General features: G+C 67.8%; 53 protein-coding genes and 1 pseudogene (1 of these 54 cut by a window edge). 36 read left to right on the forward strand and 18 right to left on the reverse strand.

The genetic code is table 11. The annotated features are described in order from the left end of the window. Positions 1-25: 25 nt before the first annotated feature. The gene (gene htpX / locus V6M37_RS05930) at positions 26-868 is read left to right on the forward strand and encodes a zinc metalloprotease HtpX (protein ID WP_332671752.1); all 843 of its coding nucleotides are present in this window, start codon (positions 26-28) and stop codon (positions 866-868) included. A 110-nt stretch (positions 869-978) separates the two neighbouring features. Continuing rightward, positions 979-1,455: pseudogene (gene mobB, locus V6M37_RS05935) on the forward strand (molybdopterin-guanine dinucleotide biosynthesis protein B); the annotation flags it as partial. Between the two features lie 218 nt (positions 1,456-1,673). Here mobB and mobA read toward each other — a convergent pair. From mobA to V6M37_RS05955, 4 genes are all read right to left on the reverse strand, one after another. Continuing rightward, complete coding sequence (mobA, locus tag V6M37_RS05940; RefSeq protein WP_332671604.1) at positions 1,674-2,267, reverse strand: molybdenum cofactor guanylyltransferase MobA; 594 nt, start codon at positions 2,265-2,267, stop codon at positions 1,674-1,676. Further along, a complete protein-coding gene (locus V6M37_RS05945; protein WP_332671605.1) occupies positions 2,264-3,103 on the reverse strand; it encodes a formate dehydrogenase accessory sulfurtransferase FdhD in 840 nt (279 codons plus the stop codon). Before V6M37_RS05945 ends, mobA begins: the two co-directional genes overlap by 4 nt. Before the next feature lie 73 nt (positions 3,104-3,176). Beyond that, entirely contained in the window at positions 3,177-6,023 is a 2,847-nt protein-coding gene (locus V6M37_RS05950) for an EAL domain-containing protein (RefSeq protein WP_332671606.1), read from the reverse strand. Continuing rightward, positions 6,020-7,675 (reverse strand): FecR domain-containing protein, encoded by a 1,656-nt coding sequence (locus tag V6M37_RS05955; protein WP_332671607.1) that lies wholly within the window; start codon positions 7,673-7,675, stop codon positions 6,020-6,022. Before V6M37_RS05955 ends, V6M37_RS05950 begins: the two co-directional genes overlap by 4 nt. A 211-nt stretch (positions 7,676-7,886) precedes the next feature. On the opposite strand from V6M37_RS05955, the gene tpx reads away from it, so the two are divergent. After that, on the forward strand, positions 7,887-8,387 hold the full coding sequence (gene tpx, locus V6M37_RS05960; RefSeq protein ID WP_332671608.1) for a thiol peroxidase: 501 nt from the start codon (positions 7,887-7,889) through the stop codon (positions 8,385-8,387). Positions 8,388-8,428: 41 nt separating this feature from the next. Here the strand turns inward: tpx and V6M37_RS05965 are convergent, their stop codons facing one another. Both V6M37_RS05965 and V6M37_RS05970 read right to left on the reverse strand, forming a co-directional pair. Next, positions 8,429-9,649: an MFS transporter gene (locus V6M37_RS05965; RefSeq protein WP_332671609.1), complete on the reverse strand. Its 1,221-nt coding sequence runs from the start codon at positions 9,647-9,649 to the stop codon at positions 8,429-8,431. A 189-nt stretch (positions 9,650-9,838) separates the two neighbouring features. Next, positions 9,839-10,378, reverse strand: coding sequence for a CYTH domain-containing protein (locus tag V6M37_RS05970; protein ID WP_332671610.1), 540 nt, complete (start codon positions 10,376-10,378; stop codon positions 9,839-9,841). A 362-nt stretch (positions 10,379-10,740) separates the two neighbouring features. Here V6M37_RS05970 and V6M37_RS05975 point away from each other — a divergent pair, with 362 nt between their 5' ends. From V6M37_RS05975 to V6M37_RS06040, 14 genes are all read left to right on the forward strand, one after another. Continuing rightward, positions 10,741-11,736: a hypothetical protein gene (locus tag V6M37_RS05975; RefSeq protein WP_332671611.1), complete on the forward strand. Its 996-nt coding sequence runs from the start codon at positions 10,741-10,743 to the stop codon at positions 11,734-11,736. A gap of 42 nt (positions 11,737-11,778) precedes the next feature. Next, positions 11,779-13,710, forward strand: coding sequence for a tRNA uridine-5-carboxymethylaminomethyl(34) synthesis enzyme MnmG (gene mnmG / locus V6M37_RS05980; protein WP_332671612.1), 1,932 nt, complete (start codon positions 11,779-11,781; stop codon positions 13,708-13,710). Beyond that, positions 13,707-14,342, forward strand: coding sequence for a 16S rRNA (guanine(527)-N(7))-methyltransferase RsmG (gene rsmG, locus V6M37_RS05985; RefSeq protein ID WP_332671613.1), 636 nt, complete (start codon positions 13,707-13,709; stop codon positions 14,340-14,342). Before mnmG ends, rsmG begins: the two co-directional genes overlap by 4 nt. Beyond that, positions 14,343-15,113 carry a ParA family protein gene (locus tag V6M37_RS05990; protein WP_332671614.1) on the forward strand — a complete coding sequence of 257 codons (771 nt, stop codon included), beginning with the start codon at positions 14,343-14,345 and terminating at the stop codon, positions 15,111-15,113. Positions 15,114-15,132: 19 nt separating this feature from the next. Next, positions 15,133-15,984 carry a ParB/RepB/Spo0J family partition protein gene (locus tag V6M37_RS05995; RefSeq protein ID WP_332671615.1) on the forward strand — a complete coding sequence of 284 codons (852 nt, stop codon included), beginning with the start codon at positions 15,133-15,135 and terminating at the stop codon, positions 15,982-15,984. A gap of 240 nt (positions 15,985-16,224) precedes the next feature. Continuing rightward, a complete protein-coding gene (locus V6M37_RS06000) occupies positions 16,225-16,566 on the forward strand; it encodes an ATP synthase subunit I (protein ID WP_332671616.1) in 342 nt (113 codons plus the stop codon). Positions 16,567-16,568: 2 nt separating this feature from the next. Further along, entirely contained in the window at positions 16,569-17,399 is an 831-nt protein-coding gene (atpB, locus tag V6M37_RS06005; protein WP_332671617.1) for a F0F1 ATP synthase subunit A, read from the forward strand. A 56-nt stretch (positions 17,400-17,455) separates the two neighbouring features. Beyond that, a complete protein-coding gene (gene atpE, locus V6M37_RS06010) occupies positions 17,456-17,704 on the forward strand; it encodes a F0F1 ATP synthase subunit C (RefSeq protein ID WP_312660409.1) in 249 nt (82 codons plus the stop codon). 45 nt (positions 17,705-17,749) lie between these two features. Next, entirely contained in the window at positions 17,750-18,223 is a 474-nt protein-coding gene (locus tag V6M37_RS06015; RefSeq protein WP_332671618.1) for a F0F1 ATP synthase subunit B, read from the forward strand. 3 nt (positions 18,224-18,226) lie between these two features. Continuing rightward, positions 18,227-18,763, forward strand: a complete 537-nt coding sequence (locus tag V6M37_RS06020; protein WP_332671619.1) for a F0F1 ATP synthase subunit delta — start codon at positions 18,227-18,229, stop codon at positions 18,761-18,763. 12 nt (positions 18,764-18,775) lie between these two features. Continuing rightward, positions 18,776-20,314, forward strand: a complete 1,539-nt coding sequence (gene atpA, locus V6M37_RS06025) for a F0F1 ATP synthase subunit alpha (protein WP_332671620.1) — start codon at positions 18,776-18,778, stop codon at positions 20,312-20,314. A 20-nt stretch (positions 20,315-20,334) separates the two neighbouring features. After that, complete coding sequence (atpG, locus tag V6M37_RS06030; protein WP_332671621.1) at positions 20,335-21,204, forward strand: F0F1 ATP synthase subunit gamma; 870 nt, start codon at positions 20,335-20,337, stop codon at positions 21,202-21,204. 26 nt (positions 21,205-21,230) lie between these two features. Next, positions 21,231-22,631, forward strand: coding sequence for a F0F1 ATP synthase subunit beta (gene atpD / locus V6M37_RS06035; protein WP_332671622.1), 1,401 nt, complete (start codon positions 21,231-21,233; stop codon positions 22,629-22,631). 54 nt (positions 22,632-22,685) lie between these two features. Continuing rightward, positions 22,686-23,111, forward strand: coding sequence for a F0F1 ATP synthase subunit epsilon (locus V6M37_RS06040; protein WP_332671623.1), 426 nt, complete (start codon positions 22,686-22,688; stop codon positions 23,109-23,111). A 142-nt stretch (positions 23,112-23,253) separates the two neighbouring features. Here the strand turns inward: V6M37_RS06040 and V6M37_RS06045 are convergent, their stop codons facing one another. The 4 genes from V6M37_RS06045 to V6M37_RS06060 form a co-directional block, all read right to left on the reverse strand. After that, positions 23,254-23,895, reverse strand: a complete 642-nt coding sequence (locus V6M37_RS06045) for a ubiquinone biosynthesis accessory factor UbiJ (protein WP_332671624.1) — start codon at positions 23,893-23,895, stop codon at positions 23,254-23,256. Positions 23,896-23,935: 40 nt separating this feature from the next. Continuing rightward, positions 23,936-24,790, reverse strand: a complete 855-nt coding sequence (locus V6M37_RS06050) for a Tim44 domain-containing protein (protein ID WP_332671625.1) — start codon at positions 24,788-24,790, stop codon at positions 23,936-23,938. 64 nt (positions 24,791-24,854) lie between these two features. Continuing rightward, a complete protein-coding gene (ubiE, locus tag V6M37_RS06055) occupies positions 24,855-25,592 on the reverse strand; it encodes a bifunctional demethylmenaquinone methyltransferase/2-methoxy-6-polyprenyl-1,4-benzoquinol methylase UbiE (protein WP_332671626.1) in 738 nt (245 codons plus the stop codon). Positions 25,593-25,594: 2 nt separating this feature from the next. Next, on the reverse strand, positions 25,595-26,017 hold the full coding sequence (locus tag V6M37_RS06060) for a DUF971 domain-containing protein (protein ID WP_332671627.1): 423 nt from the start codon (positions 26,015-26,017) through the stop codon (positions 25,595-25,597). Positions 26,018-26,166: 149 nt separating this feature from the next. Between V6M37_RS06060 and phoB the strand changes: the two genes are divergently transcribed. Together phoB and phoR are read left to right on the forward strand one after the other, a co-directional pair. Continuing rightward, a complete protein-coding gene (phoB, locus tag V6M37_RS06065; protein ID WP_332671628.1) occupies positions 26,167-26,874 on the forward strand; it encodes a phosphate regulon transcriptional regulator PhoB in 708 nt (235 codons plus the stop codon). A gap of 29 nt (positions 26,875-26,903) precedes the next feature. Then, positions 26,904-28,235, forward strand: a complete 1,332-nt coding sequence (phoR, locus tag V6M37_RS06070; protein WP_332671753.1) for a phosphate regulon sensor histidine kinase PhoR — start codon at positions 26,904-26,906, stop codon at positions 28,233-28,235. Here phoR and V6M37_RS06075 read toward each other — a convergent pair. The 6 genes from V6M37_RS06075 to gatC all read right to left on the reverse strand — a co-directional run bounded on the left by V6M37_RS06075 (position 28,183) and on the right by gatC (position 34,575). Then, positions 28,183-29,808: a hypothetical protein gene (locus tag V6M37_RS06075; protein ID WP_332671629.1), complete on the reverse strand. Its 1,626-nt coding sequence runs from the start codon at positions 29,806-29,808 to the stop codon at positions 28,183-28,185. The genes phoR and V6M37_RS06075 overlap by 53 nt on opposite strands. A 55-nt stretch (positions 29,809-29,863) precedes the next feature. Then, the gene (locus V6M37_RS06080; RefSeq protein ID WP_332671755.1) at positions 29,864-30,283 is read right to left on the reverse strand and encodes an HIT family protein; all 420 of its coding nucleotides are present in this window, start codon (positions 30,281-30,283) and stop codon (positions 29,864-29,866) included. A 71-nt stretch (positions 30,284-30,354) separates the two neighbouring features. Further along, complete coding sequence (locus V6M37_RS06085) at positions 30,355-31,176, reverse strand: class II glutamine amidotransferase (protein WP_332671630.1); 822 nt, start codon at positions 31,174-31,176, stop codon at positions 30,355-30,357. Between the two features lie 94 nt (positions 31,177-31,270). Beyond that, positions 31,271-32,740, reverse strand: coding sequence for an Asp-tRNA(Asn)/Glu-tRNA(Gln) amidotransferase subunit GatB (gene gatB / locus V6M37_RS06090; protein ID WP_332671631.1), 1,470 nt, complete (start codon positions 32,738-32,740; stop codon positions 31,271-31,273). A gap of 13 nt (positions 32,741-32,753) precedes the next feature. Continuing rightward, a complete protein-coding gene (gatA, locus tag V6M37_RS06095; RefSeq protein ID WP_332671632.1) occupies positions 32,754-34,226 on the reverse strand; it encodes an Asp-tRNA(Asn)/Glu-tRNA(Gln) amidotransferase subunit GatA in 1,473 nt (490 codons plus the stop codon). Positions 34,227-34,287: 61 nt separating this feature from the next. Continuing rightward, entirely contained in the window at positions 34,288-34,575 is a 288-nt protein-coding gene (gene gatC / locus V6M37_RS06100; RefSeq protein ID WP_332671633.1) for an Asp-tRNA(Asn)/Glu-tRNA(Gln) amidotransferase subunit GatC, read from the reverse strand. 105 nt (positions 34,576-34,680) lie between these two features. On the opposite strand from gatC, the gene V6M37_RS06105 reads away from it, so the two are divergent. The 15 genes from V6M37_RS06105 to V6M37_RS06175 all read left to right on the forward strand — a co-directional run bounded on the left by V6M37_RS06105 (position 34,681) and on the right by V6M37_RS06175 (position 52,188). Continuing rightward, on the forward strand, positions 34,681-35,724 hold the full coding sequence (locus V6M37_RS06105; RefSeq protein ID WP_312662346.1) for a rod shape-determining protein: 1,044 nt from the start codon (positions 34,681-34,683) through the stop codon (positions 35,722-35,724). A 51-nt stretch (positions 35,725-35,775) separates the two neighbouring features. After that, positions 35,776-36,663 (forward strand): rod shape-determining protein MreC, encoded by an 888-nt coding sequence (gene mreC / locus V6M37_RS06110; RefSeq protein WP_332671634.1) that lies wholly within the window; start codon positions 35,776-35,778, stop codon positions 36,661-36,663. Between the two features lie 3 nt (positions 36,664-36,666). Next, positions 36,667-37,188, forward strand: coding sequence for a rod shape-determining protein MreD (gene mreD, locus V6M37_RS06115; protein ID WP_332671635.1), 522 nt, complete (start codon positions 36,667-36,669; stop codon positions 37,186-37,188). A gap of 3 nt (positions 37,189-37,191) precedes the next feature. Further along, a complete protein-coding gene (gene mrdA / locus V6M37_RS06120; RefSeq protein WP_332671636.1) occupies positions 37,192-39,183 on the forward strand; it encodes a penicillin-binding protein 2 in 1,992 nt (663 codons plus the stop codon). Then, positions 39,180-40,322, forward strand: coding sequence for a rod shape-determining protein RodA (gene rodA, locus V6M37_RS06125; protein WP_332671637.1), 1,143 nt, complete (start codon positions 39,180-39,182; stop codon positions 40,320-40,322). The genes mrdA and rodA overlap by 4 nt, the downstream gene beginning before the upstream one ends. Before the next feature lie 10 nt (positions 40,323-40,332). Beyond that, positions 40,333-41,382 carry a septal ring lytic transglycosylase RlpA family protein gene (locus V6M37_RS06130; protein ID WP_332671638.1) on the forward strand — a complete coding sequence of 350 codons (1,050 nt, stop codon included), beginning with the start codon at positions 40,333-40,335 and terminating at the stop codon, positions 41,380-41,382. 110 nt (positions 41,383-41,492) lie between these two features. Then, positions 41,493-42,620 carry a D-alanyl-D-alanine carboxypeptidase family protein gene (locus tag V6M37_RS06135; protein ID WP_332671639.1) on the forward strand — a complete coding sequence of 376 codons (1,128 nt, stop codon included), beginning with the start codon at positions 41,493-41,495 and terminating at the stop codon, positions 42,618-42,620. 13 nt (positions 42,621-42,633) lie between these two features. Continuing rightward, positions 42,634-43,491 (forward strand): D-amino acid aminotransferase, encoded by an 858-nt coding sequence (locus V6M37_RS06140; protein ID WP_332671640.1) that lies wholly within the window; start codon positions 42,634-42,636, stop codon positions 43,489-43,491. Between the two features lies 1 nt (position 43,492). Continuing rightward, positions 43,493-43,756: a YbeD family protein gene (locus V6M37_RS06145; protein WP_332671641.1), complete on the forward strand. Its 264-nt coding sequence runs from the start codon at positions 43,493-43,495 to the stop codon at positions 43,754-43,756. Next, the gene (gene lipB, locus V6M37_RS06150) at positions 43,757-44,446 is read left to right on the forward strand and encodes a lipoyl(octanoyl) transferase LipB (RefSeq protein WP_332671642.1); all 690 of its coding nucleotides are present in this window, start codon (positions 43,757-43,759) and stop codon (positions 44,444-44,446) included. Between the two features lie 46 nt (positions 44,447-44,492). Continuing rightward, a complete protein-coding gene (lipA, locus tag V6M37_RS06155) occupies positions 44,493-45,440 on the forward strand; it encodes a lipoyl synthase (RefSeq protein WP_332671643.1) in 948 nt (315 codons plus the stop codon). Positions 45,441-45,708: 268 nt separating this feature from the next. Next, positions 45,709-46,923 (forward strand): efflux RND transporter periplasmic adaptor subunit, encoded by a 1,215-nt coding sequence (locus tag V6M37_RS06160; RefSeq protein ID WP_332671644.1) that lies wholly within the window; start codon positions 45,709-45,711, stop codon positions 46,921-46,923. A 24-nt stretch (positions 46,924-46,947) separates the two neighbouring features. After that, positions 46,948-50,118: an efflux RND transporter permease subunit gene (locus V6M37_RS06165; protein ID WP_332671645.1), complete on the forward strand. Its 3,171-nt coding sequence runs from the start codon at positions 46,948-46,950 to the stop codon at positions 50,116-50,118. Beyond that, the gene (locus V6M37_RS06170; RefSeq protein WP_332671646.1) at positions 50,111-51,577 is read left to right on the forward strand and encodes an efflux transporter outer membrane subunit; all 1,467 of its coding nucleotides are present in this window, start codon (positions 50,111-50,113) and stop codon (positions 51,575-51,577) included. Before V6M37_RS06165 ends, V6M37_RS06170 begins: the two co-directional genes overlap by 8 nt. Beyond that, positions 51,574-52,188, forward strand: a complete 615-nt coding sequence (locus V6M37_RS06175; protein ID WP_332671647.1) for a TetR/AcrR family transcriptional regulator — start codon at positions 51,574-51,576, stop codon at positions 52,186-52,188. The genes V6M37_RS06170 and V6M37_RS06175 overlap by 4 nt, the downstream gene beginning before the upstream one ends. Before the next feature lie 13 nt (positions 52,189-52,201). Here V6M37_RS06175 and dksA read toward each other — a convergent pair whose 3' ends face one another. Continuing rightward, positions 52,202-52,630, reverse strand: a complete 429-nt coding sequence (gene dksA / locus V6M37_RS06180) for an RNA polymerase-binding protein DksA (protein ID WP_332671648.1) — start codon at positions 52,628-52,630, stop codon at positions 52,202-52,204. A 382-nt stretch (positions 52,631-53,012) separates the two neighbouring features. Between dksA and V6M37_RS06185 the strand changes: the two genes are divergently transcribed. Next, the gene (locus V6M37_RS06185; RefSeq protein ID WP_332671649.1) at positions 53,013-54,995 is read left to right on the forward strand and encodes a UvrD-helicase domain-containing protein; all 1,983 of its coding nucleotides are present in this window, start codon (positions 53,013-53,015) and stop codon (positions 54,993-54,995) included. A 283-nt stretch (positions 54,996-55,278) separates the two neighbouring features. Next, a complete protein-coding gene (locus tag V6M37_RS06190; RefSeq protein WP_332671650.1) occupies positions 55,279-55,743 on the forward strand; it encodes a hypothetical protein in 465 nt (154 codons plus the stop codon). Position 55,744: 1 nt separating this feature from the next. Here V6M37_RS06190 and V6M37_RS06195 read toward each other — a convergent pair whose 3' ends face one another. Next, on the reverse strand, positions 55,745-56,080 hold the 3' portion of the coding sequence (locus V6M37_RS06195) for a c-type cytochrome (RefSeq protein WP_332671651.1). Its footprint extends 117 nt past the window's final position; 336 of the gene's 453 nt are visible here — the last part of the coding sequence; its start codon lies beyond the right edge, outside the window — the gene reads right to left on this strand; it ends in the stop codon at positions 55,745-55,747.

Below are 56,080 nucleotides of genomic sequence, written 5' to 3' on the forward strand. Positions count from 1 at the left end.
ACGGATAAAGGAAGGAAACGAAAACATGTTCGGCAACTGGGTCAAGACGTCGATTCTCATGGCGGGCATCGTCGCCTTGTTCGGCGCCATCGGCGCGATGATCGGCGGTCGGCAGGGGATGCTGCTGGCGCTGCTGTTCGGCGGCGCGATGAACCTATGGGCGTACTGGTTCTCCGACAAGATGGTGCTGAAGATGTACAAGGCACGGCAGGTCGACGAGACCGTATCGCCGTACCTCTACAACATGGTCCGCGAGCTCGCCTTCCGCGCGCAGTTGCCGATGCCGAAGGTCTACATCATCGACGAGGCGCAGCCGAACGCGTTCGCGACCGGGCGAAATCCGGAGAACGCCGCCGTGGCGGCGACGACCGGCATCATCCGCATGCTGTCCGAGCGCGAGCTGCGCGGCGTGATGGCGCACGAGCTCGCGCACGTGAAGAACCGCGACATCCTGATCTCGACGATTTCGGCGACCGTCGCCGGCGCGATCTCGGTGCTCGCGCAGTTCGGCATGTTCTTCGGCGGCCGCGACGAAGACCGCCCGCACCCGGCGCTGCAGATCCTCGTGATGATCCTCGCGCCGATCGCGGCGATGGTGATCCAGATGGCGATCTCGCGCACGCGCGAATTCGGCGCGGATCACGAAGGTTCGGACATTTCGGGCGACCCCGAAGCGCTCGCGAGCGCGCTCGCGAAGATCGACGCGCATGCGAAGGGAATCCCGATGCAGACCGCCGAGGCGCACCCCGAGACCGCGCAGATGATGATCATGAATCCGCTGTCCGGCGGCGGGCTGCGCGGACTGTTTTCGACGCACCCGTCGACGGAGGAACGCATCGCCCGCCTGCACGATCTCGCGCGACGCTGACGTGCCGCGGGTAGCGTGAAGCGGGCAATGGGGTTCGGCGGGCAGCGGCGGCTCCTGCGGGTCGAACCCGGGACGGCGGGACGTTTCGGCCCGGTGACGAGGAACGGCGCATGAAAGTCATCGGATTCGCCGGCTGGTCGGGCAGCGGCAAGACGTCGCTGATCGAGCAGGTCATCGGGCTGCTCGGCGCGCGCGGCCTCGCTGTATCGCTGATCAAGCACGCGCACCACACGTTCGACATCGACCACGAAGGCAAGGACTCGTGGCGTCACCGCAATGCCGGATGCCGCGAAGTGCTCGTCAGCTCGGGCCGCCGCTGGTCACTGATGCATGAACTGCGCGGTGAGCCGGAATTGCCGCTCGAGATGCTGCTCGGCAAGTTGTCCGACTGCGACCTCGTGCTCGTCGAAGGCTTCAAGCACGCGCCGATTCCGAAAATCGAGGTCTTTCGCGCCGAAGTCGGCGAGCCGCTGCTCTTTCCCGACGACCCTGACATCGTCGCGATCGTGACGGACGCGCCGCTGGAGACGCCGTTGCCGTGCCTCGATCTCAACGATCCGCGGCAGGTCGCCGACTTCGTCGTCGACGTCGCGTTCGGGCGGCAGGATGAGGGGGCGGCGCGCGAGGCGGCTGCCGGAGGAGCGGGAGCGGAAACCGTGGCGCCCGGCGTGGCCGGGTTACACAAGCGGCTGCCGAAGTAGACGGCCGAACGAGATTTCGCCGGCGCGCGACGACCGTCCGGGCCGGCGCACCCTTCGCCAGACGCCTGCTGCGGTGTCCAGGTGCTCGTGTGGCGCCGCCCCGCTCAGCCTTGCGCCGACAGGTTCCGCAGCTCGTCCGCCGTATTGATGTTGCGGAAAGCTTCTTCCTCGTCGTCGAAGCGCACTTCGACGATCTTCAGCGTAGCGTACCAACGATCCACTTTGCGCCCGCCCGCCGCGAGGAAGGCTTCGAGATGCGGCAGCACGTCGCGGCGGCACAGGCAGAACACCGGATGGGGCTGGTCGAAGGTGCGTGCGACGGCAAGCTCGGCGCCGGCCGCCGCGAGCGCCGTGTGCAGCCGCACGACGAGGTCGGCGGGCAGGAACGGCGAGTCGCACGGCGCCGTCGCGACGAGCGGATGCGATGCGCGCGACAGCGCGGCGTGCAGGCCGGCGAGCGGCCCGGCAAAGCCTTCGATCTCGTCGGCGAACACCGGGTAGCCGAATGCCGCGTAGCGTTCGCCGTTCCGGTTCGCGTTGATGATCAGCTCGTCGACTTGCGGGCGCAGGCGCTCGAGCACCCACTCGACCATCGTCCGCCCGCGGAACTCGGCGAGCCCCTTGTCGACGCCACCCATCCGCCGGCCGAGGCCGCCGGCGAGCACGACGCCAGTGATTCCGTCACGGGATGCACTCATCGCGAAAAACGCTCCTCTCCGGTGAACAGCAGGTAATGCCTGCCCTGCGCGCGCCCGATCATCGTCAGGCCGACCCGGCGCGCGATCTCCCACCCCATCTGCGTCAGGCCCGAGCGCGACACGAGAAAGGGGATGCCCATCTGCGCAGTCTTGATGACCATTTCGGACGTCAGCCGCCCCGTCGTGTAGAAAATCTTGTCGCCGCCTTCGAGGCCGTCGAGCCACATCTGGCCCGCGATCGCGTCGACCGCGTTGTGCCGCCCGACGTCCTCGACGAACATCAGGATCCGGCAGGCGTCGCCATCGGCCGCGGCGAGCGCGCAGCCGTGCACGGCGCCGGACTGCTTGTAGATCGACTCGTGATGCCGCACGGCTTCCATCAAAGCGTAAAGCGTGGCTTGGGTCAGGCGCCGGTCGGCGGGCAGGCGGACCGCGTCGATCTCGTCCATCAGGCCGCCGAACACCGTGCCCTGACCGCAACCCGATGTCACCGTCCGGCTGCCGAGCCGCTCGTCGGCGTCGCGCAGCCCGTGACGGGTCGTCACCGCGACCGCGTCGCTGTCCCAGTCGACCTGGACCGACGCGATGTCGTCGAGGCGCGTGACGAGGCGCTGGTTGCGCAGCCAGCCGATCGCGAGCGCTTCCGGCGCCGCCCCGAGCGTCATCAACGTGACGATCTCGCGGCGATCGACGTAGAGGGTCAGCGGAAACTCGCCGGCAATCGCGGTCGGCACGCGCTCGCCGCATTCGTTCCACGCGGCGATCGTCACCGTCAGCGGACGGCTGGCATGGCTCAGGATCGGGCGGCGCGATGCGTTGTCGCGGAAATCGCTCATTGGAAGGACAGGTCTCGGGCGGGACTCCATTCTATTCTGAACGGTCGGTGCGGCCACCAGGCCCGGAGCGTCGCTACAGCGCGGCCCGCCGCATGCCAGGCCGCGCCGTGGCCGTGAGCCACCGGCGCACTTCGTCGGCCGGCAGCGGTGGGGATGACAGCAGCCCTTGCGCGACGTTGCACCCGTAGCGGGCGAGGAAGTGCAGCTGGGACTGCGTCTCGACGCCCTCGGCGACCACCGTCATGCCAAGACCGTGCGCGAGCGCGATCGTGCCGCGCACGATTGCCGCGTCGTCGCCGTCGTTGGCGATGTCATGGACGAAGCTCTTGTCGATCTTCAGTTCCGAGATCGGAAAGCGCCGGAGCAGCGACAGCGACGAGTAGCCGGTGCCGAAATCGTCGACGGTGACGCCGACGCCGAGCCGGTCGACGCTGTACAGCAGCTGCGCGACGCGCTCGGCGTCGCGCATCGCGGTCGACTCCGTGAGCTCGATCTTGAGCATCCCCGGTTCGACGCCGTTGTCGGCGAGCGCGCCCTGGATCGTGTCGACGATGCTCATGTCAGAGCATTGCTGCGCCGAGACGTTGACGGCGATCGGGACCGCCGCCAGGCCGTCGGCCTTCCACCGCGCGGCCTGCGCGACCGCCTCGCGGATGACCCACTCGCCGATGCTGCGGATCAGGCCGCTTTCCTCCGCGGCGGGGATGAACGCATCCGGCCTGATCAACTCGCCGTCTGCCCGTCGCCACCGGATCAGGGCCTCCAGGCCGACGAGATCGCCGCTGCAGACGTCGACCTGCGGCTGGTAATGGAGCTCGAACTCGCGGTTCTGCAGCGCGACGCGCAGCGCGCTTTCCATCTTCAGCCGGTCGCGCGACGAGGTATTCATCTCGGGCGAATAGAAGGTGTAGCCGGTGCCGCCTTCGAGCTTCGCCCGATACATCGCGCGGTCGGCCATCAGCAGCAGCGTGCCGGCGTCGGTGCTGTCCCGCGGCCCGATGCCGATCCCGACGCTGCACGAGAGCACGAGCGAGGTGCCCGGCTCCGCTTCGACATCGCACCCGAGCAGGTCCAGCATCTTGCGCGCGACGAGGCCGGCGTCGAGGTGGTCGTCGAGGTTCTCCATCAGCACGACGAACTCGTCGCCGCCCCAGCGCGCGACGGTATCGCCGCTGCGCACTGCCGCCGTGAGGCGAGCCGCGACGACCTGGAGCACGCGGTCGCCGGCGTGGTGGCCGAGGGTGTCGTTGATGCGCTTGAAGCGGTCGAGGTCGACGAACAGCAGTGCCATCGTCGTGCGGCGGCGCTCGGCCAGCGCGAGCGCGTGGTGCAGGCGGTCGAGCAGCAGCGCGCGGTTCGGCAGCCCGGTCAGCGGGTCGTGCGTGGCCTCGTGTTCGAGCCGCGACGTCGCGGCGAGGGTCTCGGTGATGTCGTTGAACGCGAGCACTGCGCCGTCGCGTTTGCCGAGGGGCGAGACCGTCAGGCGCAGCGCGCAGGCTCCGCCGCCCGGCGCGCACCACTCGATCGGATCGGGCAGGTGGATCATCTCGCGCTTTTGCAGGCATGCGCGGAGCGTCTCTTCGATGTGCGCGCCCTGCCCGGTGAATGCGCCGAGCAGCGGGCCGAGCGGGCGCTGTTGCGCGTCGGTGAGCGCGATCCCGGTGAGACGCTCGGCGACCGGATTCATCAGCACGATGCGGGACGCTGCGTCGACGGTAACGACGGCGTCGGCGATCGAGCGCAGCGTCGCATCCGCGTCCCGTTGTGCACGCCGCAGTCCGCGGCGGGTGCGCCGAAGCTCGACGGCGAACGAGACGAGATAGCCGATCGCAAAGCCGATCGTCGCCGCGACCGGGGAGATCCATAGCTGAGCCAGCGCGAGGACGGCGCCGCTCGCGAGCGCCGGCAGCAGGATCGCGCTGCCGACACCGATTGCGCGGCCGAGGCGCAGAGGCGTCCCGACGACGGCTGGCACGGCGAGGAACAGCAGCGCGACGGCCAGCGTCAGCGCCGTTGCGGCGGTGCGATAAACCTGGCCGCTGCGTAGCGCTTCGTAGGCACGGGCATGGAACTCGACGGCGGGCATCCGCCCGATCCGATGCGATGCCGGCGTCGTCAGTCCGCCGTCGAGTCCGCTCGCGGTCGTGCCGATGAACACCGCCTTCTCGCGTAGCGCGGCCGAGCGCGCCGGCTGGTCGAGCAGCGTGACGGCCGACATCACGACGGGCGCGGTGCGTGCGTCCGGATAGGGCAGCAGCATTTCCCCGTCGCGCACCCAGACGGTCGAGGTCTTTCGCTGCCCGCCGCCGACCGGCCGGATGCCGGCGTCGCCGCCGTGACGCTCGGCGAGCTGCCGTGTCGCGAGCGCCAGCGCCGGCCACTGCGGCGAGCCGCTGCCCGCATGGCGGAAAGTGCGGCGCGCGAGGCCGTCGGCGTCGATCGCGACATCGACGTGACCGAGTGCCGCGGCCGGCGTGCCGAGCAGCGGCGTCGGCCGGGTCTCGACGACGCCGGGGCGGCCGCGACCCGCGCTCCGCGGCGCAACCGCCAGCACGACCCGTCCCGAGCGCGCGATCGCCGCTGCGAACTGCTCGTCACCGGGGCCGGGCTCGGCGAACAGGACCGCGATGGCGACGGCCGCGGCGTCCGCCTCCGCGAGGCGGTCGACGAACCTGGCGTGTACGCCGCGGCTCCACGGCCAGCGCCCGATCGCCGCAAGGCTCGCGTCGTCGATCGCGACGATCACCGAATCCGGGGGCTTGCCCGTCGGGCGAAACAGAGGCTCGAGCGCGTCGTAGGCGAACAGGTCGAGGCGTTGCAGCGGCGCCCACTGGCCGAGCAGGGCCACGCCGGCGAGCAGCATCGCGAGCAGCCAGCCGCCGCGGGATCCGAGCGCTCGCGCGAACCCGGCACGGGTCATAGCGCGAACAGCAGCGGCAACAGGACCACCAGTGCCCGCCAGTGGTTCGCCGGGACGACGAACTGCTGCGGCTTGCCCCACGGCCCGGCGGCGCCGTCGGGCTCGAAGCTGCGGATGCGCACATAGTAGGTGCCGGGCGGGGGCGTCTCGATCGACAGCACAGCGTCACGCGTTTCGACGCTGAAGTCGGGCGCCGCGAAATCCGCCTCGCGCGCGAACTGCAGCTCGTAGCGGGCGCTCTCGCCGGCACCGCGCCAGCGCAGTTCGAGGCGGCCGTCGCGCGCCTGGGGCGCTTCGGCGGACGGGCCCGGCGGCGGTCGGCGCAGCCGCTGCACGTCGGAGAACGGCCCGTGTCCCTCGGGGGCGGTCGTCAGCGCGACACGCCAGAAATAGCGGCCGGGCGCGAGCGCGATGTCGAGCGCCACGCCGGGCTCGTCGAGATGTTCGCTGTCGGCCAGCAGCGTGCCGAAGGTTTCGTCGGCGGCGAGCTGGAAATGGTACTGCCCGGGTTCGACGCTGCGGGTCCAGCCGAACGCGATGCGGTCGTCGACGACGACGCCGTCCTGCACCGGCAGGGTCGGGAACGGCGGCTCGGGGCGGGCGTCGACGACGATCTCGCGCCTGGCGTCGAGCCCTTCGAGTCCGCGCTCATCGATCGCCCGCACGCGCATCACGTAGTTCCCGTCCCCAAGCTCGGCGTGGCCGGGGACTTCCGGCGCACTGCCGACCTGGTCGGATGTGACGGCGGCCGCGGTGTCCCGCGGCGCGAGCTGCGTGCGGTAGCGCAGTGCCCCCGCGACCACCGGAAAAGGCAGCGCAAACGGCAGGCGCTCGACGCGCTCCGGCAGCGTCCCGAGCTGCGGCGCGGCGAGCAGCGCCGACGCGCGCTCGGGGGCCCGCCCCGGGACGACCATCGAACCGGTGCCCGCGCGCAGGCGGACGTCGCCGCGTGGATTGCTCAGCGAGACTTCGCCGCTGACGGTCTCGGCGCGCGCGCCCCCATCGGACGCCGCAACGCGGAACTCCGTGCCGCGCACGGCGGCGACGCCGGCCGGCGTCCGGATCCTGAAGCGGCCCCCGCCCTTGCCGACCGGTTCGACGTCATTCTCGAGTCGTCCGCGCAGCAACTGCAACTCGATCTGCTGCGCGTCGGAAGCGTTCAGCTGCCGCACCTCGGTGACGCGCACTTCGGAATCCTCGCCGATACGACTGCGGCTGCCGTCGGGAAATTCCAGCACCACGCTGGTCTCTTCCCCGGTGCGGATCACCGCGCCGCTCGAGAGCGTCATGTCCCTTGCCAACGGTGTCGTTTCACCATCCCGACGCAGCTCGGCCGCACCGTTGAGGTCGGAGACCCGGACCGTCGCGGGTTCGCCGCGCAACCACGCGACGGGGATGCGCAGCACGGTGCCCGGGGGGATTGCGTTGGGCTGTTCAATCCGGTTGTATTTCTGCAGACGCGGCCAGTAGTCGATGCTCCTCAGATAGCGCTGGGTCAGGTTCCAAGGATTGTCGCCGGGACGGACGACGTAGCGGATGTCCTCGTCGGCCGCGAGCGCAAGCGGGGCCGGCAGCGTGAGCGCGGCGACGAGCGACAGTGCCGCCGTGCACCGCGAAAGGAATCCGCCAGCCGTCCCGAACGATGTGCTCATCATCATTTCCGCCTCCGTGCCGAACCTGGATTTTAAGCGCCGATGCGGGGCGTCGGGATAGGGGTTCGGGATTACGTCTGCGACCGATCCGGGCGCCGGAAGCGTCGCCCGCCGCCAACCCGGCGACGCCGCCTTTCCCTCGCGCCGCGTTCGCGACTAGACTAGCCACGACGTAGGCATCGCGACACAGAACCCAAAGAGGAGACACAGCATGAGCACCGTTACCCTGGGCGGCAATCCGATCGAACTCGCCGGCAAGTTCCCGCAGAAGGGCGACACGGCGCCGCCGCTGTCGCTGGTCGGCGCCGATCTCGCCGACGTCACGCTCGACAACTACGCCGGCAAGCGCAAGGTGCTGAACATCGTGCCGAGCCTCGACACGCCGACGTGCGCCACGTCGACGCGCAAGTTCAACGCCGAGGCGGGCAAGCTCGACAACACGGTGGTACTGATCGTGTCGGGCGACCTGCCGTTCGCGGCGAAGCGCTTCTGCGTCGCCGAAGGGCTCGACAATGTCGTCACCCTGTCGACGATGCGGGGCCGCGGCTTCATGCGCGACTACGGCGTCGAAGTGACGTCGGGTCCGCTCGCGGGACTGACGGCGCGCGCGGTCGTCGTGCTCGACGCGGACAACAAGGTGCTGCATTCGCAACTCGTCGATGAAATCAAGAACGAGCCGGACTACGCGGCGGCGCTGGCGGCGCTGCAGTAAGGCGAAGTCGCGCGCGGTCCGGTAAGGGGCGAGCACGAGCGTCAAACGCCGGACGCCGCAGGGCGCAGCTGCAGGAGCATCGCCAGCAGCGCGACGGCCGCGAGCCCGCCGCCGGCGGCGAAGGTCCACGACGCGCCGAACGCGTCCCACAGCCAGCCTGCAAGCGCGCTCGCGATCAGCATCGCGACGCCGCTGACGAGATTGAAAAAACCGAACGCCGTGCCACGCAGCGCCGCCGGCGCGGTGTCGGCCACCATTCGCGCCAGCAGTCCCTGCGTGATCCCCATGTGCAGGCCCCACAGCCCGATACCGAGCGCGAGCGCGCCCCAGTGCGTGCTCGACGCGAGCGCGGCGTCCGCGGCGATCAGCACGACGAGGCCGACCGCGAGCAGCGTCGGGTGGCTGACGCGATCGGACAGCTGTCCGAACGGATACGCCGCCAGCGCATAGACGACGTTCATGCCGATCAGCACGAACGGCGTGTAAGCGATCGGCAGACCGCCGTCGGCCGCGCGCAGCACGAGAAAGGCTTCCGAGAAGCGCGCGAGCGTGAACATCGCGCCGATCGCGACGACCCACCAGTACGCGCGCGACAGCTGCTTCAGGTTCTCGCGCCGGATCGGGTTGACCGGGCCCGCGTCGCCCGGCCGTTTCGGCTCGCGCACGCCGACGATCAGCAGCGCGACCGACAGGAAACCCGGGATGATCGCGACCCAGAAGACCGCCCGGAAGTCGTTCGCCCACACGAGCATCAGCCCGACCGCGAGCAGCGGCCCGACGAACGCGCCGACCGTGTCGAGCGACTGGCGCAGGCCGAACGCGGCGCCGCGCACGCTTGCGGGGGCGAGGTCGGCGAGCAGCGCGTCGCGCGGCGCGCCGCGAATGCCTTTACCGACACGGTCGATCAGGCGAGCCGCGAGCACCATCCCGGAAGTCGTCGCCAGCGCGAACAGCGGTTTCGACAGCGCGCCGAGGCCATAGCCGAACACCGCGAGCGGTTTGCGCCGTCCCCAGTAGTCCGACAGGACACCGGAGAACACCTTGACGATCAACGCCGTCGCTTCCGCGGCGCCCTCGATCAAGCCGACCGTCAGCGCGCCGACCCCGAGCGAGGTCACGAGGAAGACCGGCAACAGACTGTGGATCAGCTCCGACGACACGTCCATCAGCAGGCTGACGAAGCCGAGCATCCAGACCGCGGCGGGCAAGGCGGGCCGCGTGCGCGGCGGATCGGTCTCGATTTGCGGCGAATTCCTGTTCATCGGGAAGCCGTCCCCTGTCGGTCGAAAGGCTCGTGCCGGCGAACGGGCCGTCCCGGAACCCGATCCATGACGGGGCCCCGCGCCGCGCCGGTCGTCGTGGTCCGGGTCAAGGGGTGTCGCGACTATCGCAGGTCGCCGCACGCCTCCGGCATTATGGCCTTGCCGAACCGGGCCCGGAAACCCCTCGTCTCAGTGCGCGATTCCGGCGCAGGCCGGGTGGGCCGCCGGGTGCATCGGCGCCGCATAGGCGATCCGGAGGTCGGGGAGCGTGGGACCTTCGAAGTGCGACAGGGCGAAGTTCGAATATCGCTTGTCGTAAGTGACTTCGGTCCCGACCCAGGGCGGCAGCGCGACCGCTTCGCCCTCGCCCCGCAGTTCGACCTCGGCCACGATCAGGCCGGCATGGCGCCCTTCGAACACGTCGATCTCGAAAACATGGGCGGCGAACGGGACGAGGTAGCGGGTTTTGCGAATCAGCCGGTTGCCGCACTGATGCTCGAGAATGCAGCGCGCGTCGTCGGCGGGAATCTCGTATTCGAACTCTTGGCGCGACAGCCCATAGCGCGGGCTTTTCAGGGTCAGATAACCCCGGCCCGCGCGCAGGCGCACCCGTGTCGTCATCGCGCCCGGCTCCTTCGCGACGTAGCCCTGCACGATCCGGTCGCCGCTTCTCCCTGCCAAGAAGCCGATGTCCCGGACGAGGAACCGACGTTCGATCTCTGTTGCCATGTTCGTCTTTGTCTTATTCGATTTCGGCGAATGCAATTATATGAGAAGGACGGGGCGCCGTTGCTGCGGTGCAATAAATCGCGATCACGCGAACCCGGCGACCGCCGAGCGCCTCCTCGATGATTGCGCGGAAACCACTACAGGCGTTCGCGTGCCTCCCGGACGCCCCTGCATTGGCGCGCGCTGCCGCCTGAGTTGTTACCGTTTGTAATACATCGGACACAAGCCGGCGGTAGCCTCGGCGCGTCGTATCACCTTGGTATTAGACGCGCCGCGATGAAGCGTTTCCTGCATCCTGTCATCTGCGCAGCGTGCAGGACCACTATGCGGCCTCGCTGGCGACGATCCACGGCGACCCGTCGATGGCCTCTCGCCTGAGCGCCGCCGCCGCCGAGTTCGAACGGCTCGCGCCGGCCGTCCTCGGGGATCCGCTGGCAGGGGATGCGGGAGCGCGGATCCTGCGGCAATGGCACTCGCTGGCCGCGACGCCTGCGGCGGACGCCGATGCCAGCCGCGCCGCGCACGAGGAAATCCTCGCCGGACTGTTCGGGTTGCGTGATGCCGTCGTCGACCGCAGCGGGCTGAGCCTGAACGACGACGTCGCGGTCCAGACGCTGGTGGACCTCCTGAACAGCCAGCTGGTGCCGTTGCTGCAGAACCTCGGACAGGCGCGCGACGTCGGTGTCGGAATCCTCGCGCGCGGGCGCATCGGGATGTCGCAGCGCGACGCGATGAGCGCCGTGCGCGGCAGTTTCGATCCGCTGCTGACGTGGATCGCCAAGAGCGTCGAGAGGACGGTCGCGATCGCGCCCGAGCTGGCGCCGGTGTTGGCCGAACCGCTCGGGACGCTGAACGCCGCGACGCTCGGCATCCAGGAATACCTCACGACGAAGCTGATCAACACCAGCGATCTCGACGTTCCGCTGCTCGATTACCACGACAAGGGAAGCGGCGCGCTCGACGCCGGGATCGCGTTCGCGGACCGGCTGATGCCGCAGCTCGACCGCATGCTGGCGGGCCGCGAGGCGCATTTTCACTCGCGCTTCCTATGGACGGCGGTCATGCTCGGCGTGACGAGGGTCGCGGCGTATGTAGTTGTGCGGGCGGCGATGCGGCGCTGCAGAGGGGGCGCCGCGCGGAATCGCTCGCCGCGCGCGCCGGCTCCGCAGCCTCGCGGCGCAAGGCGCGACGCGACCCTCGTTCGCGAGGCCGCCCGGCGGCAGGAGCGCGGGATTCCGCGCGCCTGCGGTGGAACGTTTCCGCTGAAAAGCGGGCGGGACGGTAACGGCCTGTTCGTATTGGGATTTTTCGTGGAACATCGGTGCGGCGGGCTGGGCTTTCGCGCCGCAAGAGCGTAAAATTCGGGCCCTTCCGCTCCATCCGCTTCACGGCCCCCACCCATGCTCTATCCCTCCCCTTTCGACGTCATCGTCGTCGGCGGCGGCCACGCCGGCACCGAGGCCGCGCTCGCCGCCGCCCGCATGGGCGCGAAGACGCTACTGCTCACGCACAACATCGAGACGCTCGGCCAGATGAGCTGCAACCCGTCGATCGGCGGCATCGGCAAGGGGCACCTCGTCAAGGAAGTCGATGCGTTGGGGGGCGCGATGGCGGCGGTGACCGACGAGGGCGGCATCCAGTTCCGCATCCTCAACGCGTCGAAAGGCCCGGCGGTGCGCGCGACGCGCGCGCAGGCCGACCGCGTGCTGTACAAGGCCGCGATCCGCCGCCGTCTCGAGAACCAGCCGAATCTGTGGCTGTTCCAGCAGGCGGTCGACGACATCACCGTCGTCGGCGACCGCGTCACCGGCGTCGTCACGCAGATCGGCCTCGCGTTCGAGGCGCCGGCGGTCGTGCTGACCGCCGGTACCTTCCTCAACGGCCTGATCCACGTCGGACTCGACAACTATTCGGCTGGACGCGCGGGTGATCCCCCGGCGATCTCGCTCGGGCAGCGGTTGAAGGAGCTGAAGCTGCCGCAGGGACGGTTGAAGACCGGCACGCCGCCGCGCCTCGACGCGCGCTCGATCGACTTCTCGGTGATGCAGGAGCAGCCCGGCGACGATCCGGTGCCGGTGTTCAGCTTCCTCGGCTCTGCCTCCCAGCACCCGAGGCAGCTGCCGTGCTGGATCACGCACACCAACGAGCGCACGCACGACATCATCCGTGCGAACCTCGACCGCTCCCCGATGTACTCCGGGGTCATCGAAGGCGTCGGCCCGCGCTACTGCCCTTCGATCGAGGACAAGATCCATCGCTTCGCCGACAAGACGAGCCACAACATCTTCCTCGAACCCGAAGGCCTGACGACCAACGAGATCTACCCGAACGGGATCTCGACCTCGCTGCCGTTCGACGTGCAGCTCGCGGTCGTGCGCTCGATCCGCGGCCTCGAGAACGCGTACATCCTGCGCCCCGGCTATGCGATCGAGTACGACTACTTCGACCCGAGGAACCTCAAGAGCAGCCTCGAGACGAAGTCCATCCACGGCCTGTTCTTCGCCGGCCAGATCAATGGCACGACCGGCTATGAGGAAGCGGCGGCGCAGGGGCTGCTGGCCGGCGCGAACGCGGCGCTCCAGGCGCAGGGGCGCGCGCCGTGGTGCCCGCGCCGCGACGAAGCCTACCTCGGCGTGCTCGTCGACGACCTCGTCACGCGCGGCGTCGCCGAGCCGTACCGGATGTTCACGTCGCGTGCCGAATATCGGCTCTCGTTGCGCGAGGACAACGCGGACCTGCGGCTCACCGAGAAGGGCCGCGAGCTGGGCCTCGTCGACGACGCGCGCTGGGACGCGTTCTGCCGCAAGCGCGACGCGATCGAGCGCGAAACCGCACGGCTGAAGGCGACTTGGGCGCATCCCGAACGCGTGCCGGCCGAGGACGCCGAACGCGTCGTCGGCAAGGCGCTCGAGCGCGAATACCGCTTCTTCGAGCTGCTGCGCCGGCCGAACACGCGCTACGTCGACCTGATGGGGATGCCGGGCGCGCCGCAGGATCCCGAGACCGACGCACAAGTCATCGAGCAGCTCGAGATCGCGGCGAAATACCAGGGCTACATCGACCGCCAGCACGACGAAGTCGCGAAGCAGCTGCAGGCCGAATCGACGCGGCTGCCGGCGGACCTCGACTACGCGGACGTGCGCGGGCTGTCGAAGGAAGTGCAGCAGAAGCTGAACCAGCACAAGCCTGAGACGGTCGGCCAGGCGGGTCGCATCCAGGGCGTGACGCCGGCGGCGATCTCGCTCTTGCTCGTATGGCTGAAGCGCCGCGAGCTCGCGCAACGCGCGGCGGGCGATGCGGCGGCGAACGCGGCCGGGAACGCCGCGCCATGAACGCGGATGCCCTCGATGCCGGGCTCGACGCGCTCGGCCTTTCGCTGTCGGTCGCGGCGCAGGCCCGGCTGATGTCGTTCGCCGCGCTGCTGCACAAGTGGAACAAGGTCTATAACCTGACGTCGATCCGCGACGCCGCCGAGGTCGTCACGCATCACCTGCTCGACTCGCTCGCGGTGCTGCCGCATCTCGACGGCATCGCGACGCTCGCCGACGTCGGCTCCGGCGGTGGGCTGCCGGGGATCCCGCTCGCGATCGCCGCCGCCGAGAGCCGCCCGCGCCTCGCGATCACGTCGATCGAGACGGTCAACAAGAAGGCGAGCTTCCAGCAGCAGGCGAAGATCGAGCTCGCGCTCGCCAACTTCTCGGTGGTGAACGAGCGCGTCGAGAACGTCCGGCCCGAGGCGCCGTTCGACGCGGTGATTTCGCGCGCCTTCTCCGAACTCTCCGACTTCGTCGGCCTCACCGCCCACCTGCTGCGACCGGGCGGACATTTCCTCGCGATGAAGGGCGTGTATCCTCGTGACGAAATCGCGCGGCTCCCGGTCACTTTCCGCGTCGTCGAGACCGTCCCGCTCGCGGTCCCCGGCCTCCGCGCCGAACGTCACCTGATCATCCTCGAAAGGAACTGAATGGCCCGGATCTTCTGCGTTGCGAACCAGAAAGGCGGCGTCGGCAAGACGACGACCTGCGTGAACCTCGCAGCCGCGCTGCAGCAGGCGGGCCAGCGCACGCTGCTCGTCGACCTCGATCCGCAGGGCAACGCGACGATGGGCAGCGGCATCGACAAGCGGGCGGTGCCGAAGTCCATCTATCACCTCCTCGTTGGGCTCGCGACGCTCGACGAGGCGCGCGCGAAATCGCCGACCGGCGGCTACGACGTCCTGCCGGCGAACCGCGACCTGGCCGGCGCGGAAGTCGAGCTCGTCGATATCGAACGGCGCGAGAATCGCCTGCGCGACGCGCTGAAGCGCTTCGACGCCGACTACGACTTCGTCCTCGTCGATTGTCCCCCGGCCTTGTCGATGCTGACGCTGAACGGTCTGTGCGCCGCGCACGGCGTGATCATCCCGATGCAGTGCGAGTACTACGCGCTCGAAGGCCTCTCCGACCTCGTCAACACGATCAAGAAGGTGCACGCGAACCTCAACCGCGACCTGAAGATCATCGGCCTGCTGCGCGTGATGTTCGACGCGCGCATGACGCTGCAGCAGCAGGTGTCCGCGCAGCTCGAGAGCCACTTCGGCGACAAGGTGTTCCGCGCGATCGTGCCGCGCAACGTGCGGCTCGCCGAGGCGCCGAGCCACGGCATGCCGGGCGTCGTGTTCGATCGCGCGGCGAAAGGCGCGCAGGCGTACATGGCGTTCGCCGGCGAGATGATCGAGCGCGCCGCCGCGTTCTGAGCGACTTCGAGGATTCCCGATGACCCGACCCAAACTCAAAGGCCTCGGCCGCGGCCTCGACGCGCTGCTCGCGGCGAACCAGGACGACGACACGGAGCGCGGCGAACTGCAGACGCTCCCGGTCGGCGACTTGCAGCCGGGCAAGTACCAGCCGCGCACGCGGATGGACCCCGGCTCGCTCGAGGAGCTGGCGGCGTCGATCAAGGCGCAGGGCGTGATGCAGCCGATCCTCGTGCGGCCGCTCGACGGTGCGAGGTACGAAATCATCGCCGGCGAACGGCGCTGGCGGGCGGCGCGGATCGCCGAACTCGCCGACGTGCCGTGCCTCGTCCGCGAGATCCCCGACGACGCGGCGCTCGCGATGTCGTTGATCGAGAACATCCAGCGCGAGGACCTGAATCCGCTCGAGGAGGCCGGCGGCATCCAGCGTCTGATCGACGAATTCGGCATGACGCACCAGCAGGCGGCCGACGCGGTCGGGCGGTCGCGGCCGGCCGCATCGAACCTGCTGCGCCTGCTGAATCTCGCCGGCCCCGTGCAGGAGCTGCTGATGGCGGGCGACATCGACATGGGCCATGCGCGGGCGATCCTGCCGCTCGACGGCGCGAGCCAGATCCAGCTCGCGAACCACGTCGCGGCACGCGGCCTGTCGGTGCGCGAGACCGAGCGGCTGGTGCAACAGACGCTGAGCCCGCGCCAGAAAAAGGCCGAACGCGAACCGGACCGCGACCTGTTGCGACTCGAAGAGGAGATCGCCGACGCGCTCGGCGCAACGGTGAAGATCAGGGCGAACCGCAAGGGCGCCGGCGAAGTCAGCATCCGCTTCGGCGACCTCGACCAGCTCGACGGCCTGCTAAGCCGGCTGCGCTGAGGGCCGGTGCGAGGGCGCCGAGGCGCGCCGAATGCGTCCGTCGCACCGCGCGAGCCGTTCCTCGGAACCTCCCTTTCAGCGCTTTTTCCCCGCGTGCCGGGACATCTTGTATAAGATGCAGGACCTCGCGGGAAAACCGGGTCGCATCCCGACGAAAGTTTGACTTTATCGAGGTTAACCCCTAGTATTCGCGAAATTTTTTGGCGACAGGCGCATAAGCGCAGCGCGTCGGCGGATCCCATGTTCAAGATGGTTTTCCTGCAGCTTGGCGCGACGATCGCGGCAACGGCCATCGCGGCCGTTTTTTTCGGTCTGCGCGGCGCGGTGTCGGCTGCCTTGGGCGGCCTGTCCTGCGTCCTGCCGAATGCGTTCTTCGCCGTCCGGCTGCATTTCGCCGCGAAGCGCCCGGGCGGAGCGAACGTGGCGGTTTTCTTCATCGGCGAGTTCTTCAAGATCGCGTCGATCGTGGGTTTGTTGGTGCTGGTCGAGCGGTCCTATGAAGGCCTCCACTGGGGGGCGCTCTTCATCGGCCTGATCCTGGCGCTGAAGGCGAATTTATTTGCATTTATGGTGAAGACCTGACCATGGCTACCGAAGCACCGACCTCCGGCGAATACATCGTCCACCACCTCACCCATATGAACTCCACCGGTCACGCCCAAAAGGCGGTCATCGACTGGAGCATATGGAACCTCGACACCCTGTTCTTCTCGATCCTCATCGGTGTCGTCACGCTGTTCTTCCTGATTCGCGCCGCGCGCAAGGCGACGCCGGGTGTCCCCGGCCGCTTCCAGGCCGCCGTAGAGATCCTCGTCGAAATGGTCGCCGATCAGGCAAAGGGCATCGTCCATAGTGCCGAGTCGCGCAAGTTCGTCGCGCCGGTCGCGCTGACCGTGTTCCTCTGGATCTTCCTGATGAACTCGATGGACTTCCTGCCGGTCGATCTGCTGCCGCGCGTCTGGGCCGCGATCTCGGGCAACGAGCATGCCTATCTGCGCGTCGTGCCGACTGCCGACCTCAACGGCACCCTCGGCATGTCGATCGGCGTGCTGCTGATCTGCCTCTACTACAACGTCAAGATCAAGGGCGTCTCCGGCTGGATCCACGAACTCTTCACGGCGCCGTTCGGCAGTCATCCGCTGCTGTGGCCGATCAATTTCCTGATGCAGATCATCGAGTTCCTCGCGAAGACCATTTCGCACGGCATGCGGCTGTTCGGCAACATGTACGCCGGCGAGCTGATCTTCATGCTGATCGCGCTGCTCGGCGGCACCGCGACGGTGTTCGGTTTCCTCGGCCATATCGTCGCCGGTTCGATCTGGGCGGTATTCCACATCCTGATCGTCGCGCTGCAGGCGTTCATCTTCATGATGCTGACGCTGGTCTACATCGGCCAGGCGCACGAAAGCCACTAACGGTTCGCAGTACCCGGTTTCTTCAACTTCAATCACTTTTTACTCAAGGAGTCGTCATGGAAAACGTTCTGGGTTTGGTTGCTCTGGCTGCTGGTCTGATCATCGGTCTGGGTGCTATCGGCGCTTGTATCGGTATCGGCATCATGGGCTCCAAGTACCTCGAAGCTTCGGCCCGTCAGCCCGAGCTGATGAACGCGCTGCAAACCAAAATGTTCCTGCTGGCCGGTCTGATCGACGCTGCGTTCCTGATCGGCGTCGGTATCGCGATGATGTTCGCCTTCGCCAACCCGTTCCAGCTCGTTTGATCGGTTCGAGTTCGCCTCTTTGACAACAACTGAGGGACAAGAACAGTGAATTTGAACGCAACCCTGATAGCCCAGCTCGTTGTGTTCTTCATTCTGGCGTGGGTCACGATGAAGTTCGTGTGGCCCCCCATCGTGAAGGCGCTCGACGAGCGTGCGAAGAAGATCGCGGACGGGCTTGCGGCTGCGGACAAGGCCCGGGCCGACCTCTCGCTCGCCGAGAAGAAGGTCGTCGAGGAACTGCGCAAGGCCCGCGAATCCGCGGGCGACGTGCGCGCTACCGCTGAAAAGCAGGCAGCGAAGTTCCTCGACGATGCCCGCGCCGAAGCCGCCCGCATCGTCGCCCAGGCCCGCGAAGCCGCCGAAGCCGAAGCAGGCGCCGCCTCCCAGCGCGCGAAGGAAGCCTTGCGTGACCAGGTCGCCCATCTGGCCGTCGCCGGTGCCGAAAAGATCCTGCGCCGCGAGATCAATGCCCAGGTGCATGCCGACCTGCTCGCCAACCTGAAAACGGAACTGCAATAAGTCATGGCCGAGAACGTCACCATCGCGCGCCCCTATGCGGATGCCGCCTTCGAGCTGGCCCGCGGGGCAGGTGCGCTGGGGCCTTGGTCGGAAGCGCTCGATCGACTCGCTGCAGCAGCAGCGGACGCGTCGATGAAAGCCTGCATCAGCAATCCGCAGCTGTCATCCGATCAGCTGTATCAGCTGTTCCTTGACATTGCGGGACAAGGCTTCACCCCCGAGCTGCAGAATTTCGTCCGTGTCCTCGTCGACAACGAACGCCTGCAGGTGCTTCCGGAGATCCGTGACCTGTTCGTTGAACTCAAGAACGAACATGAGGGCGTCAAGGAGGCCGAAATCGCCTCCGCCTTCCCGCTCGACGATGCCACGCTGGCGAACCTGAAGGCCGATCTTGAGAACCGTTTCAAGACCCGGCTGAACGTCCGCGTCAGCCTCGACCCCGAACTCATCGGCGGGGTCCGCATCGCCATTGGCGACGAAGTGATCGACGCCTCGGTCCGCGGCAAGCTCGCGAACATGGCCGCTGCGCTAAAGAACTAGGAGCATAACCAGATGCAACTCAACCCCTCTGAAATCAGTGACCTGATTAAGAGCCGGATCCAGAACCTGCAGCTCGCAGCCACGTCGCGCAACGAAGGCACCGTGGTGTCCCTGACCGACGGCATCACGCGCGTTCACGGCCTCGCCGACGTCATGCAGGGCGAAATGCTGGAGTTTCCCGGCAACACCTTCGGCCTCGCGCTGAACCTCGAGCGTGACTCGGTCGGCGCGGTCGTTCTGGGTGAATACGAGCACATCACCGAAGGCGACGCGGTCAAGGCGACCGGGAAGATTCTCGAAGTGCCGGTCGGCCCCGAGCTCATCGGCCGCGTCGTCAACGCGCTCGGCCAGCCGATCGACGGCAAGGGTCCGATCAACGCGAAGCTCACCGACAAGATCGAAAAGGTCGCGCCGGGCGTGATCTGGCGGCAGTCGGTGTCGCAGCCGGTGCAGACCGGCCTGAAGTCGGTCGACTCGATGGTGCCGATCGGCCGCGGCCAGCGCGAGCTGATCATCGGTGACCGCCAGACCGGCAAGACCGCCGTCGCCGTCGACGCGATCATCAACCAGAAAGGCCAGGACATGTTCTGCGTCTACGTCGCGGTCGGCCAGAAGGCCTCGACGGTCGCGAACGTGGTGCGCAAGCTCGAAGAGCACGGCGCGATGGAATACACCATCGTCGTCGCCGCGACCGCGTCCGAATCCGCCGCGATGCAGTTCATCGCGCCATACTCGGGCTGCACGATGGGCGAGTACTTCCGCGATCGCGGCCAGGACGCGCTGATCATTTACGACGATCTGACCAAGCAGGCGTGGGCCTACCGTCAGATCTCGCTGCTGTTGCGCCGTCCGCCGGGCCGCGAAGCCTATCCAGGCGACGTGTTCTACCTGCACTCGCGTCTGCTCGAGCGCGCGTCGCGCGTGTCCGCCGACCACGTGGAGAAGTTCACGAACGGCGAAGTCAAGGGCAAGACGGGTTCGCTGACCGCGCTGCCGATCATCGAGACGCAGGCCGGCGACGTGTCCGCGTTCGTTCCGACAAACGTGATCTCGATTACCGACGGCCAGATCTTCCTCGACACCGACCTCTTCAACGCCGGTATCCGCCCCGCGATCAACGCCGGTATCTCGGTGTCACGCGTCGGTGGCGCCGCGCAGACCAAGGTCATCAAGAAGCTCTCCGGCGGTATCCGTACCGACCTCGCGCAGTATCGCGAACTCGCCGCGTTCGCCCAGTTCGCGTCCGACCTCGACGATGCGACGCGCAAGCAGCTCGAGCGCGGCCGCCGCGTGACCGAACTGATGAAGCAGCCGCAGTACGCGCCGCTGTCGATCGCCGACATGGCGATCACGCTGTACGCGGTGAACAACGGCTATTTCGATGACGTCGACGTCGGCCGCGTGCTCGCGTTCGAAAACGGCCTGCAGCAGTACGTCAAGACGAAGAATCCGGCCCTCGTGAGCAAGATCATGACGTCCAAGGAGCTCGACGCCGACGGCGAGAAGCAACTGGTCGCGGCGATCGACGAGTTCAAGAAGAGCTGGGCCTAGGCCGCGGACGGAGACGGAATATGGCTAGCGGTAAGGAAATCCGTACCAAGATCAAGAGCGTGCAGAACACGCGCAAGATCACCAAGGCCATGGAAATGGTGGCGGCATCCAAGATGCGCAAGGCGCAGGACCGGATGCGTGCCGCCCGTCCCTACGCCGAGAAAATCCGCCGCCTCGCCGCGAACCTGTCCCAGGCCAATGTCACCGACTACAAGCACGCTTTCCTCGTCCAGAAGGACGAGGTCAAGCGCGTGGGTCTGATTCTGGTCACCACCGACAAGGGTCTCTGCGGCGGTCTCAACACCAACATCCAGCGTGTCGCGCTGAACGCGATGAAGGGGTGGGACGCGGCCGGCGCGACCGAAATCCAGGCGTGCTGCATCGGCAACAAGGGCTTCGGTTTCCTGCAGCGGATGGGCGCGAAGATCGTGTCGCACGTCGTGCAGCTCGGCGACACGCCCCATCTGGAAAAGATGATCGGCCCGGTCAAGATCATGCTCGACGCGTTCCAGAACGGCGAGCTCGACGCGGTCTACATCGCCTACACGCGCTTCATCAACACGATGAAGCAGGAGCCGGTTCTCGAGCAGCTGCTGCCCCTCGCGGGCGAGAAGCTCGGCACGCCGGAAGGGTCGTGGGATTACCTGTACGAGCCGGATCCGCAGGTCGTCATCGACGAAATGCTGGTGCGCTACGTCGAGGCGCTGGTCTATCAGGCGGTCGCCGAGAACATGGCTTCGGAGCAGAGCGCGCGCATGGTGGCGATGAAGGCCGCTTCCGACAATGCGAAGAACGTGATCGGGGAACTGCAGCTGGTCTACAACAAGACCCGTCAGGCAGCGATCACGAAGGAGCTGTCGGAGATCGTCGGCGGCGCCGCCGCGGTGTAACGCATAACTGATTTAAGGAAACGACGATGAGTCAAGGAACTATCGTTCAGTGCATCGGCGCCGTGGTGGATATCCAGTTCCCCCGCGAAGCGATGCCCAAGGTGTATGACGCGCTGAAGCTCGAGAGCGCCGCCGGTTCATTCGCGGAAGAGGGGCTGACCTTCGAAGTCCAGCAGCAGCTCGGCGACGGCGTCGTGCGCACGATCGCGCTCGGTTCGTCCGACGGCCTGCGCCGCGGCATGAAGGTCGCAAACACCGGCACGCCGATCTCGGTGCCGGTCGGCCACGGCACGCTCGGCCGCATCATGGACGTGCTCGGTCGTCCGATCGACGAAGCCGGCCCGATCGAGACGGACGAGCTGCGCCCGATCCACGCGAAGGCCCCGAAATTCGACGAGCTGTCGCCGTCGGTGGACCTGCTCGAGACCGGCATCAAGGTTATCGACCTCGTCTGCCCGTTCGCGAAGGGCGGCAAGGTCGGCCTGTTCGGCGGCGCCGGCGTCGGCAAGACCGTCAACATGATGGAACTGATCAACAACATCGCGAAGCAGCACTCGGGCCTGTCTGTGTTCGCGGGCGTCGGTGAGCGGACCCGTGAAGGGAACGACTTCTACCACGAGATGAAGGACTCGAACGTTCTCGACAAGGTCGCGATGGTGTTCGGGCAGATGAACGAGCCCCCGGGCAACCGTCTGCGCGTCGCGCTAACCGGCCTGACGATGGCCGAGCGCTTCCGCGACGAAGGTCGCGACATCCTGTTCTTCGTCGACAACATCTACCGCTACACGCTGGCCGGTACCGAAGTGTCGGCGCTGCTCGGCCGGATGCCGTCCGCGGTCGGCTACCAGCCGACGCTCGCTGAAGAAATGGGCCGCCTGCAGGAGCGCATCACGTCGACGAAGGTCGGCTCGATCACGTCGATCCAGGCCGTGTATGTTCCGGCGGATGACTTGACCGACCCGTCGCCGGCGACGACCTTCCTGCACCTCGACTCGACCGTCGTGCTGTCGCGCGACATCGCCGCGCTGGGTATCTACCCCGCGGTCGACCCGCTCGATTCGACGTCGCGCCAGCTCGACCCGCTGGTCGTCGGCGAAGAGCACTACAACGTCGCGCGCCAAGTGCAGCAGACGCTGCAGCGCTACAAGGAACTGCGCGACATCATCGCGATTCTCGGCATGGACGAACTGTCGCCGGAAGACAAGCTCGCGGTGTCCCGCGCGCGGAAGATCCAGCGCTTCCTGTCGCAGCCGTTCCACGTCGCGGAAGTGTTCACCGGCTCGCCCGGCAAGTACGTGCCGCTGAAGGACACGATCAACGGCTTCAAGATGATCGTGAACGGCGAGTGCGATCACCTGCCCGAGCAGGCGTTCTACATGGTCGGCGGCATCGAAGAGGCCATGGAAAAGGCCAAGAAGCTCCAGTAATCGGGCGCGCCGCGCGGCAGTTCGTTGCGGCGCGGCCTTGAAAAGGACATCACTATGGCAATGACGGTCCACGTGGACATCGTCAGCGCGGAAGAGCAGATCTTTTCCGGACTGGCGGAGTTCGTCGCGCTTCCGGGCGAAGCGGGTGAGCTCGGGATCCTGCCCGGCCACATGCCGCTGATGACCCGGATCAAGCCGGGTGCGGTGCGGGTCAAGCGGCAGAACGAGGCCGAAGAAGAGGTCGTCTTCGTCGCTGGCGGCATCCTCGAAGTACAACCGGGGCTGGTCACCGTGCTCGCCGACACCGCGATCCGCGGCAAGGATCTCGACGAGGCGAAAGCGCTCGAGGCCAAGCGTTTGGCCGAAGAGGCATTGCGCAACCAGTCCACCGAGCTCGATTACGCGAAAGCGCAGGCGGAACTCGCCGAAGCAATCGCACAGATCGCCGCAATCCAGAAATTGCGCAAGCGCGGACACTGATCCGGAAGGTCGGCAAGCGCCGGCAGCAGCAAAAAAGGGCGGTCCGAAAGGAGCGCCCTTTTTGTTTTTCGGCCTGCTGCGGCCTCACCGGAGCCCGCCCGGATTCGGCTGCGACCGCCGCCGCGGCGCCCGAACGACGAGGTCAGGCGGAAGATGCGCCGCGACGACTCGGCGGAAGCGTCGCGCGCGGTTGTCGCGCGGAGGTACGCGGATCGAAGCGGCCGATGCGCTTTTCGAGCCGGGCGACGTCGTCCCGCAGTCGCGCGAGGTCGTCTCGATACGCGTCGAGCGCGGGGCGGGTGACGAGGATCTCCTGTTCTTCGGTGAAGTATTCGGTCAGGTTCCCGCCGAGCGCGTTCCATGCTCGCGCATGAGCGGATTTCGCCGCTTCGGCGCCGAGGACGATGCGCCGGGCGAGGATGTCGCCGGTCACGCGCGAGAGGTCTTCTTCGGCGTCCCACCGCAGGTGGCGGAAGACGAAGCCGAGCGCGTCCGCGAGTTCCGCGTTTCCTTCGATCCGGACTGCGCTCATAGCCCGGGTCGAGCCGCCTGCGGCAAGACGGGGGACGGCCGAAAGTGGAAGCGACAGGATCACGTCCGGCGCGCACTCGGACTCGGCAGGTTCGAGAAAGCCGTCGGGGAGAACGCGGAACAGGAATTCGAACGGCGTCGCGCTGAACATCGCGCAGCGGTCGGCGTGCGGCGCCAGCCGGTCGCGCGCCCAGGGCGCCGGGGCCAGAAGATGGTTGATCGTGGCGACAAAGGCGCGGGTTGGGACTGACATCTTTTCTGGGTGACGCGATTCGGGCGCTTGCGAGGGAAGATCAGGAAACCTGCTGAATGCCGGCAACGACCCAGCCGCCGGTGCCGGTCTTCGGTTTGGCGAGATGCCAGACTTCATCGAACGGCGCCGGGGCTGCGCCGTCGTCCTCGCGCAACAGCCCGTTGAAGCGCACGCTGACGATATAACGTTGCGGCTCTTCGGCGACCTCGATCACTTCGGCGTTCAGTTCGACGACGTCGGTGCGCTGCGTCGTAGCAGCGCCACGATCCGAAAGCTGCATGCGGATTTCGGCGAACATCTCGGGTGACGTGAATTCGCGGATGTCGTTCAGATCGCCGGCGTCGTTCGCGGCCTGCAGGCGGATGAACTGCACCTTCGCCTGTCGCACAAAGGCGTCGGCGTCGAAACCGGACGGAATGGAACTGCCGGCGGGAGTGGCGCGCGAGCCACTCGCGGCGGCGAAATCGGGCGAAGCGGCCGGCTCAGGCCGGACGCCGGGACCGCCGGCGTACTCCATCCGGTGCGCGCCGTGCGGCGGGGCGTGTCGACGGGACAGCATCCGGAACAGCATCAACCCGCCGAAGATGAGCAGCGCGATGAGCACGAAAGAGGCCATTTCCTCGCCGAGCCCGAGATGCGAAAACAGCGCAGCGAGGCCGAGGCCGGCGGCGAGACCGGCGATCGGACCCATCCACGAGCGTTTCTGCGGCGTCGCGTTGGCGCTCTTCGGCGTCTGCAGGGGCGCGGCGCTCGGTTGCCGCGGCGCCTGCTGCGGCGTCATCTGGCGCTGCATGCCGAAACTTCCGCCTCCGCCGAGACGCTTCGCTTCGGCATCGGGGATGCTGAAGCCCAGCGTGAGAACGATGGCGATCAGGCCGAGAAGAAGATTTTTCATCCGTGACGATACTCCGTGCGGGGTTGAGTCCGGGGCGGGCATTCGGTCCCGAGAAGGATCGGCTTCAGAGCTTGTAACCGCGGTGAAGCGCGACGATGCCGCCCGTCAGGTTGAAGTAATCGACCCGTTTCAGCCCCGCTTGTTCCATCATCGCCTTCAGCTCGTCCTGCGACGGGTGCATGCGGATCGATTCGGCGAGGTAACGGTAGCTGTCTGCGTCGTGCGCGACCTTTTCGCCCATCCACGGCAGGATCTTGAACGAGTAGAAGTCGTAGGCCGGAGCGAGCGGTTTCCACACCCGCGAGAATTCGAGCACGAGGAGCCGGCCGCCGGGGCGCAACACGCGGCGCATTTCGGCGAGCGCGACGTCCTTGTGCGTCATGTTGCGCAGGCCGAACGCGACGGTGACGCAGTCGAACCAGTTGTCCGGGAATGGCAGCTTTTCGGCGTTGCACTGCGCGACCGGCAGCGCGTGGCCGCGGTCGAGCACCCGGTCGCGGCCGACCGACAGCATCGAGTGATTGATGTCGGTGAGCCAGACCTGCCCGGCGGGGCCGACGCGCTTCGCGAAGGTGAGCGACAGGTCGGCCGTGCCGCCCGCGACGTCGAGGACGCGGTCGCCGCGCCCCACGCCGGATACCTGGATCGTGAACGCCTTCCAGAGCCGGTGCAGACCGAACGACATCAGGTCGTTCATCACGTCGTAGCGGGTGGCGACCGAGGAAAACACGTCCGCGACCTTTTTCTGCTTTTCGCCTTCGGCGACCGTTTCGAAGCCGAAATGGGTGGTTTTTTCGCTCATGCTCAGTGCTTGTGGCCGCAGCCGGATTTCGGCGCGGGGGGTGGGTTTTCGGCGGGGTCGCGGCTGCGGCCCTCCGCGGCAAGGCGGTCGAGGTAACGCTGCCACAGCACGTCGCGATCCCGGCCCAACGTGTACAGGTAATCCCACGAATACAGGCCGCTGTCGTGGCCGTCCGAGAACACCGGTCTCACGGCATAATTTCCGACAGCCTGGAGGTCGAGGATGTCGACGTCGCGCTTGCCGACTTGCAGGACTTCCTGCCCCGGCCCGTGGCCGCGCACTTCGGCCGACGGCGAGTGGACCCGCAGGTACTCGAAGGGCAGCGAGAATTCGCGGCCGTCGTCGAACGCGATCTCGAGCATTTTCGATTTCCGATGCAGCGTGATCGCGGTAGGGATCGGGGTGTCGTCGTCGATTCCGGCCATGGGCTTCACGAAGGTCTGACGCAGTGGGGAGGCCAATCATACCCGAATCGGCCCACCCCGCAGCCTCAGCGGCCATTGCGGACAGATGACGTGTCACAAAAGCGTCAAACGAGTGCAATACACTTCGCCTGCCAACCCGGAGGACGGACATGCCCGCCACCATTCTGCTTGTCGAAGACGAACCGGCCATCCAGGAACTGATAGCCGCGAATCTCGGCCGTGCCGGCCATCACGTGGTCCGCGCGGCGGACGCCGAATCGGCGCGCGGCATCGTCCAGAGCGCGCTGCCCGATCTCGTGCTGCTCGACTGGATGCTGCCGGGGATGTCCGGGATCGAGTTCGCGCGCCGCCTGCGGGCGGACGAGCGCACGCGCACGATCCCGATCATCATGCTGACCGCGCGCGGCGAGGAAGAGGACGCGGTGGCTGGGCTCGAAACGGGTGCCGACGACTACATCACGAAGCCGTTCAGCCCGCGCGAGCTCGTCGCGCGCATTAAGGCGGTCCTGCGCCGGCGCACCCCGCAGGCGACCGAAGACGTCGTCGCAATCGGCGCACTGCGGCTCGATCCCGCGACGCACCGCGTCACGGCCGACGAAACGCCGGTATCGCTCGGCCCGACCGAATTCCGGCTGCTGCACTTCCTGATGACCCACCCGGAACGCGTCCATTCGCGCGCCCAGCTGCTCGACCAGGTCTGGGGCGACCACGTGTTCGTCGAGGAGCGCACCGTCGACGTGCATGTCCGGCGCCTGCGCGCGGCACTCGAAGCGAGCGGGCTCGATCAGCTGATCCAGACCGTGCGCGGCAGCGGCTACCGGCTGTCGGCCCAGGTCGGCTCGGGCGCGGTGCAATAGTCGCGGCCGGTGCCGCAGGAGTAGCCGACATCCCAAGTTCTGCCCGTTACGTCTGGACCCATGCGGCGCTCACGCTCGCGTTGCTGGCGATGGCTGCCGCCGTCGCCGGCGCCTTCGGCGGTACGCTCGCCGCGCTGGTCACGTTCGTCGCGGGCATGCTGCTCGTGTACGGCTACCACCTGCGCAGCGTTCAGCAGCTCGTCGAATGGACGCGCGAGCCGGTCGGAACGCCGGTGCCCTCCGCGCGCGGAACGTGGAATCGCGTCTTTGCCGATCTCAATCGCCGATCGCGCCTCTCGTACGAGATGCGGGAACAGCTCGCGACCTCGCTCGAGCGCTTCCGCGACGCGAGTCAGGCGATGCCTGACGGAACGCTGTACCTCTCGGCCGACGACCGCATCGAATGGATGAATCACAAGGCGGAGCAGCATTTTGGCCTCGACGCCGCGCGGGACTGCGGCGTGCCGGTGACGAAGCTCGTGCGCCAGCCCGACTTTGTCCGCCTCATGCACGGCGCGGAGCACGGCGGGCCGCTGGTGCTGCAGTCGGACCGGAAGGCCGGGCTGACGTTGATGATTCAGGTCGTGCCGTTCGGTGACGGGCAAAAGATGGTCGTTTCGCGCGACATCTCGCAGCTCGAGCGACTCGAAACGATGCGCCGCGATTTCGTCGCGAACGTGTCGCACGAGCTGCGCACGCCGCTGACCGTCGTGATCGGCTTTCTCGAGACACTCGTCGACGGACTCGAGGACTTCCGGCCGGACGAGGTGCAACATTACGTGCGCCTCGCGCTGGACCAGTCGGTGCGGATGGAGACGCTGATCGAGGATCTGCTGACGCTGGCTGCGCTCGAGTCGGGCGCGCGCGCTGCCGAGCATCGGGTCGCGGTCGGCCCGCTGGTGCAGGATATCGCGGAGGACGCGCGGCTGCTGTCGGCCGGGCGCCACGAGGTCAGCCTCGACATCGCCGCCGGCGACGAGGATGCGGCGCTGCTCGGCAGCGCGAAGGAATTGCGCTCGGCGTTCGCGAACCTCGCGAGCAACGCGGTCCGCTACACCCCCCCCGGCGGCAAGATCAGGCTGAGCTGGCGACGCGTCGACGGGGGCGCCGAATTCGCCGTCGAAGACAACGGGATCGGCATCGAGCCGCGGCATATTCCGCGGCTCACCGAGCGCTTCTACCGCGTCGACCTCGGGCGCTCGCGGGAGTCCGGCGGCACCGGGCTCGGGCTCGCGATCGTCAAGCACATCCTGTCGCGGCACGATGCCGAATTGCACGTCGAAAGCGAGTGCGGCCGGGGCAGCCGCTTCAGTGCGCGGTTCCCTGCAGCACGTCTCGGGCCACCACCGGTTCGAAGCTGACCTGATCGAAGTTCGTGCCCCGCAGCACGATGTCCGTCAGCCGGAGTTCCATCCCCTTGTCGTCGACAATCTCGATCACCCCCTGCGGCCGATACCAGCCGGCGGGAAGGACGAGCGAAGGTCCCGTCTTCAGCGCCGGGAGGCCGGGCAGCAGGAAGGCGGGCTGATATGCGATGTGCCGGCCGCGGAACAGGTCGAACCGGCGGGCCGGGACGATCTTCGGCAGCCCCGGCAGCACCTGGATGCCGGCTTCCATCACGCCGTCGTCGCGGTACATCAGCCAGCTCACCTGCCCGAGGAGGAAACGGTCGCCGTCCGGCGGCCGGATGCCGACGAGCTGACGATGCTCGATGCGCTCCTGCTGCGGTTGCCGGATCAGGCGGAAGCCGCTCACCGACTGATCGAACACCGCCCAGCGCTCGGCGGCGAAACCGCGTCGTTCCGCGTCGCGGTGCGACTGCCAGTCCCGGGCCATGCGGCCATACTGCAGTCTGGGGTCGGTCTCGTCTTGCCGCGGGCTCGCCGAGTACAACACCGGCTGCTCGAACGGTTTGCCGGCGACGTTGTAGCCGATCGCCAGCCAGTCTCCGCACAGCTCCGCCTCGCCCCGACCCCTGCGACGGGTAAACCGCCGGCCGGCCGCCGAGAGCGCCCATGGGCGGTACAGCGAGACCAGCAGCCTGTGCGCGGCCTCGGGCGGGCAGTCGGCGCCGAGGCCCAATGAAGCCGGCGCCGCACCCGCCTTGAACCGCCCGATCACGCCGCGGATCTGCGCCGCGAGGCGGCTGCCGTCGAAGCGGCGCACCGATGCGGACGGCGCGAGGATGCCGAGCGGGCGCAGGCCGTCGTCGCCCGCAAGATCGAGGCCGTAAGCCGTGGGTTTCGTCGCTTCGTCGTCCGTGTCGGCCTCCAGTGTGCAGTACGGCGCGAAGCGCTGCGCCCAGCGGCACACCCAGTCGAACTCGCGCGCGCTGCGGCCGAACGGATTGGCGAGGTCGACGAGCAGCACCGCGACGTAAGCTTCGGCGGTGCTTTGCGCCTTCCACACCTCGTTGAGCGTATCGGCCACGCGCACCTGCGCCTGCGCGAGGGCCTCGGCCGCGGCATAGCCGGCGTGCAAGTCGGACCAGACCCCGGCCGGCACCGCCTGGTGCGCACGGAAATATTCGAGCAGCACCTTGCCCGCGGCATCGACCCGGCGCTGCGCGAGAAGCAGTGCGCGCTTGGATGGCGAGCCGTCACTAGCGTCGGTGTCGGCGACCCGCGCATAGGCTTGCGCGACCCCGCGCCACAGGGCGACGACGCGCGCGAGCGTCTCGTTGTCGCGGCTGTCGGGCGGCAGCGGGTGCGTCGCGTAGCACGCTGCGAGTTCGGCCTGCGCGGCGTGGATCCGTTCGCGCGCGGCTTCGAGGATCTCGAGCTGCTGCGCGGGAGCGGGCGGCGTCGCGAGCAAGCCGGTGACGATCTCCGACAGCGCCCGATGGGTCTCGTCGGCGTCGGCGGGCGCCAGGTTTTTCAGCAGTTCGAGGCTATCGGCCGGTTCGCGGCCGCTAGTGGGAGTCGGGTTTTCCATTCGGTCCCTGCTTCGTTGGTCGGCGGGTGCGAAAAAGGCGCGTGGGCCTGGCCAATCACCCTGACGTCAGTTCGGTGAGCGCGGCGCCGATTGCGGCGGCGAGGGCTTCGGATGAAGGCGCGGTCCGCCGGGCGCCGTCGCGCTGCGGCTCGCCCCAGGTCGACTGCGGAAAATGCCGGTCGTCGACAAAGCGGGGAATCACGTGCCAGTGCACATGCGGGACGACGTTCCCGAAGCTCGCGAGATTGATCTTGTCGGGCCGCATCAGCTGGCGCAGCGCCGTTTCGGTCGCGAGCACGACGTTCAGGATGTGGCGCTGGGAAACCGCCGTCAGATCGGTCATCTCGGCGACGTGCTCATGCCAGACGACGCGGCAGAAACCGGGATAGTCGGGATCGTCGACGCGGATGACGCGGCAGCTTCCATCGCGCCAGATCGTCGTTTCATGTTCGGCAACGCACAGCGGGCAGTCCATCGGCGAGCCCTCGCTCAGGATCGAAGACGCCAACTTTAGCCCTTCGGCATGACGCTGCGAAGGGGGAGAAATCACGCGTCGCCGGTCGCCGGGTCCCGCCTTGCCGCGATCGTCCGCGTTTCGCCGAACGCCTCGGGCGCGCCGTCGCGGAACGCGAGCAGCGAACCGGGCGTCATCTGTTGCCAGACTTCGTTGTCGGTCAGCGGCAGCGTCGCGATCAGCGCGACCCGGTCGTTCGGCGTCGTCTGCTCATTGAAGTCGACGGTGACGTCCTGGTCGGACAGGTGCGCGACGGTGAAGGGCGCTTGGCGCACGATGTACGCGAGCCGCGACGAGCAGTGCGCGAACAGGAGTTCGCCGTTCGACAGCAGGAAGTTGAATTCGCCGTGGCTGCCGATGCGGATCGCGAGTTCGCGCAGCGCCGCGTGCAGCGCCGCATCCGGCGGCTGCCCGTCGGGAAAGCGGACCGCGAGGCTTTGCAGGATGTCGCAGAACGCCTTCTCGGAATCGGTGCAGCCGACCGGCAGAAAGCACCCGGAGAGCTCGGGCGCGTAGTCGAGCAGGTTGCCGTTGTGCGCGAAAATCCAGTAACGGCCCCACAGCTCGCGCTGGAACGGGTGCGTGTTCTCGAGGCGGACCACGCCTTGCGTCGCCTTGCGGATGTGCGCGATGACGTTCAGCGAGCGGATCGGGTAGTTACGGACGAGTTCGGCAACCGGCGAATCCGCGCTCGGCTGTGGGTCGAGGAAGAGGCGCACGCCACGCTCCTCGAAGAACGCGATGCCCCAGCCGTCGCGATGCTGATCGGTGAGTCCACCGCGCGCCCGAAAGCCCGTGAACGAGAAGCAGATGTCGGTGGGCACGTTGCAGTTCATGCCGAGGAGCTGGCACATTCATGCACCCCTTCGTCGGGTTCCTGGACGGTCCCCATTATAGTGATCGGGGGCGGCGCGACGGCGCGTGGGCGGCGCGCCGCTCGCGTCCGGATCAGCTTTCGAGCTTGCGCTTCAGCAGTTCGTTGACCTGCGCCGGGTTCGCCTTGCCCTTCGTCGCCTTCATGACCTGGCCGACGAGCGCGTTGAAAGCCTTGTCCTTGCCGGCGCGGAATTCCTCGACCGACTTGGCGTTCGCGGCGAGCACTTCGTCGATGATCGATTCGATCGCACCGCTGTCGCTCATCTGGCGCAGCCCCTGCGCCTCGATGATTGCGTCGGCCGAATTTGCGTCCTTTGCGCCGTCACCGTTCCACAGCGCGTCGAACACCTTCTTGCCGATGTTGTTCGAGATCGTGCCGTCGCCGATGCGCACGACGAGGCCGGCGAGCTGCGTCGGCGAGACGGGAGACTCGGAAACATTGAGCTCGGCCTTGTTGAGCCGCGCGGCGAGCTCGCCCATGACCCAGTTCGCGCACGGCTTCGCGAGCGCGGCGCCGGCTGCTTCGACGGTCGCCTGGTAGAAATCGGCGACTTCCTTCGACGCCGTCAGCGTCGTCGCGTCGTAAGCCGACAGGCCCCACCGTTCGACGAAGCGCGCCTTCATCGCGCCCGGCAGCTCGGGCAACTCGGCCTGCACGCGAGCCATCCATTCGGGCGAGATCGCGAGCGGCAGCAGATCCGGGTCGGGGAAGTAGCGGTAGTCGTGCGCCTCTTCCTTCGAGCGCATCATCCGCGTCTCGCCCGTGTCGGGGTCGAACAGCACGGTCGCCTGCTGGATCGTGCCGCCGTCCTCGATTGTGTCGATCTGCCACTGCACCTCGAAATCGATCGCCTGCTGCAGGAAACGGAACGAGTTCAGATTCTTGATCTCGCGGCGCGTCCCGAGCGGGCCGCCGGGACGGCGCACCGACACGTTCGCGTCGCAGCGGAACGAGCCTTCCTGCATGTTGCCGTCACAGATGTCGATCCAGCGCACCAGCGCATGTAGCACCCGCGCGTAGGCGACGGCCTCGGCCGACGAGCGCATGTCGGGCTCCGACACGATCTCGAGCAGCGGCGTGCCGGCGCGGTTAAGGTCGATGCCGCTCATGCCGTGGAAGTCCTCGTGCAGCGATTTGCCGGCGTCTTCCTCGAGGTGCGCGCGCGTCAACCGCACGGTTTTTTCATACCCGCTGTCGCCTTCGCCGACGCGGATCGTGATCGTGCCACCCTGCACGACCGGCAGCTCGAACTGACTGATCTGGTAGCCCTTCGGCAGATCCGGGTAGAAGTAATTCTTGCGCGCGAAGACGCTCTTCGGCGCGACCGTTGCGCCGATCGCGAGGCCGAAGCGGATCGCGCGCTCGACCGCGCCGCGGTTCAGGACCGGCAGCACGCCGGGCAGCGCGATGTCGACCGCGCACGCCTGGACGTTCGGTTCCGCGCCGAACGCGGTCGAGGCCGCGGAGAAGATCTTCGACGCGGTGTTCAGTTGCGCATGGACTTCCAGTCCGATGACGACTTCCCAGTCGTTTCTGCTCATGTCCAGACTCCGTTCAGGCGGCGACCGCGGGTCGGCGCAGGTGCCAATCGCTCGCCTGCTGGAAGCGGTGCGCGACGTTCAGCAGGCGCGCTTCCGAGAAATAGTCGCCGACAAGCTGCAGGCCGACCGGGAGATTGCCGGCGCCGAAGCCGCACGGGTGCGAAAGCCCCGGCAAGCCGGCGAGGTTCACCGCGATCGTGTAGATGTCCGACAGGTACATCTGCACCGGATCGTCGGATTTCTCGCCGATCGCCCACGCCGTCGTCGGGCTCGTCGGGCCGGCGATGACGTCGCAGCCGCGCAGCGCCGCCTGGAAATCCTGCGCGATCAGGCGCCGTAGCTTCTGCGCCTGCAGGTAGTACGCGTCGTAGTAGCCGTGCGACAGCACGTAAGTGCCGACGAGGATGCGGCGCTTGACTTCGGCGCCGAAGCCTTCGGCGCGGCTCTTCGCGTACATCTCGGCGAGGTCGCGGTATTCGGCCGCGCGATGGCCGTAGCGCACGCCGTCGAAGCGCGACAGGTTGCTCGACGCTTCGGCCGGTGCGATCACGTAGTACGCGGGGATCGCGAGTTGCGCGTTCGGCAGGCTCACGTCGACGGTCGTCGCGCCGAGCTTGCGGTACTCGTCGAGGGCGGCGTCGACGGCGGCGCGCACGTCGTCGGCCATGCCGGGACCGAAGAACTCCTGCGGCAGGCCGATGCGCAGGCCGGCGAGCGGACGGGGCTGCGCCGGGACGGTCAGTTCGCGCGAATAATCTTCGGCGGGGCGTTCGAGGCTCGTCGAATCGCGCGGGTCGAAGCCCGCCATCGCGGTCAGCAGCGCCGCGCAGTCGGCGGCCGACGTGCCGAGCGCCCCGCCCTGGTCCAGCGAGCTCGCGTACGCGATCATGCCGTAGCGGCTGACCGTGCCGTAAGTCGGCTTGATGCCGGTGATGCCGCACAGCGCCGCCGGCTGGCGCACCGAGCCGCCGGTGTCGGTGCCGGTGGCGATCGGCGCGAGGCGTGCAGCCACCGCGGCCGCCGAGCCGCCCGACGAGCCGCCCGGCACGCGGCTCGTGTCCCACGGATTCTTCACCGCGCCGTAATGCGAGTTCTCGTTCGATGAGCCCATCGCGAACTCGTCCATGTTCGTCTTGCCGAGGCTCACCGCGCCGGCCTGCTTCAGCAGTTCGACGACATGCGCGTCGTACGGGCTGACGAAATTCGACAGCATCTTCGAGCCGCAGGTCGTCAGCACGCCTTCGGTGCAGAACACGTCCTTGTGGGCGAGCGGGATGCCGGTCAGCGGACCGCCGGTGCCGGCGGCAATTCGCGCGTCGGCGGCGCGCGCGGCCGCCAAGGCACCGTCGCGATCGACGGTAATGAAGGCGTTCAGCGCCGGGTTCAGGCGCTCGATGCGGTCGAGGAACAGCGTCGCGAGCTCGACGCTCGAAACGTCCTTCGCGTCGAGCGCGGCGCGCAGTTCGGTCAGGCTGGCGTTGATCATAAGTCGGGGGACGCGGCGCTCGACGTCGGGCAAGCCCGCGGCGCCTCGCGCGCGTGGTTCCTTATTCGAGGACCTTCGGTACGAGATAGAGGCCGGCTTGGGTTTGCGGCGCGATGCGCTGGAACTCGTCGCGGCGATCCGGCTCTGTTGCGACGTCGGTGCGCAGGCGCTGCGCGACGTCCTGCGGGTGGCTCATCGGCTCGACGCCGCTCGTGTCGACGGCCTGCATCTGTTCGATCAGGCCGAATATGCCGTTGAGCTTGTCGCGCGTCGCCTCGGCGTCGCCGGCGGCAAGTTCGATCCGGGCGAGTGCGGCGATGCGCTGGACCTGTTCGATGGAGAGCGACATGGGCTAACAAAACCTGCTGAATCCACAAGCCTTTAAGGTTATCATACTCGTTTGCCGCCCGCCCGGGCTTGCAGCCGCCCATCTTCATCGGTCTCGGACTTCTCCATGTTTGGTTTTCTGCGCTCCTATTTCTCGAACGATCTCGCGATCGACCTCGGCACCGCGAACACGCTGATCTACGTGCGCGGCAAGGGCATCGTGCTCGACGAGCCGTCGGTCGTCGCGATCCGCACCGAAGGCGGTCCGAACGCGAAGCGCACGATCCAGGCCGTCGGTCATGCGGCGAAACAGATGCTCGGCAAGACCCCGGGCAACATCACCGCGATCCGTCCGATGAAGGACGGCGTGATCGCCGATTTCGTCGTCACCGAGCAGATGATCAAGCAGTTCATCAAGAAGGTGCACGACTCGCGAATGTTCTCGCCCAGCCCGCGCATCATCATCTGCGTGCCCTGCGGCTCGACGCAGGTCGAGCGTCGGGCGATCCGCGACGCCGCGCTCGCGGCCGGCGCGTCGCAGGTCTATCTGATCGAGGAGCCGATGGCCGCGGCGATCGGTGCCGGACTGCCGGTGTCGGACGCGACCGGCTCGATGGTCGTCGACATCGGCGGCGGCACGACCGAAGTCGGCGTGATCTCGCTCGGCGGCATGGTCTATGCCGGGTCGGTGCGCGTCGGCGGCGACAAGTTCGACGACTCGATCGTCAATTACATCCGCCGCAACTACGGCATGCTGATCGGCGACACGACCGCCGAGAACATCAAGAAGGAAATCGGCTCGGCGTTTCCCGGCTCGGAGGTCCGCGAGATGGAAGTCAAGGGCCGCAACCTCGCCGAAGGCATCCCGAGGAGCTTCACGATCTCGTCGAACGAGATCCTTGAGGCGCTCACCGAGCCGCTGAACCAGATCGTCTCGGCAGTGAAGATCGCGCTCGAGCAGACGCCGCCGGAACTCGGCGCCGACATCGCCGACCGCGGCATGGTGCTGACCGGCGGTGGCGCGCTGCTGCGCGACCTTGACCGGCTGCTGATGGAAGAGACCGGCCTGCCGGTCATTGTCGCCGACGAGCCGCTGACCTGCGTCGCGCGCGGCTGCGGCATGGCGCTCGAAAAGATGGACAAGCTCGGGTCCATCTTCGCGTCGGAATAAGACGAAACCCGGGCGCACCTTTCCCCGCTGCCCGGCTAGCTGCTCGTCGCGATGTCTCTGGTCGGCCACCAGTCTCCGCCGATATTCAAGCAAGGACCGACGCCGCTGCTGCGGCTGTTCGTGCTCGTCTCGGTGTGCCTGGCGATGCTCGTCGCCGACCTGCGCTTCCGCTACCTCGAAGTGATGCGGCAGGGACTGTCGGTCGCGACGTACCCGCTGCAGATGGCCGCCGCCGCCCCCGTGGATTTCGTGCGCGCCGCCGGCGTCTATTTCGCGACGCTCGTCGAGGTACAGAAGGACAACGCCGAACTGCGGCGCAGCCAGCTCGAAGCCGCGCAGCGCCTGCTGCGCTTCGAACAAATCGAACGCGACAACGCGCAGTTGCGCGAGCTGTTGCAGATGGCGCCGACCGTCGGCGTGCACAGCGTCGCCGCCGAGATCCTGTACGATGCACCCGATCCGTTTTCGCGCAAGGTGATTCTCGACCGCGGCAGCCAGCACGGGGTCGAGGCCGGGATGGCGGTCGTCAACGCACAGGGGATGATCGGCCAGGTCACGCGGGTCTACCCGGTGCAGGCCGAAGTGACGCTCCTCACCGACAAGGATCAGGCGGTGCCGGTGCAGGTCGCGCGCAACGGGCTGCGCGGGGTCCTGTTCGGCGCGGGCCACGGACGCCTCGAATTGCGTTTCACGCTGTCCGGGGTCGATGTGAAGGCGGGCGACCGCCTCGACACGTCGGGGCTCGACGGCATGTTCCTCGCGGGCTTGCCGGTCGCAGAAGTCGTCAGCGTCGATCGCGAGTCCGACACTTTCGCGCTCGTCGTCTGCGAACCCGTGGCGGGCGTCGAGCGCACCACCCAGGTGCTCGTGCTCGGCCGCGCCGAAGCCCCGCCGCCACGCCCCGCCGAGACCGCGGCGCAACCGAAACGACAGGGATAGACCTTGCAGCCCACGCACCGATCGAGCCGCATCCTGCTGCCCGCGAAGAACGGCTTCGTGTTCCTGAGCCTATTCGTCGCGCTCGGCCTCACCTACATCCCGACCGGGCGCCTGCCCGGGGTACCGGACTGGGTGCCGCTCGTGCTCGCATTCTGGTGCATCCGCGAGCCGATGCGGGTCGGCATGGGGACGGCGTTCGTCTTCGGCCTGCTCGTCGATATCGGGCAGGGCGCGGCGATGGGGCAGCACGCGCTCGCGTACGTGGTGCTCGCCTACCTCGCGATGTCGGTGTCGCGGCGCGTGCTGTGGTTCTCGCCGCTGCAGCAGGCGCTGCATGTGCTGCCGCTGCTGTTGCTGGCGCAGATCAACATGGTGCTCGTGCGCCTCGTCGCCGGCGCCGAATTTCCCGGCTGGTGGTATTTCCTGTCGAGTTTCACCGGCGTCGCGCTGTGGATTCCGCTGCATTTTCTGTTGCTTTTGCCGCAGTTCCAGCCGGTGGACCGGGACGACAACCGGCCGATCTGAGGCATGACGGAATTTCGCACGCCGGACGAGGAACTCGCGCGCTTCCGCCGACGGGTGCTCGTCGCGGGCATCTTCATCGTCGTCTGCTTCGGCCTGCTCGCGGCCCGGTTCTACTTCCTGCAGGTCGTGCAGTACGACTATTTCCATACGCGCGCCGAGGACAACCGGATCGGGCTGTTGCCGATCGTGCCGAACCGCGGCGCGATCCTCGACCGCAACGGCGTCGTGCTCGCGCGCAACTTCGCCGCGTACACGCTCGAAATCACGCCGTCGCGCGTCGCGGATCTCGATGCGGCGATCGATGCGCTGGGCGAAGTCATCACGATCGACGCGCGCGACCGGCGCCGCTTCCGCAAGCTTCTCGAAGAAAGCCGCAACTTCGAGAGCGTGCCGATCCGCAATCGCCTCAGCGACGAGGAGGTCGCCCGATTCGTCGCGCGGCGCTACCGCTTTCCGGGCGTCGAAGTGCGTGCGCGGCTGTTCCGCGACTATCCGCAAGGCGAGCTCGCGTCGCACGTCGTCGGCTATATCGGCCGCATCAACGCGCGTGACGAGGAACGGATCGAGGAGCGCGGCGAAACCGCGAATTACCGCGGCTCCGACCACATTGGCAAGAGCGGGCTGGAGCTGAGCTACGAAGCCGACCTGCACGGGGTGACCGGCGTCGAGCAGGTCGAGGTCAACGCCGGCGGACGCGCGGTGCGGCTGATCTCGCGCGCGCCCGCGACCGCCGGACGCGATCTCGAACTGACGCTGGACATCGAGCTGCAGAAGGTCGCCGAAGCGGCGTTCGGCGATCGCCGCGGCGCGCTCGTCGCGATCGACCCGAGGAACGGCGGCATTCTCGCGCTGGCCTCGAAGCCGACGTTCGACCCGAACCTGTTCGTCGACGGGATCTCGACCGCGGACTGGAGCGCGCTCAACGACTCGCCGGATCATCCGTTGCTCAATCGCGCGATCTACAGCACCTATCCGCCGGGCTCGACGTTCAAGCCGTTCATGGCGCTCGCGGCGCTGGAGACCGGTAAGCGCACCGCGAAACAGACGATCGCGGATCCCGGCTATTTCATGTTCGCCGGTCGCCGCTTCATGGACGACAAGATCGGCGGCCACGGCACGGTCGATCTCCACGAGTCCATCGTCGTGTCGTGCAACACCTACTACTACCAGCTCGCGAACGACCTCGGCATCGAAGGCATCGCGAATTTCATGGCGCCGCTCGGCTTCGGCTCGCGCACCGGCATCGACATCCCCGGCGAGGCGGAAGGCGTGCTGCCGTCGCCGGCCTGGAAGCGCGGGCGCTTCCGCAAGGTCGAACAGCAGCGCTGGTACGGCGGCGAAACGATCTCGGTCGGCATCGGCCAGGGCTACAACGCCTACACGCCGCTGCAACTCGCCAACGCGCTGGCGACGGTCGTCAACGGCGGAAAGGTCTTCCGCCCGCACGTCGTGCGTGACGTCGTCGATACCGCGACCGGCGGGCGACGGGTCGTCGAACCGGCACCGCTGCGCCAGCTCCCGCTGAAGGCCGAACATCTCGCCGCGGTCCGGCAGGCGATGGTGGACGTGAACAAGGGCGGCACCGGCGCCCGCGCGTTCGCCGGTGCCCCGTACAGCGCCGGCGGCAAGACCGGCACCGCGCAGGTGTATTCGTTGAAAGGGTCGCGCTACGTCGCCGGGCGCGTCACCGAACGCCTGCGCGACCACTCCTGGTTCATCGCGTACGCGCCGGCCGAGAACCCGACGATCGCGCTCGCCGTGCTCGTCGAGAACGGCGGTTTCGGGGCGCAGTCCGCGGCGCCGATCGCGCGCCGCGTCATCGACTATCACCTGCTCGGCAACCGTGACAGCGAACCGGCGCGCGAAGATGCCGATGCGCGCGACGGCGAAGCCGACGACGCGCACGAAGGCCACGACGGACAGGAAGGGCCGGTCGAACACGGACAGGACACGGCGCCCGACGCAGACCTCCTGCACACGGAGATCGGGCGGTGACCGATCAACGCTTCCATCCGCTGAACCTGCTGCGCGCGGCGCTCCGGCCGATCGATCCGGTGCTCTTCGCGCTGCTCGCGGTCATCCTCGGCTACGCCTTCGTCCTGATGCAGAGTGCGTCGCCCGAGCGGATTCCGTCGCTGCTCGCGAACGCTGCCGTCGCCCTCTCCGCGATGTGGCTCGCCGCCCGCCTCTCGCCGCAACGCCTGCTTGCGCTCGCCCTGCCGCTGTACGCGGTGGGCGTGCTGCTGCTCGTCGCCGTCGACCTGTTCGGCGAGACGTCGAAGGGCGCGACGCGCTGGCTCGACATCGGCATCACGCGGATCCAGCCGTCCGAACTGATGAAGATCGCGATGCCGCTGATGCTCGCGTGGTATTTCCAGCAGCGCGAGGGGCAGATCGGGCTGCGCGACTTCATCGTCGCCGGTGTGCTCCTCGTCGTGCCGGTCGGGCTGATCCTCGTGCAGCCCGATCTCGGCACGAGCCTGCTCGTCACCGCCGCGGGTGTCTACGTGATCTTTTTCGCCGGGCTGTCTTGGAAGCTGATCGTTCCGGTCGCGCTCGTCGGTATCGTCGGGGTCGGCGCGATCGTTGGCTTCGGCGACCAGCTCTGCCAGCCCGACGTCGATTGGCAGGTGCTGCGCGAATACCAGAAGCACCGGGTCTGCACTTTGCTCGATCCGACGCAGGACCCGCTCGGCAAGGGCTTCCACATCATCCAGTCGACGATCGCGATCGGCTCCGGCGGCGTGCTCGGCAAGGGCTGGATGGAGGGGACACAGACGCACCTTTCGTTCATTCCCGAGCGCCACACGGACTTCATCTTCTCGGTGCTCGCCGAGGAGTTCGGTCTGGTCGGCACGCTCGTGCTGCTCGCGAGTTACCTGCTGCTGCTGCTGCGCGGCTTCACGATCGCACTGCAGGCGCCGTCGCTCGCCGCGCGCCTGCTCGCCGGGTCGATCACGATGATCTTCTTCACGTACGCTTTCGTGAACATGGGAATGGTCAGCGGCATCCTCCCGGTCGTGGGCGTGCCGCTACCGTTCATCAGCTACGGGGGAACCGCGCTCGTCACGCTGTGCCTGGGCGTCGGTATCCTGATGAGCATCCAGCGCAGCCGCGCGACCGGACAAGGCTGAAGGAGTGCCGATGCCGCGAGAAAATACCGCTTCCGGGCCTCTGTCCGGATCCCGCTCGAGCGCCGCGCTGATCGGCGCTGTCGTCGCGCTCGCGCTCGCCGCATGCGGCTCGGTGCCCTCGCGCGATGTCGGCCAGCCGGGCGCGCAGCCGTCCGCTTCCCGCCCGGCGGCCCCGTCGAGTCCGACGCGCGGGGGCGCGTATTACAAGGACGACGGTCCCGGCGACGACGTGCCGGCGAACCTCGACGACGTACCCGACGCGGTCCCGCGGGTCGAACCGCTGCATCGTTTCGCGAACCGGCCCTACAACGTGTTCGGCGAGGACTACGTCCCGGCGACGTCGGTCACCGCTTCCCGCGAACGCGGCCGGGCGAGCTGGTACGGACGCCGTTTCCACGGCAAGCCGACGTCGAGCGGCGAACCCTACGACATGTACGGGATGACCGCCGCGCACCCGACGCTGCCGATCCCGAGCTACGCGCGCGTGACCAATCCCGCGAACGGCCGCTCGGTGGTCGTCCGGGTCAACGACCGCGGCCCGTTCCACAAGAACCGCATCATTGATTTGTCATATACCGCGGCGCACCGGCTCGGCTACGTGAATGCCGGCAGCGCGCTCGTCGAGGTCGAGACGATCGTGCCCGGCGGCGTCGAAGTCGTCGCGACCGCGACTCCGGTTCCGCCGCTCCCGGGGCGCAAACAGGTGCTCAACGAGGTGCCGCCCGACGAGCATCGCGAGCGCGAGGCCGATGCGATCGAACGTCTCACCGATGCGGGCGCGGCGACGTCCTCCGTGTTTCGCGCCGGCGGAACGGACTTCCGCGCGCACCCGAAAGTCTTCCTCCAGCTCGGCACCTTCTCGTCGATCGCGAACGCCGAGGGGTTTCTCGGGCTCGTGCGCGACGAGTTCGAGTCCTTCGCCGACCGGCTCGCCGTGCATGACGACGGCGGGCGCTACCGGCTCCATCTCGGGCCTTTCGCGTCGGCCGACGAGGCGCGCGCCGAAGCCGGGAAGATCGCGGAAGCGCTCAAGATCCGTCCGTTCGTCGTTACACGTTGAAACAGCCTCACCCGAACGGGATCCGCTGCGGGCCGGTTTTCCCGCTTCGAGCCTCTATAATTCTTCCCTTCGCCCTTCCTCCTCGCTCCGCGATTCCCGTCCAGGTTCTCATGCGTTTCTTCATCGCCCTGCTGTTCGCCCTTCTCTCCTTTTCCGCTTCCGCGCAAAACGTCCCGCCCCCGGCGCTTGCCGCCAAGGCCTGGCTGCTGATGGACCACGCGACCGGGCAGTTGCTCGCGGCGCGCGAGCCCGACGCCCGCATCGAACCGGCGTCGCTGACGAAGCTGATGACGGCCTACCTGAGCTTCGCGGCACTGAAGAGCGGCACGGTCACGCTCGAGCAGATCGTGCCGGTTTCCGAACGGGCATGGCGGATGGAAGGCTCGCGGATGTTCATCGAGCCGAACCGCCCGGTGAGCGTCGGCGAACTGATTCCCGGCGTGATCATCCAGTCGGGCAACGACGCGTGCGTCGCGCTCGCGGAACTGATCGCGGGCAGCGAGGAGTCGTTCGCGCACATGATGAACGCCGAGGCGAAGCGGCTCGGCATGACGAACACGAATTTCGTCAATTCGACCGGTCTGCCGCACGAGCAGCACTACACTACTGCGCGCGACCTGTCGCTGCTCGCCGCGGCGCTCGTGCGCGACTTCCCGGAGTACTACACGTACTACTCGCAGAAGGAATACACCTACAACAAGATCACGCAGCCGAACCGCAACCGGCTGCTGTGGCTCGACACCACGGTCGACGGCATGAAGACCGGCCACACCAGCACCGCGGGCTATTGCCTGATCTCGTCGGCCCAGCGCGGCCCCCGGCGCCTGATCTCGGTCGTCCTCGGCACCGACTCGGACACGATCCGCGCGCAGGAATCGCTGAAGCTGCTGAACTACGGTTTCCAGTTCTACGATACCGTGAAGCTCTATTCGAGCGCGCAGGAGTTGTCCCGCTTCCAGGTGTGGAAGGGCAAGGAGGACGACATCGCGGTCGGCTTCCTCGAGGACTTCGTGATGTCCCTGCCGAAAGGCCAGTCCGACAAGATCCGGATCTCGCTCGTCAGCCAGCAGCCGGTCGTCGCGCCGATCCAGAAAGGGCAGCGGCTCGGCACGATGCAACTCGCGCTCGACGGCAAGTCGCTCGGCGAGTACCCGGTCGTCGCGCTGCAGGACGTCCCGGTCGCCGGCTTCTTCGGGCGGCTGTGGGACACGATCCGGCTGTGGATCAAGAGCCTTTGAGGCATCGGCGGGCATGAGCGTCTGTTTTCTGAACGGGGAATTCGGACCGCTCGCGGACGCGCGGATCTCGCCGCTCGACCGAGGCTTCCTGTTCGGCGACGGCGCCTACGAAGTGATCCCGGTCTACTCGCGCCGGCCGTTCCGGCTTGAGCAGCACCTGCAGCGGCTCGCGAACACGCTCGAAGCGATCCGGCTGCCGAATCCCCACGCGCCGTCCGAATGGGCGGCAATGGTCGGCGAGATCGTCGCCCGCAACCCGTGGGACGACCAGTCGGTGTACCTGCAGGTGTCGCGCGGCTGCGGCGAGCGGCGCAATCACGCGTTCCCGATGCTGACGCGCGCGACCGTTTTCCTGATGAGCGACGAACTCGTGACCGTGCCGGCGGTCCAGTTGGAAAACGGGGTCAGCGCCGTCAGCGCGGCCGACTTCCGCTGGCTGCGCTGCGACCTCAAGAGCACGGCGCTGCTCGCGAACTGCCTGCTGCGCCAACTGGCGGTCGACCATGGCTGCGCGGAGACGGTGCTGTTCCGCGATGGCTTTCTGACCGAAGGGTCGGCATCGAACATCGTCATCGTCCAGGACGGCGTGATGATCGCGCCGCCGAAGAGCCACTTGATGCTGCCCGGCGTGACCTACGACGTCGTGCTCGAACTCGCGGCGCGCCACGGTTTGCCGCACGAAGTCCGCGAGATCCTCGAAGACGAGGTGCGCGCCGCGGAGGAAATCTGGATGACGTCGTCGACGAAGGAAGTCCTCGCGATCACGACGCTCGACGACCGCGCGGTCGGCAACGGGCGGCCCGGACCCGTCAGTCGGCAGATGTACACGTGGTATCAGGAATTCAAGACAACGGTGATGCGAGGTGGCTGACATGAGCCGCGAGACCCTGCTCGAATTTCCGTGCGATTTCCCGATCAAGATCATGGGCGCGCGCGTCGACGAATTCGCGCAGGCCGTCGTCGCCGTCGTCGCGCGGCACGCGCCGGACTTCGACCCGGGGTCGGTCGAGATGCGCCCGTCGAGCAAGGGCAATTACCTCGCGCTGACCTGCACGATCCGCGCGCTGTCACAGGCGCAGCTCGACGCGCTGTACCGCGAGCTGAGCTCGCACCCGCTCGTCAAGGTGGTGCTGTAGATGACCGTCGCTGTCGAGCTCACCGGCCGCCGGTCGGCGTCGCCCGTCGCTACAGCGAACGAGGTGGCGGTCCGTCGCCTCGGCCTCGTCGAGTACGAGCCGACGTGGCACGCGATGCGCTCCTTCACCGATGCGCGCGACGCCGCGACGCCGGACGAAGTGTGGCTACTGCAGCATCCGCCGGTGTATACCCTGGGTCAGGCAGGCCGGCCGGAACATCTGCTGCGCGAGACCGGCATCCCGCTCGTCAAGATCGACCGCGGCGGGCAGATCACCTACCACGGCCCGGGCCAGCTCGTCGCGTACCTGCTGGTGGACCTGCATCGGCGCCGCCTGAAGGTGCGCGAGCTGGTGCAGCTGATGGAGCAGACGGTCATCGACTGCGTCGCCGACTACGGGCTCCGCGCGCAGCGCAAGGACGGCGCGCCCGGCGTGTATATCGACGGCGCGAAGATCGCCGCGCTCGGACTGCGCGTGCGCAACGGCCGCAGCTATCACGGCCTGGCCCTGAACGTCGACGTCGATCTCGCGCCGTTTTCGTGGATCAACCCCTGCGGCTACGAGGGGCTGGAGACGATCCGGCTGAAGGATTTCGACGTCACCGACGACGTGGACCGCGTCGGTGAGCGCCTGCTCGGCCACTTCGAACGACTGCTGCCGCCGGCCGCTCCGGCCGACCGGCAAGCCTGACCCCCACGCCAACCAGATCAACAGAAAAACCCCGAGAGACCCCCGAATGGAAGACACCGCACGCAAGCAGCGCGGCGCAGACAAGACCGCCCGCATCCCGATCAAGATCGTCCCGGCCGAGCGCCTGAAGAAGCCCGAATGGATCCGCATCCGCCTCGGGGCGGGGCAGGAAGCCGAGCGCTTCAACGAGATCAAGTCGAGCCTGCGCGAGCACAAGCTGCACACGGTCTGCGAAGAGGCGTCCTGTCCGAACATCCACGAATGCTTCGGCAAGGGCACCGCGACCTTCATGATCATGGGCGACATCTGCACGCGTCGCTGCCCGTTCTGCGATGTCGGCCACGGCCGACCCGAGCCGCTGGACGCGAACGAACCGAAGGAGCTCGCGGCGACGATCGCGGCGATGCGGCTGAACTACGTCGTGATCACGAGCGTCGACCGCGACGATCTGCGCGACGGCGGCGCGCAGCATTTCGTCGACTGCATCCGCGAGACGCGCGCGGCATCGCCGAAGACGCGCATCGAAGTGCTCGTGCCGGACTTTCGCGGGCGGCTCGACGTCGCGCTCGAAATCTTCGACCAGGCGCCCCCGGACGTCATGAACCACAACCTCGAGACGGTGCCGCGGCTCTACAAGCAGGCGCGCCCCGGTGCGGACTACGTCTACTCGCTGCGGCTCTTGAATGAATTCAAGGCGCGTCACCCCGACGTGCCGACGAAGTCCGGCCTGATGGTCGGCCTCGGCGAGACCGACGAGGAGATCCTCGACGTGATGCGCGACCTGCGCGCGCACGACGTCGAGATGCTGACGATCGGCCAGTACCTGCAGCCCTCGACCGGCCACCTGCCGGTGCTGCGCTACGTGCATCCGGACACGTTCAAGAGGTTCGAGACCGAGGCGCTCGCGATGGGCTTCAAGAACGCGGCCTGCGGACCGATGGTGCGATCGAGCTACTGGGCCGACCAGCAGGCGCACGGAGCGGGCGTCGTGTAAGGCCGGGGACGGCTGCGCGCGGCCGCGCATCAACCGACCGGGGAGACCGTCGAGCAGACGGCCTCCCTTTTTTTCGCCCGCGCGACGAGTTGCCGGGCGGGAGCGGGAAGTGCCGCGGTACCGGGCCGGGACGCGCCCGGGTCCGAGCCCCCCGTTCGTGGCGTCGCCCCGGACCGGGTTTTCTGCCCGACGGCGGCTCTCCGATCATTGCGCCGGACCGCGCCGACCCGTAGAATGAACGTTCATTCAGTCATCCAGGACTGCCCTGATGAAACCCCGCTTCTCCCGAATTCCCGTCGCGCTAGCCATAGTCGCCAGCGCATCCTTTTTTCTCGCCGCTTGCGGCAGTGACGCCGAAAAGGGCGGGCCTGCCGCGCCTCCGCCTCCGAAAGTGTCGGTCCTGACGCTCGCGTCCCGGCCGGTCACGCTCAGCACCGAGCTTGCGGGCCGCACCGCGCCCTATGTCGTCGCCGAAGTGCGGCCGCAGGTCCGTGGCATCGTCAAGGAGCGCCTGTTCGAAGAAGGCGCGCGCGTCAAAGCCGGACAGACCCTGTACCGGATCGATTCCGCCACCTATGAAGCCGACCTCGAAAGCGCGAAGGCCGGGCTCGCGAAGGCGGAGGCGAACGTCGCGACGGTGCGGCTGAAGGCGCAGCGCTTCGACGAGCTCGTCGGGATCAACGCGGTGAGCCGTCAGGCGCGCGACGATGCGACTGCGGCGTTGAAGCAGGCCGAAGCCGACATCGCGACAGCAAAGGCCTCGGTCAAGGCGGCGCAGATCAACGTCGATTACACGCGCGTGAGCGCTCCGATCTCGGGCCAGGCCGGCCGTTCCTCGGTGACGCCCGGTGCGCTCGTGACGGCGAACCAGCAGGCCGCGATGGTTACCGTGCAGCAGCTCGATCCGATCTACGTCGACATCCAGCGCGCGAGCACGGAATTGCTCGCGTTGCGGCGGGATTTTGCCGCCGGCCGACTCAAGCGCGCCGAGGGCGACAAGGCCCGCGTCAAGCTCACGCTCGAGGACCGCACGGAATACCCGCTCGAGGGCACCTTGCAGTTCGCCGAGACGACGGTCGATCCGGGCACCGGCAACGTGACGCTGCGCGCGGTGTTCCCGAACCCGAACCACATGCTGCTGCCCGGTATGTATGTCAATGCGGTGCTCGAGGAAGGCGTGTCGGAGCACGCGATCCTCGCCCCGCAGGCCGCCGTGATGCGCGATCCGAAGGGCAATGCGACCGCGCTCGTGCTCGGCGACGACGGCAAGGTCCAGCAGCGCCAGCTGAAGGTCGAGCGCGCGGTCGGCGACCAGTGGCTCGTCACCGACGGTCTGGCCGCCGGCGACCGGCTGATCCTCGACGGGCTGCAGAAGCTGCGTCCCGGCATGACCGCCGAGGTCGCCGAGCCGGCCGCCAAGGTCGCGACGGTCCCGCCCGCACCCGCCGACGCGTCGGCCCGCCAGCCGGCCACGTCGAAGTAAGCCGTCGCGCGCAGGAGATTCCAGATGCCACGTTTCTTTATCGATCGCCCGATTTTCGCGTGGGTGATCGCGCTCATCCTGATGCTCGCGGGCGTGCTGTCGATCCGCACGATCGCGGTCGAGCAGTACCCGCCGATCGCGCCGCCGCAGGTGTCGATCAACGCCGTCTATCCCGGCGCGTCCGCGAAGACGCTCGAGGACACCGTCACCCAGGTCATCGAGCAGAAGATGAAAGGGCTCGACGGCCTGACCTACATGTCGTCGACGAGCGATGCGCAGGGCAACGCGGCGATCACGCTGACCTTCACCGCGGGCACGAACCCCGACATCGCGCAGGTGCAGGTGCAGAACAAGCTGTCGACCGCGATGCCGCTGCTGCCGCAGGAAGTGCAGCGTCAGGGCGTGCAGGTCGTGAAGTCGCGCGTGAACTTCCTGATGGTCATCGGCTTCGTGTCCGAGGACGGCCGCATGGACCGCGCCGACCTCGCAGATTACGCGGCGGCGAACGTCGTCGACCCGCTGAGCCGGGTCGAGGGCGTCGGCGAAGTGCAGCTCTTCGGCGCGCAGTACGCGATGCGCATCTGGCTCGACCCGAACAAGCTGAACCAGTACAAGCTGACGCCGGCCGACGTCGCCGCGGCGGTGCGCGCGCAGAACGCGCAGGTGTCGGCCGGACAGCTCGGCGCCGCGCCCGCCGAGCGCGGGCAGCAGATCAACGCGACGATCACCGCGCAGACGCGGCTGCAGACGCCCGAGCAGTTCGAGGCGATCCTGCTGCGCACGACCGCGGGGGGCGCGTCGGTCTATCTGCGCGACGTCGCGCGCGTCGCGATCGGCGCCGAAAGCTACGCCATCGACGCCCGTTACAACAGCAAGCCCGCGGCCGGCGTCGCGGTCAAGCTCGCGACCGGTGCGAACGCGCTGTCGACAGCCGACCGGGTGCGCACCGAGCTCGACCGGCTCGCCGAGACGATGCCGCCGGGCATGAAACCGGTCGTCGCGTACGACACGACGCCGTTCGTGCGCGTGTCGATCGAGGAGGTCGTCAAGACGCTCATCGAGGCGGTCGTGCTCGTGTTCATCGTGATGTATCTGTTCCTGCAGAACTTCCGCGCGACGCTGATCCCGACGATCGCGGTACCGGTCGTGCTGCTCGGCACTTTCGCGGTGATGGCCGCATTCGGCTTCACGATCAACACGCTGACAATGTTCGGTCTCGTGCTCGCGATCGGCCTGCTCGTCGATGACGCGATCGTCGTCGTCGAGAACGTCGAGCGCGTGATGACCGAGGAAGGGTTGTCGCCGAAGGAGGCGACGCGCAAGTCGATGGACCAGATCACCGGCGCGCTCGTCGGCATCGGCCTCGTGCTGTCGGCGGTGCTCGTGCCGATGGCGTTCTTCGGCGGCTCGACCGGCGTGATCTACCGCCAGTTCTCGATCACGATCGTCTCGGCGATGGCGCTGTCCGTGCTCGTCGCGTTGATCCTGACGCCCGCGCTGACGGCGACGATCCTCAAGCCGGTGCAGAAGGGGCATCACCTCAACGAAGGCCGCTTCTTCAACTGGTTCAACCACAACTTCGACCGCACGACGACCCGCTACCAGGGCGTCGTCGGCCGCATGCTCGAGCGGCGCGGCCGCTACCTCGTGATCTACCTGCTGATCGTCGTCGGCCTCGGCGTGCTGTTCCTGCGCATGCCGCAGTCCTTCCTGCCCGACGAGGACCAGGGGATCCTGTTCACGCAGGTGCAGCTGCCGGCGGGCGCGACACAGGAGCGCACGCTGAAAGTGCTCGAGCGCGTCGAGGCGCACTTCCTCGAGAACGAGAAGGAGCACGTCGAGTCGCTTTTCACCGTCGCCGGCTTCAGCTTCGCCGGGCGCGGCGAGAACATGGCGATCGGCTTCGTGCGCATGAAGGACTGGAGCGAACGCGAAGGCGACGACGCGTCGGTGAAGGCGGTCGCGGGCCGCGCGATGGGCGCGTTCTCGCAGTTCCGCGATGCGATGGCGTTCGCGTTCGCGCCGCCCGCGGTGGTCGAGCTCGGCAACGCGACCGGCTTCGACTTCTACCTGCAGGACGCTGCCGGCATCGGCCACGAACGGCTCGTCGAGGCGCGCAACCAGCTCCTCGGCAAGGCTGCGCAGGACCCGCTGCTGATGGCGGTGCGCCCCAACGGGCTCGACGACACCGCGCAACTGCGCATCGACGTCGATCAGGCGAAGGCCGGCGCGCTCGGCGTGTCGGTCGCGTCGATCAACGAGATGCTCGCGAGCGCGTGGGGCGGCGCCTACGTCGACGACTTCATCGACCGCGGCCGCGTGAAGAAGGTGTACATGCAAGCCGATGCGCGCTTCCGCATGATGCCGGACGACCTCAAGGACTGGCGCGTGAGGAACGGCCAGGGCGAGATGGTGCCGTTCTCGGCGTTCGCGAGCGTGCATTGGGAGAACGGCTCGCCGCGGCTCGAGCGCTACAACGGCGTGCCGGCGGTGCAGATCCTGGGTCAGCCCGCGCCCGGCCACAGTACCGGCGACGCGATGGCGGTGATCGAGCGCATCGCCGAAGAGCTGCCGCCGGGCGTGCGCGTCGCGTGGACCGGGCTGTCGTACCAGGAGCGGCTGTCCGGCTCGCAGGCGCCGGCGCTGTACGCGCTGTCGATGCTCGTCGTGTTCCTGTGTCTCGCGGCGCTCTACGAGAGCTGGTCGATCCCGTTCTCGGTGATGCTCGTCGTGCCGCTCGGCGTGCTCGGTGCGCTGCTGTTCGCGAGCGCGCGCGGCCTGTCGAACGACGTGTATTTCCAGGTCGGCCTGCTGACGACGATCGGCCTGTCGGCGAAGAACGCGATCCTGATCGTCGAGTTCGCGAGGGATCAGATGGAGCAGTACGGCAAGGGGCTCGTCGACGCGACGCTCGAGGCGGTGCGGCTGCGGCTGCGGCCGATCCTGATGACGTCGCTCGCGTTCGGCCTCGGCGTGCTGCCGCTCGTGCTCGCGTCGGGCGCCGGCTCGGGAAGCCAGAACGCGATCGGCACCGGCGTCTTCGGCGGTGTCGTCAGCGCGACCGTGCTCGGCATTTTCTTCATCCCGCTGTTCTTCGTCGTCGTGCGCCGGGTATTCCCGGGGCGCAGGCCGGAAGCTCCCGCCGCGCCGGTCGCGACGTCGAACACGATTCCCGAGGGGAACCCGAATGTGTAAGCCGACCAGCCGTCGTGCGAACCTGCTGCTCGCGGCGCTGAGCGTCGCGGTGCTCTCCGCGTGCGCGAGCATGGCCCCCGACTACCAGCGCCCGGCCCTTCCGGTGCCGGACCGTTTTGCCGCCGACGCCGCCGCGACCACCGCGCGACCGGCCCGCGAGATCGGCTGGCGCGGGTTCTTCACCGATCCCCAACTGCGTGAAGTCATCGACGCGGCCCTCGGCAACAACCGCGATCTGCGCATCGCCGTGCTCAACATCGAGCGCGCCCGCGGCCTCTACGGCATCCGCGAGGCCGACGTGCTGCCGACGATCTCGGCCGGCGCGAGCGGGACGGCCCAGCACATTCCGGAGACCCTGTCGGTCAACGACCGCGCCGGCGTCAGCCGGCAATACAGCGTCGCGCTTGGCGTCAGCGCGTACGAGCTCGACCTCTTCGGACGGGTCCGCAGCCTGCGCGACGCGGCGCTGCAGGAATACCTCGCGTCCGAAGACGCGCGGCGCGCGACGCAGATCGGCCTCGTCGCCGAAGTCGCGCGCGCCTACCTGCAGCTCGCGGCCGACCAGCGACGGCTCGAACTCGCGCAGGCGACGCTCGTGAGCCAGCGCTCCTCGTATGAGCTGATCCGGCGCCGGTTCGAGCTCGGCGTGTCGTCGGACCTCGACCTGCGGCAGGCGCAGACGACGGTTGACGCGGCGCGCGCCGACGTCGCGCGCTTCACCGGTTTCGTCACCGCCGACCGCAACGCGCTGGCGCTGCTCGCCGGCATCCCGATGCGCGAGGCGTGGCAGCCGGGCGACGTCCTCGTCGCGCCGACGCTGGCCGAACTACCCGCCGGCCTGCCCTCCGACGTCCTGCTGCGTCGCCCCGACGTCGTCCAGGCCGAGCGGCAGCTGCAGGCGGCGAACGCGAACATCGGCGCCGCGCGGGCCGCGTTCTACCCGCGCATCTCGCTGACCGCGTCGGCCGGCACCGCGAGCGCATCGCTGTCCGAACTGTTCAGCGGGGGCTCCGGCACTTGGGCGTTCATTCCGCAGATCTCGCTGCCGATCTTCGACCACGGCCGCAACCGCTCCGGATTGCAGGTCGCTGAAGCGGAACGAGACATCGGCGTCGCCGAGTACGAACAGGCGATCCAGGTCGCGTTCCGCGAAGTCTCCGACGCGCTCGGCTTCCGCACGACGCTTGCCGATCAGTTGCAGGCGCAGACCGACCTCGTCGGCGCCTCGGAGCAGGTGCACCGCCTGTCCGAGGCACGCTACGAAAGCGGCGTCGACGACTACCTCGGCGTGCTCGACGCCCAGCGCGCCCTTTATGCCGCGCGACAAGGGCGCATCGCCGCGGAACTCGAGCAGCAGCTGAACCTGGTGACCTTGTACCGCGCGCTCGGCGGCGGGCTTGACGCGGGAACGCCCGAGCAGGCGACGGTGGTCGGCGCGCTGGGGCGGGAAGCACGATGAGCCTCGCCGACTCCGAGCGTCTCGAAGCCCGACGCCAGCAGGTGCTCGACGCTGCGGCCGAATGCTTCCACAAGAGCGGCTTCCACGGTGCGAGCATGGCGCAGATCGCCAAGACGGCAGGGATGAGCCCGGGTCACATCTACAACCTCTTCCAGAACAAGGAAGATGTGATCAGCATGATCGTCGAGCGCGAGCAGGTCGAGTTGCTCGCGAAGGTGGACGCGATGCGCCGGGCGGACGACGTCGTTCAGGCGATGATCGACCAGGTCGCCTGCGGCGTCGAGAGTCAGCTCTCCGGCTCGGATGCGGCGTTGCATATGGAGATCCTCGCCGAGGCGGGGCGCAATCCGAAGCTCGCCGCCGTCGTGCGCGATGCCGACGGCCAGGGGCGCGAAAAGCTCGAGAGCCTGTTGGGCGCGGCGCTCGCACAGAAGAACCTGCGCCGCGAGCCGGAGGAAGTGCGCGCGCGCGTCGAAGTCCTGATGGCGCTGTTCGACGGCCTGATGGTGCGAAGCCTGCGCAACCCGAGCGTCGATCGCGAAGCGGTGGCGCCGGTCGTCGCCCGGCTCGTCGCGGCGCTGATCGACGGAGACGTCGCCGAGAAAGGCTGAGCAGCGGGAAGAATCAGCGATAGAAGCGTTCCTCGCGCTCGTGGCGCTCCTGTTCCTCGAGGCTCAGGGTCGCGGTCGGGCGGGCGAGCAGCCGGCCGACGCCGATCGGCTCGCCGGTCGCCTCGCAGTAGCCATACGTACCGTCTTCGATGCGCCGCAGCGCCGCTTCGACCTTATGCAGCAGTTTGAGCTCGCGGTCGCGGATGCGCTGTTCGAGCACCTGTTCTTCTTCCTGCGTCGCGCGGTCCGCCTCGTCCGGCGTCGCGACCGTCTCGCGCAGGTGCGACCGCGTCTCGTCGCTGTTCCGGCGCAGTTCGGCCTGCAGCGCGAGCAGGCGCTCGCGGAAGAACGCGAGCTGCTCGGCGTTCATGTATTCGTCGGCCGGCATCGCGAGCAGGTCCGTTTCGTCGAGCTGGCCGTTGCGTGCTGCTCTGGCATTCATCGCGTTCTCCCCGAAATCTGCTGCCGCCCGTGCAGCGCTGTGCGGGCGGCAGCTACAGGGAACACTCTATGTGATCCGCTTCGCCCGGGATAGTGCCGGTGCGACGTGTGCCGGCGCGCAGCTGCCCGTGCCGATGGTTACGCGCCCGCCGCGGCGCCGCGTGGGCTCTATCTGATGGTCGCCGAGGAGGAGCGCACGATCCGCGCAGACCCGCTCGTCGCCGGCGGCGCACTCGCGAAGAAGGACTTCAGCGCGCTCGGCGCCGATAGCCGCACGCGCCCGTCGCGGGTTGTAACGCCGGCGGTGCGTCGCGGGCGTTACGGTAAAATCCGCCGGCGCCGCCTTCGCCGGCGGCGCCCTTTTTTGTGTCCGCCTCCCCGCCATGTCCGCCCTCCTGAATGCCCCCCAGCGCGACGCGATCCGCTATCTCGACGGCCCGAGCCTCGTCCTGGCCGGCGCCGGCAGCGGCAAGACGCGGGTCATCACCCACAAGATCGCCCACCTCATCAACGAGTGCGGGCTGAACCCGGCGAACATCGCCGCGATCACGTTCACGAACAAGGCCGCGAAGGAGATGCAGGAGCGCGTCGCCGGGCTGATGGGCGGCCGCGCCCCGGGCGGGCTGACCGTCTGCACCTTCCACGCGCTCGGCGTGAAGATCATCCGCCAGGAGGCGAAGCACTGCGGGCTGAAGCCCCAGTTTTCGATCCTCGACGCGTCCGACACGGTGCAGATCGTTGCTGAACTTTCGCGCGAATCCGACAAGGCGCGCGCGAAGGCTATGCAATGGCAGATCTCGGGCTGGAAGAACGCGATGGTGACGCCGGAGGAAGCGGCGCAGCTCGCCGACGACGAACTCGCGTCGGCCGCGGCGCTGCTGTACGCGGAGTACGAACGCACGCTGCGCGCGTACCAGGGGGTCGATTTCGACGACCTGATCTCGCTGCCGGTGCGGCTCTTCGAACAGAATCCCGATGTCCGCGAGCGCTGGCAGAACAAGCTGCGTTACCTCCTCGTCGACGAATACCAGGACACGAACCGCGCCCAGTACCGGCTGCTGCGCCAGTTGGCCGGCGTGCGCGGCGCCTTCACGGCGGTCGGCGACGACGACCAGGCGATCTACGCGTGGCGCGGCGCCGACGTCGAGAACCTGAAGCTCTTGCAGCAGGACTATCCGAAGCTGAAGGTCATCAAGCTCGAGCAGAACTACCGCTCGTCGAAGCGCATCCTCACGGCCGCGAACACGCTGATCGCGAACAACGAGAAACTCTTCGAAAAGCGCTTGTGGTCCGAGCATGGCGCCGGCGAGCAGATTGCGGTGACCGCCTGCCGCGACGCCGACCACGAGGCCGAATGGGTCGCGTCGAAGATCAGCGCGCACAAGTTCGAGCACCGCACGAAGTTCTCCGACTACGCCATCCTGTACCGCGGCAACCATCAGGCGCGCGTGATCGAACAGCAGCTCCGGAACCAGAAGATCCCGTACGTGATCTCGGGCGGGCAGTCGTTTTTCGACAAGGCCGAGATCCGCGACCTGATCGCGTACCTGCGGCTGTTGATGAACGAGGACGATGACCTCGCGTTCATCCGCGCGATCACGACGCCCCGCCGCGGCGTCGGCGCCGGTACGATCGAGGCGCTCGGCAATTACGCCGGGCGCCGCCACGTCAGCCTGTTCGCGGCGTGCTTCGAGGAAGGCGGGGCGCATGCGCTGAACGCACGCCAACTCGAACAGGTGCAGGAGTTCGCGAATTTCATCAACCGCATCCAGTACCGCGCGCACCGCGAACCGGCCGTACGCGTGCTCGAAGATCTCCTCGCGGCGATCCGCTACGAGGCGTGGCTGTTCGAGCATCTCGACACGCGCGAAGCGGAGTCGAAGTGGAGCAACGTGCGCGACTTCGTCGGCTGGCTCGGCAGGAAGGGCGAGGAAGACGGCAAGAATCTCGTCGAGCTGACGCAGACGATCGCGCTGATCTCGATGCTCGACAAGGAAGACGCCGAGTTCGACGGCGTGCAGTTGGCGACCTTGCACGCATCGAAGGGCCTCGAATTCAAGCACGTGTTCCTGATCGGCGTCGAGGAAGGGCTGTTGCCGCACCAGTCGTCGATCGACGAGGACAAGGTCGAGGAAGAGCGCCGACTGATGTACGTCGGCATCACGCGCGCGCAGCGCAGCCTCAACGTCACGTGGTGCGAGCGGCGCAAAGCGGGCAAGGAAACGCGCACCTGCGAGCCGTCACGCTTCATCGAGGAGATGGGCGGCGACGTGAAACTCAACGACCGCAAGTCGAACGCGCCGGTGTCGAAGGAGGAAGGCCGCGCGCGGATCGCGAACCTGATGGCGATGCTCGAAGGGCGCTGAACGCGGGTTCCCCGAGGCCGGGTGCGTCGCCCTTTTTTCCGGGGCGTCGCTCATGCACGCGCTGCGAGCCGCCCTTTACCTACACTGCGACAGCCGCGCCCCCCGCTCGTGGGCGAGATTCCGTCCACCTCCGCAGGCCGTCGAAAACGGTGCGGTATCTCGAGCAGCATCGCGACGCGGATCACGTCGCTGCACCCGGACGACCTATATTGAAAGCGGATGGCAGCCGGCGCCGGGATGGGCGCGACCGGCTGCGACAGGAAGTCGCTTCGAGCAATCGACGATGGAGGTTCCGATGAAACGTACAACGCTGATCGCCGCGCTCGCGGTGGCGCTGCTGTCCAGCGGCGCGTTCGCCCAGCCAGCGGGCAGTTTGCCCCCGATCGACGACAATGCCCCGATCTACGGCTCGGAGTTGATGACGGCGCAGGAGCGCACCGAGCATCGCGATCGCATGCGCGCCGCGAAGACGCCCGAGGAGCGGGAACAGATCCGCGCCGAGCACCACGAGCGGATGCAGGCGCGCGCGAAGGAGCGCGGCGTCACGCTGCCCGATCAGCCGCCAATGCGCCGCGGCCCCGGGATGATGTGGCCTGACATCCCGACGGATCCCGGTGATCGCGAGCGTCTCGGGCCCGCAGACCGAATGGGGCCGCGCGGCGCGAGCCCCGGCGGTGGGATGGACTCCGGCGGTGGCATGGGGCCGGGTGGGGGAATGTCCCCCGCCGCCTCATCGCTGCCGCCGTGATTTACTGCTGGACCGGGGGTTCGGTGAAGTTCGCGCCGGCGGTGTTCGCGAGATACGCGACCGCACGCCGCACTTCGGTATCGGTCAGATCCGCGGCGCCGCCCCGCGGCGGCATCCCGCGGATGCCGTTGATCGCATTGCTCGCGAGCGTCTCGAAGCCTTGAGCGATGCGCGGCGCCCAGGCTTCGTTGTCGCCGGTTTTCGGCGCGCCCAGCACGCCGGCGCCGTGGCAGCTCGCGCACACGCTCGTATAGATCTGCTCGCCCGTGCGGCTGCCCGGCGCTACCGTCGCGACCTTCAGTTGGAGCCGGGCGACGGGTTGGATCAGCGTCGCGGT

The sequence above is a fragment of the Aromatoleum sp. genome, assembly GCF_036675785.1.
GTDB lineage: Bacteria > Pseudomonadota > Gammaproteobacteria > Burkholderiales > Rhodocyclaceae > Aromatoleum.

What these genes read in the sequence shown, in the direction of transcription:
- htpX (WP_332671752.1), top strand. Translation starts at nt 26, where the DNA reads ATGTTCGGCAACTGGGTCAAGACGTCGATTCTCATGGCGGGCATCGTC.
- mobA (WP_332671604.1), bottom strand. Translation starts at nt 2,267, where the DNA reads ATGAGTGCATCCCGTGACGGAATCACTGGCGTCGTGCTCGCCGGCGGC.
- V6M37_RS05945 (WP_332671605.1), bottom strand. Translation starts at nt 3,103, where the DNA reads ATGAGCGATTTCCGCGACAACGCATCGCGCCGCCCGATCCTGAGCCAT.
- V6M37_RS05950 (WP_332671606.1), bottom strand. Translation starts at nt 6,023, where the DNA reads ATGACCCGTGCCGGGTTCGCGCGAGCGCTCGGATCCCGCGGCGGCTGG.
- V6M37_RS05955 (WP_332671607.1), bottom strand. Translation starts at nt 7,675, where the DNA reads ATGAGCACATCGTTCGGGACGGCTGGCGGATTCCTTTCGCGGTGCACG.
- tpx (WP_332671608.1), top strand. Translation starts at nt 7,887, where the DNA reads ATGAGCACCGTTACCCTGGGCGGCAATCCGATCGAACTCGCCGGCAAG.
- V6M37_RS05965 (WP_332671609.1), bottom strand. Translation starts at nt 9,649, where the DNA reads ATGAACAGGAATTCGCCGCAAATCGAGACCGATCCGCCGCGCACGCGG.
- V6M37_RS05970 (WP_332671610.1), bottom strand. Translation starts at nt 10,378, where the DNA reads ATGGCAACAGAGATCGAACGTCGGTTCCTCGTCCGGGACATCGGCTTC.
- V6M37_RS05975 (WP_332671611.1), top strand. Translation starts at nt 10,741, where the DNA reads ATGGCCTCTCGCCTGAGCGCCGCCGCCGCCGAGTTCGAACGGCTCGCG.
- mnmG (WP_332671612.1), top strand. Translation starts at nt 11,779, where the DNA reads ATGCTCTATCCCTCCCCTTTCGACGTCATCGTCGTCGGCGGCGGCCAC.
- rsmG (WP_332671613.1), top strand. Translation starts at nt 13,707, where the DNA reads ATGAACGCGGATGCCCTCGATGCCGGGCTCGACGCGCTCGGCCTTTCG.
- V6M37_RS05990 (WP_332671614.1), top strand. Translation starts at nt 14,343, where the DNA reads ATGGCCCGGATCTTCTGCGTTGCGAACCAGAAAGGCGGCGTCGGCAAG.
- V6M37_RS05995 (WP_332671615.1), top strand. Translation starts at nt 15,133, where the DNA reads ATGACCCGACCCAAACTCAAAGGCCTCGGCCGCGGCCTCGACGCGCTG.
- V6M37_RS06000 (WP_332671616.1), top strand. Translation starts at nt 16,225, where the DNA reads ATGTTCAAGATGGTTTTCCTGCAGCTTGGCGCGACGATCGCGGCAACG.
- atpB (WP_332671617.1), top strand. Translation starts at nt 16,569, where the DNA reads ATGGCTACCGAAGCACCGACCTCCGGCGAATACATCGTCCACCACCTC.
- atpE (WP_312660409.1), top strand. Translation starts at nt 17,456, where the DNA reads ATGGAAAACGTTCTGGGTTTGGTTGCTCTGGCTGCTGGTCTGATCATC.
- V6M37_RS06020 (WP_332671619.1), top strand. Translation starts at nt 18,227, where the DNA reads ATGGCCGAGAACGTCACCATCGCGCGCCCCTATGCGGATGCCGCCTTC.
- atpA (WP_332671620.1), top strand. Translation starts at nt 18,776, where the DNA reads ATGCAACTCAACCCCTCTGAAATCAGTGACCTGATTAAGAGCCGGATC.
- atpG (WP_332671621.1), top strand. Translation starts at nt 20,335, where the DNA reads ATGGCTAGCGGTAAGGAAATCCGTACCAAGATCAAGAGCGTGCAGAAC.
- atpD (WP_332671622.1), top strand. Translation starts at nt 21,231, where the DNA reads ATGAGTCAAGGAACTATCGTTCAGTGCATCGGCGCCGTGGTGGATATC.
- V6M37_RS06040 (WP_332671623.1), top strand. Translation starts at nt 22,686, where the DNA reads ATGGCAATGACGGTCCACGTGGACATCGTCAGCGCGGAAGAGCAGATC.
- V6M37_RS06045 (WP_332671624.1), bottom strand. Translation starts at nt 23,895, where the DNA reads ATGTCAGTCCCAACCCGCGCCTTTGTCGCCACGATCAACCATCTTCTG.
- V6M37_RS06050 (WP_332671625.1), bottom strand. Translation starts at nt 24,790, where the DNA reads ATGAAAAATCTTCTTCTCGGCCTGATCGCCATCGTTCTCACGCTGGGC.
- ubiE (WP_332671626.1), bottom strand. Translation starts at nt 25,592, where the DNA reads ATGAGCGAAAAAACCACCCATTTCGGCTTCGAAACGGTCGCCGAAGGC.
- V6M37_RS06060 (WP_332671627.1), bottom strand. Translation starts at nt 26,017, where the DNA reads ATGGCCGGAATCGACGACGACACCCCGATCCCTACCGCGATCACGCTG.
- phoB (WP_332671628.1), top strand. Translation starts at nt 26,167, where the DNA reads ATGCCCGCCACCATTCTGCTTGTCGAAGACGAACCGGCCATCCAGGAA.
- V6M37_RS06075 (WP_332671629.1), bottom strand. Translation starts at nt 29,808, where the DNA reads ATGGAAAACCCGACTCCCACTAGCGGCCGCGAACCGGCCGATAGCCTC.
- V6M37_RS06080 (WP_332671755.1), bottom strand. Translation starts at nt 30,283, where the DNA reads ATGGACTGCCCGCTGTGCGTTGCCGAACATGAAACGACGATCTGGCGC.
- V6M37_RS06085 (WP_332671630.1), bottom strand. Translation starts at nt 31,176, where the DNA reads ATGTGCCAGCTCCTCGGCATGAACTGCAACGTGCCCACCGACATCTGC.
- gatB (WP_332671631.1), bottom strand. Translation starts at nt 32,740, where the DNA reads ATGAGCAGAAACGACTGGGAAGTCGTCATCGGACTGGAAGTCCATGCG.
- gatA (WP_332671632.1), bottom strand. Translation starts at nt 34,226, where the DNA reads ATGATCAACGCCAGCCTGACCGAACTGCGCGCCGCGCTCGACGCGAAG.
- gatC (WP_332671633.1), bottom strand. Translation starts at nt 34,575, where the DNA reads ATGTCGCTCTCCATCGAACAGGTCCAGCGCATCGCCGCACTCGCCCGG.
- V6M37_RS06105 (WP_312662346.1), top strand. Translation starts at nt 34,681, where the DNA reads ATGTTTGGTTTTCTGCGCTCCTATTTCTCGAACGATCTCGCGATCGAC.
- mreC (WP_332671634.1), top strand. Translation starts at nt 35,776, where the DNA reads ATGTCTCTGGTCGGCCACCAGTCTCCGCCGATATTCAAGCAAGGACCG.
- mrdA (WP_332671636.1), top strand. Translation starts at nt 37,192, where the DNA reads ATGACGGAATTTCGCACGCCGGACGAGGAACTCGCGCGCTTCCGCCGA.
- V6M37_RS06130 (WP_332671638.1), top strand. Translation starts at nt 40,333, where the DNA reads ATGCCGCGAGAAAATACCGCTTCCGGGCCTCTGTCCGGATCCCGCTCG.
- V6M37_RS06135 (WP_332671639.1), top strand. Translation starts at nt 41,493, where the DNA reads ATGCGTTTCTTCATCGCCCTGCTGTTCGCCCTTCTCTCCTTTTCCGCT.
- V6M37_RS06140 (WP_332671640.1), top strand. Translation starts at nt 42,634, where the DNA reads ATGAGCGTCTGTTTTCTGAACGGGGAATTCGGACCGCTCGCGGACGCG.
- V6M37_RS06145 (WP_332671641.1), top strand. Translation starts at nt 43,493, where the DNA reads ATGAGCCGCGAGACCCTGCTCGAATTTCCGTGCGATTTCCCGATCAAG.
- lipB (WP_332671642.1), top strand. Translation starts at nt 43,757, where the DNA reads ATGACCGTCGCTGTCGAGCTCACCGGCCGCCGGTCGGCGTCGCCCGTC.
- lipA (WP_332671643.1), top strand. Translation starts at nt 44,493, where the DNA reads ATGGAAGACACCGCACGCAAGCAGCGCGGCGCAGACAAGACCGCCCGC.
- V6M37_RS06160 (WP_332671644.1), top strand. Translation starts at nt 45,709, where the DNA reads ATGAAACCCCGCTTCTCCCGAATTCCCGTCGCGCTAGCCATAGTCGCC.
- V6M37_RS06165 (WP_332671645.1), top strand. Translation starts at nt 46,948, where the DNA reads ATGCCACGTTTCTTTATCGATCGCCCGATTTTCGCGTGGGTGATCGCG.
- V6M37_RS06170 (WP_332671646.1), top strand. Translation starts at nt 50,111, where the DNA reads ATGTGTAAGCCGACCAGCCGTCGTGCGAACCTGCTGCTCGCGGCGCTG.
- V6M37_RS06175 (WP_332671647.1), top strand. Translation starts at nt 51,574, where the DNA reads ATGAGCCTCGCCGACTCCGAGCGTCTCGAAGCCCGACGCCAGCAGGTG.
- dksA (WP_332671648.1), bottom strand. Translation starts at nt 52,630, where the DNA reads ATGAATGCCAGAGCAGCACGCAACGGCCAGCTCGACGAAACGGACCTG.
- V6M37_RS06185 (WP_332671649.1), top strand. Translation starts at nt 53,013, where the DNA reads ATGTCCGCCCTCCTGAATGCCCCCCAGCGCGACGCGATCCGCTATCTC.
- V6M37_RS06190 (WP_332671650.1), top strand. Translation starts at nt 55,279, where the DNA reads ATGGAGGTTCCGATGAAACGTACAACGCTGATCGCCGCGCTCGCGGTG.